A 53,106-nucleotide genomic window follows, 5' to 3' on the forward strand; every position below is an offset into this window, starting at 1 on the left:
GGCGCGGTGCCAGCTGGCACCGCGCCTCCCGTCTGTTCAGGTGCGTCCGGACGGGACGCTGCGTCGCTACGCGCGACCGCGGATGGTCCGGAGCAGCCAGCCGATGACCGCCAGCAGGATGAGCACGATGCCCACCCAGAGCAGGATCTTCAGCGCACCGACGAAGATGCCGCTGAAGAGCAGGACGAGGCCGACGATGATCGCGATGATCAGCAGTGCGGGCATGAGGGTCTCCTATCCCTGGAACGAGACCGAGCAGACGCCCGGGCCGTGGAGGACGCTACTCCTCGGCGCGGGAACGCGTTCGCTCAGCCGACGAGGTTCTGCACGAAGACGTGCGGCGTGAAGCCGGTCAGGTCGTTGATCCCCTCGCCCTGCCCGATGAGCTTGATCGGGATGCCGGTCTTCTCCTGCACGCTCAGTACGAACCCCGCCTTGGCCGAGCCGTCGAGCTTCGTGATGACGAGGCCCGTCACCCCGGCACCCTCGATGAAGGCCTGGGCCTGCGCGAGTCCGTTCTGCCCGGTCGTGGCGTCGAGGACGAGCAGGACCTCGCTGATCTCGGTCTGCTTCTCGACGACGCGCTTGATCTTGGTGAGCTCGTCCATCAGCCCGGCCTTGGTGTGCAGACGGCCGGCGGTGTCGATGACGACGATCTCGGTCTGGTCGCGGATCGCCTTCTCGACCGTCTGGTACGCCACCGACGCCGGGTCCTGCCCGGGCTGCGAGGGACGGACGACGTCGACGCCGGCGCGCCCGGCCCACGTGGCGACCTGCTCGACCGCCGCGGCGCGGAACGTGTCCGCCGCCCCGACGAGCACCGTGCGGTCGTACGTCTTCAGGAACTTGGCGAACTTGCCGATCGTCGTGGTCTTGCCGACGCCGTTCACCCCGACGACGAGCACCACGGCGGGCCGGGCACTGAGCTTCAGGGTGGTGTCGAGCTTCGACAGCCGTTCCTCGAGGACCTCGCGCAGCATGCGCTGCAGGTCGGCGGGGTCGGTCGTGCCGTACCGGTCGACGCGCGCGTGCAGGTCCTCGATGATCGCCTCGGAGATGTCCGGACCGAAGTCGGCACCGATGAGGGCGGTCTCGAGGTCCTCCCACGTGGTGTCGTCGATCGTCTTGCGCTGGAAGAGGCCGCGCAGCCGTGAGGACAGTGACCAGGAACTCGCCATGTTCCCAGCTTAGGACGCGGCGCATGTCCGCTGTGCCCGGTATGCTCGGTCACACGAAGGGGAGTATTCCCTCTCGGTGTCCCCGTCAGTACGGTCCGGAACGATCCGGGCCCGGGGCGCCGGTCGTGCGGCACGGGTTCCCGGGCAGTGCGGCGGAAGAGACCTTCAGGCCTCGGCGTACCCGTTTTTCGCGGCAGCGCCCTATCCCTGAAGGAACACTGTGGACGTCCCACTCTTCGTCTGGCTCTTGACCATCGCTGGCATCTTGGCGCTGCTGGTCTTCGACTTCTACTCGCACGTCCGCACGCCCCACGAGCCGACGATCCGCGAGTCCGCGTTCTGGTCGGCCTTCTACATCGCCCTCGCGATCCTGTTCGGTGTCGGTGTCTGGGTGTTCGGCGGCGGACAGGCCGGCGGCGAGTACTTCGCCGGGTGGCTCACCGAGAAGGCATTGTCCGTCGACAACCTCTTCGTCTTCCTCATCATCATGACGACCTTCGCGGTGCCGAAGGCGTTCCAGCAGAAGGTCCTGCTGGTCGGTGTCGCCATCGCCCTCGTCGCCCGCGGGGGCTTCATCGCGGCCGGCGTCGCCATCATCGACAACTTCTCGTGGGTCTTCTACCTGTTCGGTGCACTGCTGTTCTGGCTCGCCTGGTCGCAGGTCAAGGGCGGCAACGAGCACGACGCGTCCGAGGGCGATTCCCGGCTCATCCGGATCCTGCGCCGCATCATCCCGACCTCGAAGGACTACGACGGCGACCGCCTGACCACCCGCGTCGACGGAAAGCGCCTCTTCACCCCGATGCTGCTCGTCATGGTCTCGATCGGCCTGACCGACGTGCTGTTCGCACTCGACTCGATCCCGGCGATCTTCGGCCTCACGCAGGACGCCTTCATCGTGTTCACGGCGAACGCGTTCTCGCTCCTCGGGCTCCGACAGCTCTACTTCCTCATCGCCGGCCTGCTCGAGAAGCTCATCTACCTGGGCCAGGGCCTCGCGGTGATCCTCGCCTTCATCGGTGTGAAGCTGGTCTTCCACGCGATGCACGTCAACGAGCTGCCGTTCATCAACGGAGGGCAGCACATCGAGTGGGCGCCGGAGATCCCGATCTGGTTCTCGCTGGGCTTCATCCTGCTGACGATCACGGTCGCCACGATCGCGTCGCTGGTCGTCTCGAAGAAGCGCCAGGAGCGCGGCCTGACACCGACGGGCGAGCCGACGACGGCGGAGGCCGACGCGAAGTAGCCGTCGCCACGTTGGTGACGGGAGGCACGGTGCCAGCTGGCACCGTGCCTCCCGTCCGTCGTGGGTCCCGCCCGTCGTGGGTCGCGTCCCGACCCAGACCGACTCTTCGGGCTGGTCGACGATCCACGGCTCCGGACGCCCGCGAAGTGTCGCTGAGCGCGTGACCTGCCGAGCGGCTCGGCTACGCGACCGCGTCCGCCGGCTCGCGCTTCTGCACCCGCTGCCCGACGACGGCGGAGACGCCGTCCTGTCGCATCGACACCCCGTACAGGGCGTCGGCGATCTCCATGGTGCGCTTCTGGTGCGTGATGACGATGAGCTGCGACGACTCGCGGAGCCGCTCGAACACCGTCAGCAGGCGACCGAGGTTGGCGTCGTCGAGTGCCGCCTCGACCTCGTCCATGATGTAGAACGGCGACGGCCGCGCGGTGAAGATCGCGACGAGGAGCGCCACGGCCGCAAGCGACCGCTCGCCGCCGGACAACAGGGTCAGGCGGTCGATCTTCTTGCCGGCGGGCTTCACCTGCACGTCGATCCCGGTGCCGAGCAGGTCGCTCGGGTCGGTCAGGGTGATGGAGCCCGAGCCGCCCGGGAACAGGATCGGGAAGATGACGTCGAACGCTTCCCTCGTGTCGTTGAACGCCGACTCGAAGATCGTCTGCATCTTCGTGTCGAGCTCGTCGATGATCGTCATCAGGTCGCTGCGGGTCTTCTGCAGGTCCTCGAGCTGCTCGGCGAGGAACGCGTGCCGCTGTTCGAGGGCCTGGAACTCCTCGAGCGCGAGCGGGTTCACCTTGCCGAGCTGTCCGAGGTCGCGCTCGGCGGTCTTGAGCCGGCGCTCCTGCTCCGCGCGGACGTAGGGCACGGTCTCGACGTCGGCGGGGTCGATCGCGTCGGTGGCGTCGAACTCGGGCAGTGCGGGGCCGCCGGGCAACGTCGACTCGGCGTCCACGACGACGACGGCATCGACGTGGGCGACGGTGTCGGTGTCGGTGTCGGCGTCGGTGTCGGTGTCGGTGTCGGTGTCGGCGAGGGTGTGGGTGTGGGTGTCGGCGAGGGCGTCCGTGTCCTCCGGTTCGGTCACGCCCGCCACTCCGGCAGTCGCAGCCGCCGCTGCGCGCTCCGCCTCGCGGTGCTTCCGCGCGAGCACCCGCGGGTCCACGAGCACGTCGACCGGCACCGGCACGTGCGGCCCGTACTCACTGACGAGCACGGCCTCGGTCAGCCCGAGCTCGCTCTGCGCCCGGTCGAGTACGCCGGACACGTGCAGCTTCTTCTCGTAGATCTCCATCTCGAGCGAGTGCACACCGTCGGTGATGGTCTGCAGGCGGTCCCGGAGCTCGCGCTCCTCGTTCCGGATCGTCTGCAGCTCGGTGTTGCGCTTCGACCGCTCGGCCTCTTCCGTCGCCAGCTGCACCCGGGCCTCGGCGAGCGAGCGGTCGACCGCTCCGAGCACCCCGGGCAGGTCAGCGAGCACGGCCTCGGCGGTCCGGATCTGCCCGCGACGGATGACCGCGAGCCGCGCAGCTTCCTCTGCGGCGGCACGCTCGGCCTCGAGCTGGCGTTCGAGCTGGTCGGCACGGTTCCGTTCGGACCGTGCGCGCTCGCGCACGGTCTCGACCTGGATGCGCTGCTCGACCTCGGCGGCGCGTGCGGCTTCGAGCGCGTCCTGCAGGGCCGGGCGCTCGGACGCGTCGACGACCGGTCGTTCCTGCTCCGTGAAGGTCCGGTGTGCTTCCTCGGCCTCGGCGAGGGCCGCCTCGGCTGCCTCCACGGCGCCGTCGGTCTCGGCGAGGGCCGCGCGCAGGCGATCGACCTCGGCGACGGCGTTCTCCGCCTTCGCCCGCGTGGAGGCGCTGGTCCGGTCGTACTCGGCCTTCGCCCGAGCGAAGGCGCGGGATGCTGCGTCGGCCTCGTCCGCGCGGCGGCGTGCGTCCTCGACGGCGCTGCGGGCAGCCTGGAGGCCCGTGGCCGCGTCCTCGGCGTCGGTCGCGATCGCATCGCGTCGCGTCACCGCGTCGTCGCGCTCGGCGACGAGCTCGATGCGCGAGGTCACGCGCTCCCCGCCACCGGTCACGCGGACCGCACGGACGAGGTCACCGGACCGCGTGACCACCGTGGCGTGCGGGGCGGCGGTGAGCACGGCCTCCAGGTCGACGTCGTCGGTCTCGGCGACCAGCGTGTCGCGCAGGATCGACGCGAGCGCCGGCGGTCCCTGCACCAGGTCGGTGGCGCGGCGGACGCCGACCGGCAGGGCTTCGGGCAGGTCGGCGGGGACGGCTGCGGCGTCGGCCACCACGACGTCGATCCGTCCGAGATCGGCGGCACGGGCATGGTCGACGGCGTCCAGTGCGGTCCGGCGGTCGTCGGCGAGGACGGCGTCGGCCAGGCCCTCGAGGGCCGTGGCGATCGAGGCCTCGAACCCGGACGCCACCGTCAGGCTGTCGGCCAGGCGTCCGACGACGCCCGCACGGCCGGCGTCGATGAGCGCCTGCGACCCGTCACGCACCTCGATCGACATGCCGAGCGCGGTGACCCGGGCGTCGAGGGCGTCCCGCTCGCGTTCGAGGGCGTGCAACCGGTCGCGCTGCTCGTCGCGGGTGGTCTGGACACGCTCCAGCTCGGCACGCGCCTGCTCGAGGGTCTGCGCGAGTGCGGTCTCGTCGACGCCCTCGGACGGGTCGACACCGAGTTCAGCGAGGGCCGCCGCGGCACGCTCGGCACGCTCCCCGGCCTCGGCCAGTGCCCGCTCCCGCCGCTCGCGGTCGGCGACGGCGGAACCGCGCTTCGACCGGGCGACGTCGACCGCGCTGGCGAGCCGCTGCGCCTCGAGGTCGTGCTGCGAGACCCGGGCAGCCTGGGCGGCGATGCGTTCGTCGAGGGCGTCGAGCGCAGCCCGTGCGTCCTGCACGGCACGGGCGGTCGTCGCCGAGCCGCCCTGCATCTCGTCGGCCCGGGCCACGAGGCGGTCGGCCTCGGCGCGGATCCCGGCGACCTGCTCCGGCGTGACGGTCGGGCCCTGCTGCGGCGCGTCGGCCTGCTGCGCCAGGAACATCAGGCGCTGGTTCGCCAGGCTCGACAGCCCGCGCAGGCGCTCTTGCACGCTCTCGAGCCGGTGCACGACGGTGCGGGCGCGGTCGACGTCGTCCCCGACCATGCTCTGCTCGACATGCTGCTGGCGCACCCGGGTCTGGTCGAGCCGTTCGGTCAGGACGATGCGCTCGGACTTCCGGCCCGCCTCGACCTCCTGGTGGTCGTGCAGTTCGCGGCGCAGGCGCACCACGTCGTCGGCGAGGATGCGGGCCTTGGCGTCACGGAAGACCGCGGCGACGGACTGCGCCTTGCGCGCGACCTCGGCCTGGCGCCCGAGGGGCTTCAGCTGTCGCCGGATCTCACCGGCCAGGTCGGACAGGCGGGTCAGGTTCGTCTGCATCGCGTCGAGCTTGCGGAGGGTCTTCTCCTTGCGACGGCGGTGCTTCAGGATCCCAGCGGCCTCCTCGATGAAGCCGCGGCGGTCCTCCGGCGTGGCGTGCAGCACCTTGTCGAGCTGCCCCTGCCCGACGATCACGTGCATCTCACGGCCGAGGCCGGTGTCGCTCAGCAGCTCCTGCACGTCGAGCAGCCGGCAGTTCTCGCCGTTGATGGCGTACTCGCTGCCGCCGTTGCGGAACAGCGTGCGCGCGATCGTGACCTCGGAGTACTCGATCGGCAGCAGGCCGTCGCTGTTGTCGATGGTCAGCAGCACCTGGGCGCGACCGAGCGGACCGCGGGTGGAGGTGCCCGCGAAGATGACGTCCTCCATCTTGCCGCCGCGGAGGGTCTTCGCCCCCTGCTCCCCCATCACCCAGGCGAGGGCGTCGACCACGTTCGACTTGCCGGAACCGTTCGGGCCGACGATGCACGTGACACCGGGTTCGAACGCGAACGTCGTCGGCTGCGCGAAGGACTTGAACCCCTTGATGGTCAGGCTCTTCAAGTACATGCGGTCTCCGGGTGTGCTCGCTCGTGCGGCGCTGTGCTGCTGCTGGGCGTCAGGCTAACGCGTGCGGGCGCGGGGACGTGGTTGGCACACGGGACAGATGTGGCTCGACCGGTTCATGAAGGCCTCGCGCACGATCGTCGTGCCGCAGCGGGGGCAGGGCTTCCCCTGCTGGCCGTAGACGTTCAGCCGCTGCGAGAAGTAGCCGGACTGCCCGTTCACGTTGACGTACTGGGCGTCGAAGCTCGTCCCCCCGTCCTCGAGCGCGCGGCGCAGAATGGCGCGGACCTCGTCGAGCAGTCGTCGCAGGTCAGCACGGGTGAGCCGGTCGGCGGCGCGCTCGTAGTGCAACCTCGCGGCCCACAGCGACTCGTCGGCGTAGATGTTCCCGATGCCGCTCACGACACCCTGGTCGAGCAGGACACGCTTGATGCCGCTCGAGCGCTTCCGGGCCATCGCGGCGAAGCGGTCGTCGTCGAACGCGGGGTCGAGCGGGTCGCGGGCGATGTGCGACACCTGGCCCGGCACCCAGCGGCGCCACACGGCATCGGGGTCGAGGACGTCCACCCGGCCGCCGAACCCGGCGGGGGCGCCGTCGATCGTCGGGACCATCGCGTCGATCGCCATCGAGCCGAACGTGCGCTGGTCGACGAACTCGAGTTCCACCCGCGGCTCCGCCGCACCCGCGCGGTCGGTGCCCACGGGCTCCACGTCGATGAGGATCCGCCGGTGCTTCGCAGCCGGTCGGCCACGGCCGAGCAGGATCTGCCCGCTCATGCCGAGGTGGGCGACGAGCGCCTCGGGGCGATCACCGTCGTGCTCGGGCTGCAGTGGCATCCAGAGGAACTTGCCCCGGCGGACCGCGGCGGCGATGGTGCGACCGGTCAGGCGGTTGGCGAAGTCCTCGGCGGGGCCGTCGTGCCGGGTGAGGGCACGGTCGTCCACCACGTCGACGTGCAGCACCCGTGCACCGCTGACCGCGGGTTCGAGGCCGGCTCGGACGACCTCGACCTCGGGGAGTTCGGGCACGCCGTCAGACCGCTCGACCGGAGAGTCGGGTCCAGGCGTCGAGCGCTGCGGCCATCTCGGCGGCCTTCTTGCTCGACCCGGTGCCGGTGGCGATGTCCTCGCCCTGCAGGACCACCGTCGCGCTGAAGGTCTTGTCGTGGTCGGGGCCGGTCTCGGTGACCCGGTACGCCGGGTTGCCCAGTGAGCGGCTGGAGGCGAGCTCCTGCAGGCTCGTCTTCGGATCCATGGCGGCGCCGAAGCGGTCGGGGTCGATCATGAGCGGCTCGACCAGGCGGAGCACGAGCTCGGTCGCCGGGTCGGCACCGGCGGACAGGTAGGTCGCACCGATGACGGCTTCGACCGTGTCGGCCAGGATCGACGACTTGTCGCGCCCACCCGTCTGCTCCTCGCCCTTGCCGAGCCGCAGGTAGCTGCCGAGCCCGATCATGCGGGCGATCTCGGCCAGCGCCACGGTCGACACGAGGCTGGCGCGACGCTTCGCGAGATCGCCCTCGTCGAGGTCGGGGAACGACGTGTAGAGCTTCACGGTCACGGCCTGGCCGAGGATCGAGTCCCCGAGGAACTCGAGGCGCTCGTTGTGCTTGATGCCACCGTGCTCGTAGGCGTAGGAGCGGTGTGTGAGGGCGAGTTGGAGCAGCTCGAGGTCGATGTCGATCCCGAGGATGCCCTGCAGACGAACGACGTCCGGCCCCACGGGGCGAGACCCCGCAGCGCCGGACGTTGTCGTCATGCGTTCGGTCCGATCAGACGTCGGCGACCTTGCGACCCTTGTACTCCATGTACAGGGGCGTGCCGGCCGAGTCCTCGACGACCTTCGCGCGGTGCGGGAGGCTGTAGGTGACCTGACCGTTCTCGATCGTCTTCACGAGCTGGATCGGCGTGGCCTTCCACTGCGAACGACGGGCGTGGGTGTTCGCACGGGACTGCTTGCGCTTGGGAACGGCCATGGTGAATCTCTTTCGGTTGGTCAGTGGTCGGTGCGGGGGCTGAGAGTCGGGACCTACTCGGTCTCGGTCCGCTCCTCGCCCTCGGTGGTCTTCGGCGCGGTGGTGTCACCGTCGGTGGATCCTTCGGCACTGTCGTCGAGCTGGACCGCGCTGAGCGCTGCCCAACGGGGATCCACGATCTGACGAGCGGGCTGCTCGCCGAGGTCGGCCAGACGTTCGCCCGTCACCGGGTCGAGTCCTGGGCAGTCCGGTCGGCAGACCGGCTGGAACGGCAGCGACAGCACCACCGCATCTCGAACGACCTGTTCGGTGTCCACGTGGTCATCGCGAACGAAGAAGTCGAAATCCTCCGAGGCATCATACGCGAACAGCTCGGCGAAATCGACCTCGATCGGTTCGCTGATGTCGATGAGGCAACGCGAGCACTCCCCCGTCGCGTCGGCCGAGGCGTGTCCGGACACGAGGACGCCCTCGTGGAGGCCTTCCAGCCGGACGTCGATGCGCAGTTCCGCGCCCTGTCGGACGGCGATCAGACCGGCGCCCATCGCGTCGGGCACCTCGATGTCGAGCGTGTGCTCGCGCATCTCACCCGGCCGGTGCGCGAGGTCGCGCACGCGCAGGGCGTAGGGGCTGTTCACGGGGGAAGACACGATCGACAAGCCTAGCGCGATCGGAGCCGAGAGTCGAGGTGGCAACAGGCGTGTCCGGACGCGGCAGCGATCAGCGGGCCGCGAGCGCGTCCGCGACGGCCCTCGGCACGTACGGCGTGACGTCGCCGCCCAGCGTCGACACCTGGCGGATGAGCGAGCTCGACACGTGCGCTCGCGCAGCCTCGGGCAGCAGGAACACCGTCTCGACGTCAGCGAGGTGCCGGTTCATGATCGCCATCGGGGTCTCGTACGCGACGTCCTCGCCGGAGCGGACACCCTTGACCAGGATCTTCGCGCCGACCTGCCGGCAGTAGTCGACGAGGAGCCCGGAGGTCCACTCGCCCACGGTCACCGAGTCGGGCGCGCCGACCTCGGCGAGGGACGCGCGGATGAGCCGCACCCGGTCGACGGCCTCGAACATCGCCGGCTTCTTGTCCGGGTTGTGCACCACGAGGACGTGCACCTCGTCGAACAGCCCGGCCGCCCGACCGATGACGTCGAGGTGCCCGAGGGTGACGGGGTCGAAGGAACCGGGGACCACCGCGATCTGCGCCATGGGAGCGACGATACCGTCCGGGGTGCTGCGTCCGGCGGTCAGTTCTTGCCGAGGAACGAGGCGTCGGACTCGTCGAGGCGTCGGGCAAGGGCGTCGCGGAGGGCAGGGGACCCCTCGAGTTCGGGGTCCGGCTCCAGCACCCGCTCGGCCTCTTCGCGCGCGTCGACGATGAGGTCGGCGTGTTCGACCACCCGGAGCAGGTTGAGCGAGGACCGGCCGCCGGACTGCCGCTCGCCGAGGACGTCGCCCTCGCGCCGGAGCTCGAGGTCGACCCGCGCGAGCTCGAAGCCGTCGTCCGAGGCGGCCACCGCGTCGACGCGTTCGCGCGAGGTGGTCTCGAGTTCGGCCGTCGTGACGAGCAGGCAGACACCCGCCCACTGCCCACGGCCGATGCGCCCCCGGAGCTGGTGGAGCTGCGAGACCCCGAACCGGTCGGCGTCGAGGACAGCCATCATCGCCGCGTTCGGCACGTCGACACCGACCTCGATCACGGTCGTCGCGACGATCACGTCGAGGTCACCGGCAGCGAAGGAGGTCATCACGCGGTCCTTCTCGTCCGCGGTCATCCGGCCGTGCAGGACGGCGATCGTGCGCCCCTCGAGCACGGGCATGGTGCGCATCCGCTCGGCCGTGGCGAGCACGGTCGCCGGGGCGCGCTCCGGAGCGCGGTCCTCGCCCTCGGCCGGTTCCGGCTCGCCGTCGTCCTCGGTGTGGGCATCGTCGATGGCCGGGCAGACGACGAACGCCTGGCGGCCCTTGGCCAGTTCTTCGGCCATGCGTGACCAGATGCGGGGTTCCCAGCCGGGGTGCTCGGCCAGGGGCACCGTGAACGTCTCGACGCCGGCGCGTCCCGACGGCATGCCCGTGATGGTCGAGACGTCGAGGTCACCGAACACCGTCATGGCCACCGTGCGCGGGATCGGTGTGGCGGTGAGCACGAGCACGTGCGGCGGCGTCGCACCCTTCGTGCGGAGGGCCTCGCGCTGCTCGACGCCGAAGCGGTGCTGTTCGTCGACGACCACGAGCCCGAGTTCGGCGAAGTCCACGCGGTCCCCGAGGAGCGCGTGGGTGCCGACGACGAGGCGCGAGCTGCCCGAGACGGCGGCGAGCAGCGCACGGCGGCGTTCGTCGGTGGACTGCGAGCCGGTCAGGATCACCGGCCGCAGTTCGGCTGCCAGGTCGGGACCGAGGAACTTCACGATGGACCGCAGGTGCTGGGCCGCCAGGACCTCGGTCGGGGCGATGAGCGCGGACTGCCCGCCCGTCTCGGCGACGGTGAGCATCGCGCGGATCGCCACCAGGGTCTTGCCGGAACCGACCTCGCCCTGGATCAGCCGGTGCATGGGCCAGGTCCGGGCGAGGTCCTGGTCGATGTCCGCGCCGACGGACCGCTGGTCGTCGGTCAGGGTGAACGGCAGAGCGGCGTCGAACCGTTCGAGGATCCCACCGGCTGCCGCCACGCGCGGCGTCGCGGCGGTGCGACGGGCCGCGATCCGGCGCTGCACGAGCGCGGTCTGCAGCACGAACGCCTCGCGGTAGCGCAGGGCGTCCTGCGCCCGCTTGAAGTCGGCGACCTTCTCGGGGCGGTGCAGCAGCTCGAGGGCGCGGCGGAAGGGCACGAGGTCGAGCCGTGACCGCGCGGACGCCGGCACCGGGTCGGGGAGGTCCGGCAGGGTGTCGAGCACGATCCCCATCGACTTCGCGATCTGCCACGAGGTGAGGGAGGCCGTCGCCGGGTAGATCGGGATCGGCTGACGCGACCACCGGATCGCTTCGTCCGAACCGGGGTCGGCCGTGGCGCGGGGGTCGTCGGGGTCGAAGAGCTCGTAGTCCGGGTGGGCGAGCTGCCGGGCACCGCGGTAGTCGCTGACCTTGCCCGAGAAGATGCCGCGGGCACCGGGCACGAGGTCCTTCGTGCGCCACCCCTGGTTGAAGAACGTCAGGGTGAGCAGTCCCTTGCCGTCGCCGATCTTCGCTTCGAGGATCGAACCGCGGCGCGCACGCATGGTGCGTTCGCGGACGTCCACCACCTCGGCCACGATGGTGACCGGTTCGCCGATCGCCAGCGAGTCGAGGGCGGTCAGGGCACCCCGCTCCGCGTAGCGACGGGGTGCGTGCTCGAGGAACTCGCCCACCGTGCGGTGGCCGAAGGCCTTCTCGATCGCGGTCGCCGTCCGACCACCGAGCACGTTCGCGAGCCGCGCGTCGAGCGGTGCCGGACCGAGGTCGGGCGCCGCCGGCGGAGCGGGGGTTCCGGAGGTGACCACGCTCCAACGGTACCGGGCACGACCGACCCCACCCGCGCCTCCCGGACGGGCCTGTGGAGAACGCGGACCGGACCCGCCGGGCCGATACGGTGGCTGCATGACCCGCATCATCGCCGGCGCCGCCGGCTCCCTGACGCTCCGGGTGCCGAAGTCCGGCACCCGGCCGACGAGCGACCGGGTGCGTGAAGCGCTGTTCTCGTCGCTCGAGGCACGGGGGCTCGTCGAGGACACATCGGTGGCCGACCTGTACGCGGGGACGGGGGCTCTCGGGCTCGAGGCCGCGTCGCGCGGGGCGGTCGAGATCGTGCTGGTCGACCGTGCGTCCGCAGCGGCACAGGCGTGCCGCGCGAACGCGAAGGCCGTGCAGCAGCGGGTGCCCGGCGTCCGTATCGACGTGCAGCCGCAGCCGGTGCTCGGGTACCTGCGCGGGACCGTCCGGACGTTCGACCTGGTGTTCATCGACCCGCCGTACGACGTGACCGAACACGAGCTCGCCGAGGTGCTCGAGGCCCTGGCGCCGAAGCTGACGGCGGACGCCGTCGTCGTGGTCGAGCGGAGCAAGCGCTCCCCCGAGCCCACGTGGCCCGTGGGGCTCGAGCCGTTCAGCAAGCGGAGCTACGGCGAGACCGTTGCGTGGGAGGCCGTCGCCGCGGGCTGAGCGTTCCGCGCGAGCGCGTGCGCGCACGCGCTCTGCGACAGGGCACCTGTCGAACGACGCGTGTTCTGTCGCAACACGCTCGAGCATCTTCCGGGAGGCACTGCTCGCCTCCGCCAGGGCGGCCGCGGAAGCCGCCGAGCCGGGTCGGCCATCGGGTCAGCCGGTGACGCCGTCCCAGTCCGCGTAGGGGTCCCAGCCGGTCGTCGGCACCGGGGATCCGGCACGAAGCAGGTCCGCGTCGCCGCGAGGCAGCACGACACCGAGGCGGCGGAACCCGCCGGGCAGCACCGCACCGTCGGGGAACGTGGCGAGCAGGCCGTGGTCCTCGCCACCGTGCAGCGCGGCATCGTCGAGACCCGTCGACTCGTCGAGCTCGAGCGTCACCCCGCTCGCCCGGGCCATCCGGCCGGCGTCGATCGCCAGCCCGTCGGACAGGTCCAGCATCGCCGTCGCCCCGCCCGCAGCCGCGCGCGGGCCGTCCGCGATCGGCGGCACGGGACGCCGCTGCCGTCCGACGTCCGGGTCGGCGTCGGCCCCGCTCGACACCGTCACCGAGCGGTCCGGTTCACCCCGCTCGTCGACGCCGTCGCGGAACAGTCGTGACAACCCGCGGGCCGCCCGTCCGAGCTCGCCGGACACCGCCAGGACGTCACCAGGACGTGCTCCCGAGCGGAGCACCGGTGCATGACCCCCGAGGTCGCCGAAGGCCGTGACGGTCACCGTGAACGTCGCCGAGGTGGACAGGTCACCGCCGACCACCCCGCACCCCGGCGCGAGCGCGTCGACGGCGAGCCGGAAGCCGTCGGAGATGCCCTCGAGGACAGCGACCGGGGTGTCCTGCGGGGCCGCGAGGGCGATGACGAGACCGCTCGGGGTCGCCCCCATCGCGGCGACGTCGGAGAGGTTCGTGGCGGCGGCCTTCCACCCGACGTCGGCCGGCGAGGACCACGCCCAGCGGAAGTCGGGGCCGTGCACCATCATGTCCGTCGTCACGACGAAGCGGCCGTCGGGGGCGGCGACGACGGCGCAGTCGTCGCCGGGACCGAGGATCGGGGTCCCCGCCGGCAGGCGGCTCGTGATGCGGCCGAGGACGGCGAGTTCACCGAGCTCCCCCACCGTCGGTCCGGCCCAGGCGTCGTCCGTCGCGTCCACACGAGAACGGTAGCCTGGACGGCGATGGACACCGCACGCCGCACCCCTCGCACCCTCACCGTCGTGGGGGTCGTGATCGCCCTCGCAGCCGGGCTGACCGGGTGCACGAACGCCGTGTCGATGTCGCCAGCCCCCTCCGCCGACGTCGCCGCGTGCGCCGCGGTCCAGGTGCGACTGCCGTCGACGGTGGACTCGACGTTCGACCTCCGGAACACGAACGCCCAGTCGACCGCGGCGTGGGGCGATCCCGAGGTCGCGATCTACCACTGCGGCGTTGCCGTGCCGACGGTGTCCGACCTGCCGTGCTTCTCGCAGGGAGGGGTCGACTGGATCCGCGACGACCGCGGCGACCAGGTCGTCTTCACGACGTTCGGACGGTCCCCTGCCGTGCAGGTCGTCGTCGACACGAAGAAGACCACCTCACAGGTGGTCCAGGACCTGTCCGACGCCGTGTCGACCCTGCCGAAGGACGGACACGAGTGCCTCGACCCGTCCGACGTGCAGGGCTGACGCCCGCGGGTCATCGGACTGCGGCGCGCCCCAGCTCGATCAGCTCGGTGACGAGTTCACCGTAGGACACCCCGGACGCGGCCCAGCAGCGCGGGTACATGGACAGCGGCGTGAAGCCCGGCATGGTGTTGACCTCGTTGACGACGAAGCCGTCGTCGGTCAGGAAGCAGTCGACGCGAGCGAGCCCGGCGCCGCCGATGGCCTCGAACGCGCGGGCACCGATCGACCGGATCTCGTCGGTCTCGGCGTCGGTCAGGGGCGCCGGGCACAGCAGCGACTCGTCACCGCCGAGGTACTTCGAGGCGAAGTCGTAGAAGCCGTCCTCGGGCACCACGATCTCGCCGGGCAGACTGGTGCGCGGCACGCCGTCGCGGCCCTCGAGCACGGCGACCTCGACCTCGCGCCCGACGACGCGGGGTTCGACGATGACCTTCGAGTCGTGCTCGAACGCCAGGTCCATCGCGGCAGCGAGCTCGTCCGGCCCGTCGACACGAGAGACGCCCATGCTCGAGCCGGCGCGCGCCGGCTTCACGAACAGGGGCCATCCGTGCGCGGCGATCGTCTCGGCGACGTCCGCCGCCTCGGCAGCCCACTGACGGCGGAGCACGGTCGTCCACGGTGCGACCCGCAGTCCGGCGTGCTCGAGCACGGCCTTGGCGACGTGCTTGTCCATCGCGAGCGCGCTGGCGAGCACGCCGTCGCCGACGTACGGCAGGCCGGCGATCTCGAGCAGGCCCTGGATCGTGCCGTCCTCGCCGAAGGGACCGTGCAGGATCGGGAACACCACGTCGACTGCGATCGTCGTCGCCGTGCCGTCCGGGTGCGACACGACGAGCTCGTTCGTCGCGGGCGAGGTCGGGAACGCGATGCGCGTGCCGTTGTCGGGGACCGTCGGCAGTGCACCGTCGCGGATGGTCCACTGCGCCGGGTCGTCGGGCTGCAGGGTGAAGGCGCCGTCCTTCGTGATCCCGATCGGGACGAGCTCGTACTCAGCACGGTCGACGACGTCCATGATGCCGCCGGCGGTGACGCAGCTGATCTCGTGCTCGCTCGAGCGACCGCCGAACAGCACGGCGACGGTGGTCGGGGGGATGGTTCCCTCGGGGATCGTGGGCACGGGAGTCCCTTCGTGACTCGGTGCGGGACCGGTCACTCGCCCTGGGGCTCGTCGGTCTCGGTGAGGTGCGGCGCGATGTTGCGCGGATCGAGCCTACCGGCGAGCACCTCGCCCACCTGGCTGACGATGGGCATGTCGACCCCGTTCGCCGCGGCGAGCTCGAGGATCGGCGCGACGGACGCCAGGCCTTCGGCCGTCTGGTTCATCTGCCGGACGACCTCGTCGAACCGGTAGCCCTGGCCGAGCAGCCGGCCCGCCGTGTTGTTCCGCGACAGGGGCGACTGGCACGTGGCGATGAGGTCGCCGAGGCCCGCGAGGCCCGACAGCGTGGAGGGCTGCGCGCCGAGCGACACCGCGAACTCCGTCATCTCGGCGAGCCCGCGCGTGATGATCGACGCCTTCGTGTTCTCGCCGTAGCCCACGCCGTCGACGATGCCGATGGCGACCGCGATGAGGTTCTTGAGCACGCCGCCGAACTCGGTGCCGATGACGTCGGTGTTGATGAAGGACCGGAAGTACGGGTTCGTGGCCACGGCGGCGACGGCGGTCGCGGTGTCCACGCTCGACGAGGACACCACGGCGGCAGTCGGCTGCCGCCGCGCGATCTCGAGCGCCAGGTTCGGACCACTGGCGACGGCGATGCGGTCCTGGTCGATGCCGAGCCCCTGCAGCAGGACCTCGCTCATCCGCAGGCCCGTGCTCTTCTCGACGCCCTTCATGAGGCTGACCACGGGCACGTCGGCCGGCAGGAGCTCACGGATCGCGGCGAGGTTGGACCGGAGGGTCTGCGACGGCACCGAGACGTACACCTGTGAAGCGCCGTCGAGGACCTGTGCGAGGGACGTCGACGCGGTGAGCGTGCGGGGCAGGTTGATGCCCGGCAGGTAGTCCGAGTTGCGCTTCGTCTCGGTGATCTCGCGGGCGACCTCGGCGCGTCGGGCCCACACCACGGTGGACGCGCCGCCCTCGGCCAGCACCTTCGCGAACGTGGTGCCCCAGCTACCGGCACCGATGACGGCCACGCGCGGCTTGTCGGCGGTCTGCATCACCACCCGGATCGCGGCGGTGTCGAAGGCCCCCGAGGCTGCTGCGGCAGGGTCGGGTCGATCGTCGTGCGGTCGGAGGTCACTCAAACCGGCCGGTCTCCTTCTGGTTGTTCGCGGCCGGGTCCCAGCGGACGGCCGGGGCCTGCTCGCCGCGGAGCTCCTCGAGCAGCGCGGTGATGCGGCGCATGACGAGTTCAGTGGCTTCGCCGAGCATCTTCTGGTCGATCGGTCGGCCGCGGTACGCCGACAGGTCCACCGGCTCGCCGACGATGACGTCGACGCGGGACGGCGGGAACAGCCGGAGCTTCTTGCCGTACCGGGCCATGATCTGCTGCGTGCCCCAGTGGGCCATGGGGATGAGCGGCACGTCGTTCTCGAGCGCGATCCGCACCGCACCGGTCTTGCCGCGCATCGGCCACAGGTCCGGGTCGCGGGTCAGCGTGCCCTCCGGGTAGACGATGATCGCCCCGCCCTGCTCGATCAGCGATCGGCCGCCACCGAGCGGATCGCTCAGGCGGGTCCGTCCTGATCGCTCGACGGGGATCTGTCCCATGCCGGACATGAGCTTGCCGACGACCGGGACCCGGAAGAGCGACGCCTTCGCGAGGAACCGGGGCGCCCGACGGCTCAGCCACACGGCGGTGCCGACCACGAGCGGGTCGATGTTCGTGAAGTGGTTCGGAGCGAGCACGAACGCGCCCTCTGCCGGCAGGCGGTTCCGGCCGTGCCAGTGGTAGCGCGCCGAGAAACGGAAGGTCGGGATGACGATGGAGCCGACGATGCGGAAGGCGGGGTTCAGCTCGCCGCGACGCCACCGGCGACCCCGGACCGGGAGGCCCGTGGCGACGTCCGAGGCGGACTCGCGCCGTGCCTCCAGTCCGTCACCGTCGCTGGGAGGCGACACGTCGTCGCCCGACTGCGATGACGACACGGCTACCCCGCGAAGTCGAAGTCGGCGCCGAGCTTGCGCAGCTTCGGGATGAAGTGCTCGTAGCCGCGGCTGATGATGCCGACGTTGGTGATGTGCGACTCGCCGTCGGCGGTCAGCGCCGCGATGAGGTGGCTGAAGCCGCCGCGGAGGTCGGGGACGCGCACGTTCGCGGCGTGCAGCGTGGTCGGGCCGGTGATGACGGCGGCCTGCTCGAACGGACGGCGGGCGACGCGGCGGTCGTGCCCGGGCAGCCCCTCCTTGTGGACGACGATGTCGGCGCCCATCTCGTTGAGCGCGTCGGTGAAGCCGAAGCGGTTCTCGTAGACGGTCTCGTGCACGACGCTCTGGCCGTCGGCCTGCGTGAGCGCGACGATGAGCGGCTGCTGCCAGTCCGTCATGAAGCCGGGGTGCACGTCCGTCTCGATGACGACGGGCTTCAGGGTGTCGAGCTCACGGTAGAACCGGATGCCGTCCTCCTGGATGTCGAAGCCGCCGCCGACCTTGCGGAAGACGTTGAGGAACGTCATGAGCTCCTGCTGCTTCGCGCCCTCGACGAAGATGTCGCCGTTGGTGGCGAGCGCGGCCGAGGCCCAGCTGGCGGCCTCGTTGCGGTCGTTGATCGCCCGGTGGGTGTAGCCACGCAGCGACTCGACACCCTCGATGAAGATGACGCGGTTGGGCTCGACCGAGACGATGGCGCCCATCTTCTGCAGGATCGCGATGAGGTCCATGATCTCGGGCTCGATCGCGGCGTTCCGCAGTTCGGTGACGCCGGACGCCAGGGTCGCTGAGAGCAGGACCTGCTCGGTCGCGCCGACGCTCGGGTAGGGCAGCTCGATCGAGGCGCCCTGCAGCCCGTTCGGGGCCGTCAGGTGGATGCCGTTGACCTGCTTGTCGACGACCGCGCCCATGGCGCGGAGGGCGTCGAGGTGGAAGTCGATGGGACGGTCGCCGATGCGGCAGCCGCCCAGGTCCGGGATGAACGCCTCACCGAGCTTGTGCAGCAACGGGCCGCAGAACAGGATCGGGATGCGGCTCGAACCGGCGTGGGCGTCGATCTCGGCGAAGTGTGCCGACTCGACGCGCGACGGGTCGAGGATGAGTTCGCCTCGTGCAGGATCGGTGACGCGCACGCCGTGCACCTCGAGCAGCCCGCGGACCACCTTGACGTCGGAGATGTCCGGGACGTCCTTGAGGATCGACGGCGTGTCACCCAGCAGCGCGGCCACCATCGCCTTGGTCGCGAGGTTCTTCGCCCCACGGACCTCGATGCGCCCCACGAGGGGCTTGCCCCCGCGGATGACGATCTCGTCCGACTTGAGGCCCACGCGCGCCCCTGCGGCCGCTGCGTCCTGTACGAGAGAGTTCACTACTTCACCGGCAATGTCTTCGGCCGCCAACTGGAGCGGCGGGATTCGAACTCCGTGATCGAGGTCTCGTCACGGAGGGTGAGCCCGATGTCGTCGAGCCCTTCCATCAACCGCCAACGAGTGTAAGCGTCGATCTCGAAGGGGACGTCCACATCCCCGAGTGACACGCGCTGCGTCACGAGGTCGACCGTCGCCTCGATGCCCGGGGTCGCCTCGATGGCGGCCCACAGGCGCTCGACCTCCGCTTCGGTGACGATCGCGGTGACCAGGCCCTGCTTGCCCGCGTTGCCCTTGAAGATGTCCGCGAACCGGGGCGAGATCACGACCGCGAAGCCGAAGTCGCGGAGCGCCCAGACGGCGTGCTCGCGGGACGACCCGGTGCCGAAGTCGGGGCCGGCGACGAGCACCCGGGCGCCCTGGAACTCCGGCTGGTTCAGCACGAAGTCGGGGTCCTGGCGCCATCCGGAGAACAGGGCGTCCTCGAAGCCGGTCTTCGTGACACGCTTCAGGTAGACCGCCGGGATGATCTGGTCGGTGTCCACGTTGGACCGCTTGAGCGGGGCGGCGACCCCGGTGACGGTGCTGATCTTGTCCATCAGAGAGCCCCTTCCAGGACGGCGTTCGCGTCGGATGCTTCCAGGTCCCACGGGCCGGACAGCGTGCCGCGCACCGCGGTGGCGGCGGCGACGAGCGGCGACACCAGGTGGGTGCGCCCGCCCTTGCCCTGGCGACCCTCGAAGTTGCGGTTCGAGGTGCTCGCGCAGCGCTCCCCCGGTGCCAGCTGGTCCGGGTTCATGCCGAGGCACATCGAGCAGCCGGCGAAGCGCCACTCGGCACCGAAGTCGGTGAAGACCTTGTCGAGCCCCTCGGCTTCGGCCTCGAGCCGCACACGGGCGGACCCCGGGACGACCATCACGCGCACCCCCGGTGCCTTCTGGCGGCCCCCGATGATCGACGCGAAGGCCCGCAGGTCCTCGATGCGGGAGTTCGTGCAGGAGCCCATGAACACCGCGTCGACGGCGATGTCCTTCATGGGCGTGCCGGCTTCGATGTCCATGTACTCGAGAGCACGGCGGGCGGCAGCCTGGTCGTTCTGGTCGCTGTAGCTCGCAGGGTCCGGGACGCGCTCGGACAGCGAGACGCCCTGGCCCGGGTTCGTCCCCCAGGTGACGAAGGGCTCGAGCTCGTCGGCGTCGATGAACACCTCGGCGTCGAACACGGCGTCGTCGTCGGTGGACAGGGTCTCCCAGTACGCGACGGCGTCGTCCCAGTCCTGGCCCGTCGGAGCGTGGTCGCGGCCCTGGACGTAGTCGTAGGTGGTCTGGTCGGGGGCGACCATGCCGGCTCGGGCGCCGGCCTCGATCGACATGTTGCAGATCGTCATGCGCCCCTCCATCGACAGCGCTCGGATCGCCGAGCCGCGGTACTCGAGCACGTAGCCCTGCCCACCGCCGGTGCCGATCTTCGCGATGACGGCGAGGATGATGTCCTTCGCGGTGACGCCGGGACGCAGCGTGCCCTCGACCGTGATCGCCATCGTCTTGAACGGCTTGAGCGGCAGGGTCTGCGTCGCGAGGACGTGCTCGACCTCGGACGTGCCGATGCCGAACGCCATCGCGCCGAAGGCCCCGTGCGTGCTCGTGTGCGAGTCTCCGCAGACGACCGTGATGCCCGGCATGGTCAGGCCGAGCTGCGGGCCGACCACGTGCACGATGCCCTGCTCCTTGTCGCCGAGCGAGTGCAGCCGGACGCCGAACTCCTCGCAGTTGCGACGGAGCGTCTCGATCTGGATCCGGCTCGTCGGGTCCGCGATGGGGCGGTCGATGGCGAGCGTCGGGGTGTTGTGGTCCTCGGTCGCGATCGTCAGGTCGAGGCGACGGACCGGGCGACCGGCCTGCCGCAGGCCGTCGAACGCCTGCGGGCTCGTCACCTCGTGCACGAGGTGGAGGTCGATGTAGAGGAGGTCGGGGTTGCCGTCCTCCCCCTTGACCACGACGTGGTCGTCCCACACCTTCTCGGCGAGCGTCTTTCCCATGAGCCCAGCCCTCCTCGTCCTCGTCAGTGCGCCGCGACCGCGGCACGATCAGGCGACTCTACCATTGGTATACCAACGCGTGGTCACCGCCGTCGGTCGGGGCGCGGGCCTGCCGGGAGGCCCGTGGCGACTCCGCTGCACCCGCCGCGGTGGGAGGATGGTCGGGACATGACGACACCTGCGCACTCGACCCGGACGATCAACTTCGAGGGCGCGGCACGCGCCGCGATCGCGGGCGGAGCGCCCCTCGCGCTGCTCATCGCCCTCGACATGCCGGGGTACGCCGCGTTCGCCATGTTCGCCGGGTTCACCGCGATCTTCGGCGCCACGGAGCCGTACCGCCAGCGCGCCGTCACCACCGGGGTCGCCGGTGGGATGCAGGCACTCTGCATGGCCGCGGGCATCGGAGTGGGGCTCGTCGGGGCGTCGCTCTGGCTGCAGGCGGTGGGACTCGTCGCGGTCCTGGTGTTCGCGGTGTGCACGCTGTCGGTGCTCCGGGCCATCCCCGCGCAGCCGATCTTCCCGGTGTTCGCGTTCGTCGTCTCCGCCCTGGTGCCGATCACGCCCCGCGACGTGCCGCTCGTCGCGACGATCATCGTGTGCTCGATCGTGTGGGCGTGGCTCGTCGCGATGTCCGGCGTGGTCCTGCGCCGCGTGTTCCACCCGCACGCGCCGCACCGTTTCCGGCCCCTCGCCGACCGCAAGCACCGCTCGTTCGCGGTCCTCCGCACCCTGGCACTGTGGGAGACCGTCGCGCTCAACGTCGTCGGGTCGCTCGTCGCCGGCGCCGTCGCCGAGGCGATCCCCGGCCTCGGGCACCCGTACTGGGCGGTCATCGCGGTGGTGTCGACGCTGCCGGCACTCCGCCAGCGGCACACCGTCGCCCGCGCCGTCCAGCGCGTCATCGGCACGATCGGCGGCACCGTCATCGCCGTCGGGATCCTGCTGCTCGAGCCGTCGGCGTGGTGGATCGTCGTGCTCGCCGTCGTCGGGCAGTTCTTCGCCGAGATCTTCGTGGCACGCAACTACGCGGTCTGCCTGCTGTTCCTGACGCCGCTCGCCCTGGCCGTGTCGTGGCTGAGCCTGCCCGAGGCGCCGGAACTGCTGGCGCTGGACCGCATCGCCCAGACCGCGCTCGGTGCCGTGGTCAGCGTTGGCCTACTGCTCGTCGGGCGCGCGATCGAGCGCCGGCGTGGCCGTGCCCTGGGTGCGACGAGCGCGATCCGGACCGTCTGACGCGCCTGGTCGTTCCGAGCGTGCCGGGTCGGATCGGGCGTACCTGGTCGTTCCGGGTGTGCCGGGTCGAATCGGGCGTACCTGGTCGTTCCTTTCGGCCAGGAACGCCCGATTCCGCCTGCTATCGCACGCGACAGGGGAAGGAACGGGCGCAGACGGCGGACGGGAGGCCCGTGGCGGCGCCGCCACGGGCCTCCCGTCCGTCAGTGGTCGCGACCACCGCGTCCCGCGAAAGCGACAGATCGCTGCGGAACATCCGCGGGAACCTGTCGCTTTCGCGGATCGGACGCGCCCGCGTGCCGCGGGACTGTCGCTTTCGCGAGTTCAGCCGCCGAGCGAGACGGCCGCCCCGTCAGTCGCGGGGCTGGACGTTCCATGTGTCGATGACGGGCCGGCCGTGCTCGTAGCCGAGAACACTGACCGAGGCGGTGCCGAGCTTCAGCACGGCGCCGTCCTGCGGCGCCAGCCGGATCCACGCGGCGCCGAGGGCACGCAGCACGTGACCGTGGGCGATGAACACGGCGTCGTGGCCCTCGGCGAGCACCGGACGGGCCCGGTTCAGGATGCGTTCGACGCGGACGCGGACCTCGGCGGCGTTCTCACCGGGGGTGTCCCCCGCCGGAACGCCGTCGGTCCAGAGGTCCCACGGCCCGTGTCGCAGCACCTTGATCTGCGGGGTGGTCAGGCCCTCGTACGCGCCGTAGTCCCACTCGTAGAGGTCCTCGTCGAGCTCCGGTTCGACGCCGATCAGGTGCGCGGTCTCGCGAGCGCGCTGCAGCGGACTCGACAGTGCGAGCGCGAACGCGCGGTCACCGAGGTACCGGCCGGCGCGCTTCGCCTGCTCGACACCGTGCTCGGTGAGCGGGATGTCGGTGCGGCCGGTGTGCTGCCCGCTCTTCGACCACTCCGTCTCTCCGTGACGGACGAGGACGAGTTCGCCGGGGCGTTCCGAGGTCATGAGTTCCTTCCGATCCAGAGGCCGAGCGCAGCTGCGCCGACCGAGACGACGAGCATCCCGAGGCCGTTCAGGACGGCGAGCCGGGGCTTGCCGGATCGGAGGAGCTGTACGGTCTCGACGCTCGCCGTCGAGAACGTCGTGTACCCACCCATCATGCCCGTCCCGAGCACAGCGACCGTCGAGGCGGGGAGGGTGCCGGCCTGGCCGAGCCCCGTCAGCACGCCGAGGACGAGCGATCCGGTCACGTTGATGAGCAGGGTGCCGACCGGGAACACGGCGATCCGGCTGCTCGCGACGCGCCCCTTGACCAGGCCGTCGAGCAGGAAGCGCAAGGCGGCACCGGCTCCCCCGCCGACCGCGACGAGGAGCAGTTCGACCGGGCTCACCGGGAGTCCGTCCGGGGTCGGGTGGCCGAGGCGACCCACAGGCCGAGGACGACGGCGACGAGTCCGAGCACCACCGAGAGCAGCGCGTACCCGCTACCGGCGGTCCACCGACCGAGCTCGAGCAGCTGCGCGGTGTCGTCGGCGAGCGTGCTGTAGGTCGTGAAGCCACCGAGGATGCCGGTGCCGACGAACAGCCGTACGGAGCGGCGCCGACCCACGTCGGGACCGCGGCGGGCGAGGGCGTCGAGCAGGAACCCGAGGCAGAACGCGCCGACGACGTTGATGGTGAGGACCGCCCAGCTGACGCCGTCATGCGCGGGGAACGCGGCAGCGAGCAGTGCGCGGACCGCCGTGCCGATCGCACCCCCGAGGGCGACCAGCGCGACCAGCTTCCAGCGCAGGTGCGGTGGGCGTTCGTCGTGCATGGCGCTCCCGTCGCGAGTCGATCTGTCCCCGGACGACGGGGGCGTGCCAGGCTACCGGAAACGACGAAACCCCCGGCGAGCCGGAGCTCGTCAGGGGTTTCGGTGCTGGTGACCCCAGCGGGATTCGAACCCGCGTTACCGCCGTGAGAGGGCAGCGTACTAGGCCGCTATACGATGGGGCCGCGGCTGTTGTCGGACTCGGAGCATGTCACCTGTGGTGACCCCAGCGGGATTCGAACCCGCGTTACCGCCGTGAGAGGGCAGCGTACTAGGCCGCTATACGATGGGGCCGTTCCGACAACTCGACAAGTATTGCACAAGCCTCGCATCCGCACCAAAACGGGGCGTGTCGCCCGGGTGTGCCGCCATGCCCCAGCAGGCATACGGTGGACCGATGACGGCCGACCACGACGCGAGCGCCGCTGCTCGTCGTGTAGACGGCAGCCCCTCGGCCACGGTGCGGATCGGCCTGTCGGGGTGGCAGTACGACGCGTGGCGCGGGGACTTCTACCCCGAACGGCTGGCGAAGCGGCGGTGGCTCGAGCACGTCGCGGCGAGGTTCCCGACGGTCGAGCTGAACGGCTCCTTCTACTCGCTGCAGCGCCCCTCGCGCTACCGGGTCTGGCGTACGGCCTCGGGCGGACAGCCGTTCCGGTTCGCTGTGAAGGGCGGCCGCTACGTCACGCACATGCTGCGCCTGCGGAACACCGAGACCGCACTCGCGAACTTCTTCGCCTCGGGACCGCTCGAACTCGGGGACACCCTCGGTCCGGTGCTCTGGCAGCTGCCCGAACGCCTGCTGCCGACGCCCGAGGTGCTCGACGCGTTCCTGGGGCTGCTCCCCCGGACGCACGGCGCCGCCGCTGAGCTCGCGCAGCAGCACGACGACAAGGTCCCCGACGACCCCACGGCTCCGCTGCGAGCAGAGGACCCGGCGTGGAAGATCCACCACGCCCTCGAGGCCCGGGCGGCAGGCTTCGCCGAGGAGCACCTCGACGTCCTGCGCCGGCACCGCGTCGCCCTGGTCGACTCACACGCGGGTGACTTCCCGCGCTTCCGTGCGGACACCGGGGCGCCGTTCGCCTACCTGCGGTTGCACGGTGCGCCGCGGACCTACCACGACGGGTACTCGCCGCAGGCGCTCGGAAGCTGGGCGACGACGGTCCTCGAGCACGCCGATGCCGGCCGGGACGTCTTCGTCTACTTCGACAACGACGCCGAGCGGCACGCGCCGTGGGACGCCCTGGCGCTCGACCGCCTGGTCGCGGAGCGACTGCGCCGGCGGGCGCCCGACCAGTGAGCAGAAGACGCCGGGTGCGCGGACGCGACCCGTCGCGTCCTGCTCACTCGGTGACGGCCGGGAGGCCCGTGGCGGCCCCGCGACGGGCCTCCCGGCCGCCCCGGCACACGTGGCCGCCCCGCCACGCGCTTCAGAGCGTGAGCGACTCCCCCGGGCGCAGCACGACGAGTGAGCCGGACGGCTCGACGGCCTCGCGGAGTCGCCCCGTGTGCATGCCGTAGCCGATCTCGGACAGTGTGGCCTCGTGGATGGGGTAGGCGCGGGACGGGGCGATCGTGGCGACGTAGTCCATCATCTCGGCGACCTTGAGCCACGGCGCACCGACCGGAGCGGCGAGGACCTCGACGGGGACACCGGGGTCGGTGTACGAGTCGCCCGGGTGGAACAGCCGGCCGTTCACGAGTACGCCGGTGTTGTCGACGATCGGCACCGACGAATGGATGAGCTGGTGGCGGGTGCCGTGGAAGTCGAGCGCGAAGGGCCCGACCGTGCGGTGGTCCCCGTCGGTGACGACGTCGACCGTGATGTCCGCCTCGGCGAGCGCCGCGCGGACCCCCTCCGGCCCGATGACGACCGCGCCGGGGTTCGCGTCGAGGATGCGTCGGATCTGCTCCGGGGTGACGTGGTCCGGGTGTTCGTGCGTGATGACGACGGCGACGACCCCGGTCGCGTCGACCGGTCGGGTGAAGTTCCCCGGGTCGAGGACCAGACGGGCGTCCCCCTCGGCGATGACCTGGCAGGCGTGTTCGAGTTTGGTGACCTCCATGCGGGCGACCCTACGCGGCTCCGTGCGGGCAGGGGCCCGTGGTGCCGCGGACGACCAGGTGCGCGGGTGCCGCCGCGATCGGGCCGGGCACGCCGCCGTCGACCTCGGCGAGTACTGCCCTTGCAGCGGTCCGCCCCTGCGCCACCGGGTCCTGCGCGACGGTGGTGAGTCCGACGGTGGCGCCGTACTCGTGGCCGTCGATCCCCATCACGGACACGTCCGCCGGCACCACGAGACCGGCTCGCCGTGCTGCCAGCAGGACGCCGAGCGCCATCTCGTCCGAGGCGCAGAGCACCGCCGTCGGTCGTCCGGGTGCGCCGAACAGCACACTCCCGGCAGCCGCCCCGCCCGCGAACGAGAACCGGCCGTCGAGCGACCACCCTTCGGGCACGGCGTGCCCGGCGGACCGCATGGCATCGAGGAACCCGTCGCGTCGCAGGTGGGGCACCGCGACGTTCATGCCGGCCTCGTCCTGCCCGCCGACGTAGGCGATGCGCCGGTGTCCGAGTCCGTGCAGGTGCTCGACCGCGATCCGGGTGACCGCACGGTCGTCGACGCCCACGTTCCGCAGACCCGGTGCCGGGCCGCCGATGACGACCATGGGGTGCCGGCTGAGTTCGAGTTCGGCCCGTTCGGTGGCGTCGAGCACCAGGGAGAGCAGCACGAGGCCGTCGACCCGGTGCCGCAGCATCGAGCGTCGGAACGCCCGGTCACGGTCGCCGCCCGGGCCGCCGAGGTTGTAGAGGACCAGGTCGTACCCGGCCTGGCGGAGCTCCGCGTCGACGCCGCCGAGCGCCTTGACGGAGAACCAGCGGTCGATGACGGGCACGACCACCCCGACGGCACGTTGCCGCCCGGTGGCGAGGCCGGCCGCCGCGGAGCTCGGGACGTACCCGAGTTCGTCGGCGACCCGCCGCACCTGCTCGATCGTGGTGTCAGCAACGTTCGACATGCCGCGGAGCGCCCGCGACACCGTGGACTTCGACAGCCCCGTGACCGTCGCGATCTCCTGGATGCCCACCGCAGCGGCCCGGGAGGCCCGTCAGCCGTCCGCCCCGCGGGCTTGGCCGGTCGGTCCGTCCGGACCAGGGCCGTGGTCGGTGACCGGCGCGCTCGTGGGCACGACGACGGCCGCTGCTGCGGCTGCTGCTGCTGCTGCTGCTGCTGCTGCTGGCGATGGCGATGGCACCACTGACACGGTGCGGCGAGCGCCCCGCGTCGCGCGACGTCCGGCCGGCGCGAGTTCGTCCCAGCCGGCGTGCTGGTGGACGCGGCCGTCCGGGCCGGGCCGCGGTCGACGTCCGCCCGCTTCGGTGCCGGACGTCCGGACGGGGACACCGACGGGTTCGCCGCCGATGCCGTCGGCGTGGGCCCCGGTGCCGGCGTGCCGTCGGACGACCGCGACCCGCCACCGATCGAGCGCGACGACGCCGAGGACGCACACGAGCAGGGTGAGTGCCCAGCCGAGCGCCGGGCGCCCGGTGAGCTCGGAGAACACGGTGACGCCGAGGAACAGCACGCCGAACATCCCGACGAACCCGATCGCCTCCTCGATGTGGGCGGTGGGCCGGGTGGGTCCGCGCTGGGCCATGGTCGTCAGCCCTTCACGCCGCCGGCGGTGAGGCCGGCCACGATGCGCCGCTGGAAGATCAGCACGAGGACCACGAGCGGGATCGTGACGATCGTGCCCGCGGCCATGACCGCGGTGTACGGCTCCTGGTGCGGCTGCGAGCCCGCGAACGAGGCGATCGCCACCGTCACCGGCTGGGTCGCATCACTCGAGAGCTGCGACGAGATGAGGTACTCGTTCCAGCTGGAGATGAACGCCAGGATCGCCGTGGTGAACACGGCGGGGGCGGCGAGCGGCAGGATGATCCGCCGGAACGCCTGCACGCGGGTGCACCCGTCGATGCGGGCCGCCTCTTCCAGGTCCCACGGCATCTCGCGGAAGAACGACGCGAGCGTGTAGACGGTCAGCGGCAGCACGAACGAGATGCTCGGCAGGATGAGCGCCTGGTACGACCCCATCCAGCCGATGTCGGTGAACAGCTGGAACAGCGGGGAGATGAGCGCGACGCCGGGGAACATCGACGCCGCCAGGATCGCGCCGGCGATGAGGGACTTGCCCCGGAACTCGAGCCGGGCCAGCGCGTACGCGGCCGTGGTGCCGACGAGCAGCGCGATGATCGTCACGACGCCGCCGATGAGCAGGCTGTTCGCGAGCGCCCGCCCGAGGTGGTTGCCGAGCGCGGTCGAGAACGCGGTGGTGTAGTTGTCGAGCGTGACGTGCGTCGGCCAGGGGGTGGCGTCGAACGTGAACCCGACATCGCGGAAGCTCGTGACCACCATCCAGTAGAACGGGATGAGGCACCAGACGGCGATGACGATGGCTTGCAGGGCTGTGCGGATCCGCGGCCCGGTGTCCCGACGGACGCGGACGTCGGCCCGTGCTCCAGCGCGGTCGCCGGGGACCGGTACGGAACGCGGACGGTCTGCTGCGAGGGTCACTTGAGTTCACCCTTCTGCTGGGCGGCCTGGGTCTGCACGACGTTGGCGCCGAGGAACCGCACGAACACGAACGCGACGACGAAGATCACCAGGAAGGTGATGGTCGACAGGGCCGACGCGGAGTTGAATCCCTGCCGGATCTGTTCGACGACCAGGATCGACAGGGTCGTGGTGGCGTTGCCGGAACCACCGCCGCCGCCGGTCAGGATCGCGGGCAGGTCGTACATGCGGAGCGCGTCGAGCACACGGAACAGGATCGCGACCATCAGCGCGGGCTTGATGAGCGGCAGGGTGATGAGCACGAAGCGCTGGAAGGTCGAGGCGCCGTCCATCTTGCCCGCCTCGTACACCTCTTCAGGGATCAGCTGCAGGCCGGCCAGGATGAGCAGCGCCATGAACGGCGTGGTCTTCCAGGTGTCGGCGATGATGACCGCCCACCGTGAGGCCCACTCGCCGCTCGTCCACAGGATCTGCTGCCCGAGGACGTGGTTGAGCACGCCGTTCGCGTCGAAGATGAAGTACCAGAGCTTGGCGGTGACGGCGGTCGGGATCGCCCACGGCACCAGGATCGCGGCCCGGACGAGCGCGCGGCCCCTGAAGTTGCGGTTCATGATGATCGCCATCCACACGCCGATGGCCGTCTCGAGCGCCACGGTCACGACCGTGAAGAAGAACGTGTTGCCCATCGACACCCAGAACTGGGAGCCGAGGCTGCCGGGCGGACAGGTGACGTTGCCGCACTGCTGGCCGAGCCAGTGCACGTAGTTCGTGACGCCGGCGAAGCCACCCTGCACGAACAGGCCGGTCGCCTTGTCGAGTCCCTGGTCGAGCTGGAACGACTGGATGATCGCGCTGACCACCGGGTAGCCGATGACGACCGCCAGGAGCGCGATCGTCGGGCCGATGAGGTACACGGCCCACCGGCCGTGCTCGGCGTTGTGCCCGCCCTTGCGCCGCTGGCGCTTCGGTTCCATCCCCGCGGGGTTCGGGACGGCTGCGGGGATCTCGGTTGCTGCTGACACGTGTCGGCCTCCTTGCCGGGGTGTCGGAACGCAAGTGGCGTCCGACGGGAGGCCCGTGGCGGACCCGCCACGGGCCTCCCGTCGGACGCGGCGTGAGCCGCGGGATGCTACCCGCTGGTCGCCGACTTCAGGGCGTCCTGCATGTCCTTCAGGGCTTCGTCCACCGACTTCGACCCCTTGAGAGCGGCGTACGTGTTGTCCTGGATCGCCTTGGTCACCGCCGGGTAGAACGGCGTGACCGGGCGGGGCTCAGCCGACTCGATCGACTTCAGCAGGGTCGGCAGGTACGGCAGCTCCTTCGTCAGCTCGGGGTCGGTGTACAGGTCACCGACGACCGGGGCGAGTGACCCCTGCGTCGCGAAGAACTTCTGCGTCTCGTCCGAGGTCAGGAACTCGAGGAAGTCGTGCGCCGTCGCCTTGTGCTTCGAGTAGACGCTGATCGCCGCGTTGTGCCCTCCGAGGGTCGAGGCGCCGACGCCGTCCGCACCGGGGATCGGCGCGATGCCGAAGGTGTCCTTGACCTTCGACGAGCCGTCGGTCTTCGCCAGGCTGTAGACGTACGGCCAGTTGCGCAGGAACAGCAGCTTGCCAGCCTCGAACGCGGTGCGGCCCTGCTCCTCCTGGTACGTGATCGCCTCGGCGGGGATGTTGCCGTCCTCGAACGCGTCGACCAGGTTCTGCAGGCCCGCCTTGGCCTTGTCGGTGTCGACGTCCGGGGCGCCGTCGCTCCCGAGCACGGACCCGCCGGAACCGTTGATCGCCTCGGAGGCGTTCACCGTCAGGCCCTCGTACTTCGCGAACTGCCCGGCGTAGCAGCCGATGCCCTCGGCCTCGGCGATCTTGCAGTCGTCCATCATCTCGTCCCACGTCGTGGGGGGCGTCTTGACGAGGTCCTTGCGGTAGTACAGCAGCGCGCCGTCCGAGGTCTGCGGTGCGGCGTAGAGGGTGTCGTTGTAGGTGGCGGTCTTGACGGTCGACGGCAGCAGCTTCGAGGTGTCGAGCTCCATGTCGCCCGTGAGCGGGGTGAGCCAGCCCTTCGCGGCGAACTCGGCGGTCCAGACGACGTCCACGTCGACGACGTCGTAGTTCTCGTCCTTCGCCTGGAAGTGCTGCACGAGGTCGTCGTGCTGCTGGTCGGCCTGGTCGGACTGCTCCTTGAACGTGACCTTCTCGTCCGGGTGGGCCTTGTTCCACTTCGCGATCAGCGGGCGCACGACGTTCGAGTTGTCCTTGCCCTGCACGTAGGTGATGGGCCCGCGGCTGTCCTGGCCGCTCTTGGCGACGTCGTCGGACGCCGAGCTGCCGCTGGAGCAACCGGCGAGCACGAGGCCGATGACCGCGACCCCCGCAACGGATGCGACCCGCACTCTGGCGCGTGTCGTCTTCACAGTGTCGTCTCCACAGTGTCGTCTCCTCATCGAGATCACCAGGGCGGGTCGAGCGGGTGCCGACGACACTGCCCTGGAGCAGGCGGCGCTGCCTGCTGGTGGAGGAAGCTACGCCCGCCCCGGCCGTACCGCAACCGGTTGCACGACATCCGTGACCTGAGTGTGACCGATGAGGTTCCCGAGACACCCTGGGTGAGCGCTCACCCTCCTTCGGGGCACACGCGCCGCGCTGCGGAACCCCGCACGAACCCCGCCACTGCGGGGCCGGTCCGTTGTCCGGACACCGCGGCCGGCCGTAACGTCCCGCCCATGACCCTGCACTCCTCCGTCACCGTGCCCGGCCCCCGTCGGGTCGTCAGCGTCGACCTCGACGCGCCGCTGCCGCACCTGGTCGCCGACGAGTCGGGTTCCTCCGCACTCGTCGTCGGCTACCGCGACGGCTTCCCCGTCACGACCCTCGACGTGCTGCTCACCGCGGACCCGGCCGACGCCGCACGTGCGATCGCGCCCCTGGTGGACGGCCTCGCACGGACCTCCGGTGCGGCGGAGAACCCGATCCCCGACCTCGAGCTCCCGCTGATCTCGATCGTCGTGTCGACGATCGTCGCCCGGGTCGAGGACATCGGGAAGCTGCTCGACTTCCTCGCGCACCTCGACTACCCGCGGTACGAGGTCGTCCTCGTGGACAACCGCGTCAAGCTGCCCGAGGTCGACGCCCTGCCCGCGCTGCTCGAGGGTCGCGACGTCCGGCTGGTCACCGAACGCCGTCCCGGCTGCTCCGCCGGTCGCAACGCCGGCGTCGCCGCCGCGCACGGCGAGATCATCGCCTTCACCGACGACGACGTCCGGGTCGATGCGCAGTGGCTCCGATCCATCGGCACGCGATTCGTCCGCGAGCCCGAGATCGCCGCGGTCACCGGCATGATCCTGCCCGTCGAGCTCGAGACCCCCGCACAGATCTGGTACGAGGCGTACTACGGCGGGTTCAGCGGCGAGCGCACGTTCCAGCCGGTGACGATCGTGCCGGACGACGTCCCCGGGGTGATGCGCCACGCGCAGGCCAGGGCTGTCCGACCCGACGGCTCCGTGCAGAAGCACTTCGCCGTGTACGGCATCGGTGGCTACGGCGCCGGTGCGAACTGGGCCGTCCGGCGCTCGGCGTTCGACGCCGTCGGCGGGTTCGACCCCGTGCTCGGTGCGGGCGTGCCCGCCCGCGGCGGCGAGGACCTGGCGATCTTCATCGACATTCTGTGGAGCGGTGGCCGGATCGGCTTCGAACCCCGTGCGGTCGTGCACCACCGGCACCGCCAGGACCTCGCCGGGCTGCACGGGCAGCTGCACTCGAACGGCGTCGGGTTCACGGCCCTGATGTGCGAGCTCATCGCCAAGGACCGGCGGCACGCGCTCGTGCTCGCCCGGCTGATGCCCCGCGCCGGCAAGATCAAGCTGAAGCAGTTGGTCTCACGGCTGGCTGGCAGGCGTGACGCCGCGGCCGACACCATCACCGAGGCCTCGACGACCCGCATCCCTCGCTCGCTCGCCTACCACGAGTTCCGCGGCTTCCCGGCGGGCCCGGCGGCGTACTTCCGCAGCCGTCGGTTCTGGCGCGACGTCGAGGAGGGGCGCTTCCGCCCCTAGATGCAGGAGACGTCCGCACCGGACGGACGGGAGGCCCGTGGCAGCGTCGCCACGGGCCTCCCGTCCGTCCGGTGCGTGCGTTCCGGGCGCACGGAGCGACATCGTCGTCGTCGTACGACGACGACATGGTCGTTCCCGACCGCGACGACCGTTCGGCACGCGAGCTCAACCGTGCCGCGACCGCCCGACGACGTACCGCCACGGTCCGCCCAGCGCCGCCACGAGCTCGACGCGCTTCAGGCCCGCCGTCGCCTCGAGGAAGGCATCGTCGACGGGCCACCCGCCCACGGCGTCCACCGCGGCGGACACCTGGTCCGCCCCCGCTCCCGTGCCCTGGCCGAGCGCTCCCAGTTGCCGCAGCGCCCCGACCGCCCGACGGAGCACGGCCAGCGCGGTCCGGGGTCGCAACATGAGCTTCGCGACCCACGCACCGAGGCCCGTGCCGTAGCCGAGCGCCTGCGAGCGCAGCGCCGCGCGGTCCGGCCGGTGCTTGTGCCAGACGACGGCCGAGGGCTCCACGGCGAGCGCCCCGCCGGAGAACAGCACCCGGGTGAACAGGTCAGGGTCCTCGCCGGCGCGGGCGAGGGTGCCGGGCCCGAGTGCGACGTCGAAGCCCCCGAGGGCGAGCGCGGCCGAGCGGCGCAGCGACATGTTGGCTCCGGTGCCGAAGGCGCCGACGGAGAACGGGAAGAGTGGCAGGTCGGCGGGCGGCGCCGAGGTGCGGAACACCCGGCGGTCGGTGTTGCGCGCCCAGGTCACCCGCTCGTCGAAGTACCGCTGCGTGGGCGTCCGGAGTTCCCCGCTCGGCACGAGACCGGTCACGCAGACGACGTCCGCGTCGCGGGCGTAGGCGTCGGCGAGCGCCGCGAGCCAGTGTCGGTCGACGACCACGTCGTCGTCGACGAAGGCGACCACGGCACCGGACGCGAGGGCGAGTCCAGCGTTCCGTGCGCGCGAGACGCCGGGTCGGGCCTCCAGGACGTACTGCAGGCGCGGGTCCGCGATCGACGCGACCACGTCGCGGGTGGCCGCGGTGGTCGGCGCGTTGTCGACGACCAGGACCTCGAAGTCGTCGTGGTCCGACGCGAGCACCGAGCGCACGCAGCAGCGCAGGTCGTCCGGTCGGTCGCGCGTGCCGATGACGACGGAGATGCGTCCGACCGGCGTCCCCGCGGGGGCGGCCGGGAGGCCCGTGGCACGCAGGGCGCGCAGGGCCGGTCCCAGCTCGGCCGGGTCCACGTCGCCGTCAGCATCGACGCTGACGTCGACGAAACCGGCGATCTCGCGTCCGTCGCGGACGAGCAGGCGAGCGCGACGGAAGCCGGTGGCGCCGGCGAGTTCGACGGCGGACGCGGCGAGCGCCTCCTGTCGATCGACGGCGCCGACCCACGCGGCGCCGGCCCAGGCGGGCACGTCCGGGGACGGCATCGCGGGCGTGAGCGTGAGCACGCGGGTGGTGGTGGCCTGCTGGTCGGTCATGCTCCGATGCTCCGGTGGGGCTGCTGCGGGGTCAACGGCGGTCGCCCGCGGTTGCGGCGACGGTCGTCCGACTTGCGGTTTGCCGCCAGCGACCGCCCCCGGCCGGTAGGATCACGAGGACGACTCGGCGGCAGCACGCCGGGCACGAGGAGGACGCATGCCGATGGGCCCCACCGACGAGCTCGGCGCAGTGCTCCCCTCGGAACAGAGCGTCTTCGTGGTCGACACCGTCAGCTGCGTCTGCGGTCACGTTCAGGACGCCCACGAGCACTACCGCCCGGGCACGGACTGCGCCCTCTGCGACTGCCCGAAGTTCCGCAAGAAGCGCTGACCAGCCGCCGGAAGCGCTGATCAACGGGGGGGGTGCGGGAAACCGCCGCTTCCCCGCAGACGGGCGCGGATCGCCTTGTCGGCCCCGGAACGGCGCGGTTAGCGTCGCGTCCATGGCCATCTCCCCCGCGGTCCCCGCGTGCATCGTCCTCGCCCACGAGGACCCGACGCACGTGCGTCGACTCGTCGAGGCGCTCGACCCGTTCCCGGTGTTCCTGCACTGCGACGCGCGCGCCCCGGAGACGGTGTTCCGCGCCATGACCGACGGGCTGCCGGAGCGTGTCCGGCTGCTCCCCCGCATCCGCACCGGCTGGGCCCGATGGGAGAACGTCGCGGCGGAGGTGTCCGGCTACCGAGCAGCCCTGGCCGAGACCGACGCCTCGCACGTGGCGGTACTGACCGGCAGCGACTACCCGCTCGCGAACCCGTCCGAGATCGCGGCGCTGCTCGAAGCTCACCGCGGGGAGTCGTTCATCGCCGTCAACCCCCTTCCCTTCGAGGCCTGGGGGCGTGACGGTGGGATCTCCCGCATCCGGTTCCGGCACTGGGCGTGGCGGAAGCACATGCTCCGGCTGCCGATCCCCCGACGGGTCCCGCGCGGCGTCTCCTTCGCCGGGGCCTCGCAGCTCAAGGTGCTCGCCCGGCAGCACGCCGCCGCAGTGGTGGACACCGTCGACCAGCGCCCCGACCTGGTCCGGTTCTGGCGGCGCACCTGGGTCGCCGACGAGACCTTCGTGCCGTCGGTCCTGAGCTCCCCGTCGCTGACACCGGGCTTCGCCGACGAGCACGTCTCCCAGCCGCTCTGGTGGATCGGGTGGGACGGTACGGCACGGAAGAGCCCGCCGTGGTTGACCGTGACCGACGCCGGGCAGCTGCTCGAGCGTCGGACGGACACGGACGTCGGCGTGCAGCACCTGTTCGCGCGGAAGTTCTCGACCGACCGGAGCGGTGACCTGCTCGACGTCGTGGACGCTGCCTTCGGCCTGCGTCCGGGCGCGGTGGCGTCGGCGCAGCACGACTCGGCAGCGGTGGTGGCTCCGTGACCCTCCCCCCGCAGACCCGCCGCGAGGCCCGCGCAGCGCGTGAAGCCGAGGCGGCCCCCGTTGCGACCGTGCCCGAGTCGCTCGACACCGGTTCCGTCGCGGTCCGGAAGGGCGCCTCCGTCCTGTTCGGCCGCGGCCTGCTGTACGTCGTCGTCTGGTCGATGCAGCTCGTCGTCTCGTCGCTCATCTCCCCGGTGCTCGCGCACCTCATGCCACCGTCCGAGTTCGGCGTCCTCGCCTCGGCCATCGCCCTGTACCAGGCACTCGTCGTCCTGGCAGTCCTCGGCATCGACCAGGCGTCGGTGCTGCAGCGGGCCGAGGACGGTGACGATCGCCGGGCGCGCGGCCTGCTCGCCGTCGGCATGGTCACGGCGAGCCTCGTCACCGTCGTCGCACTCACCACGATCCCCGTCTGGGCCGACGCCGCCGGGTTCATCGGCAACCACCCGCTGCTCCTCGTCGCGGTGCTCTGGACCGGCCCAGCCGCGATCGTGCAGATCTCCCTGGCACTCCTCGTCGCCCAGGACCGCATCCGGATCTTCGCGGTGACGAGCCTGCTGTCCTCGATCGGCGGCTCGATCATCGGCCTCGGGCTCCTGACCTGGGTGCACGCCGATGCGACGACCTACGCGTGGGGCGGCGTCGTCGCCCAGGGCGTGGCGATGGTCATCGGCATCGCAGCGACCCGTCCCCGCCTGGCCGGCCTGTTCGACCACGCGACCACGGCCCGGGCGTTCCGCCTCGGCATCCCGGTCGCCCTCGGCAACCTGTCGTACTTCGTGCTGAACGCCGGCGACCGGATCGTCGTGCAGCGGCTGCTCGGGCCGGACGAGGTGGCCCGCTACCAGATCGCCTACGTCGTCGGTTCGGCAGTCATCCTGCTCCTCACCTTCACCAACCAGGCGTGGGCGCCGCACTTCGCCGCCCTCCGCGACGCGGTCGCCCGTCGACAGCTCGCGATGCACGCCCGCGACGAGCTGTACAAGATGCTCGGCCCGGTCCTGCTCGCGGTGACCCTGGTGTCGCCGGTGGCGCTGCCGGTCCTCGCACCGGCGTCGTACCGGGTGCAGGAGCTGTCCGTCGTCGTCTTCGTCGTCGCGATCACCGCCTTCCCCGTCGTCGCCAGTGGCGCGACCGGACGCCTGCTCCTGGTGGAACGCCGCGGTGTCGCCGTCGGCGTGATCGCCGCGATCGCCGGCGCCGTGAACATCGGCGCGAACCTCCTGCTCGTGCCGGTGCTCGGCATCGCCGGCGCGGGCCTGGCCACGGTCGTCGCCTACGTGATCCTGGCCGCCATGCAACTGCTGGCACTGCCGGACCGCCGAGAGTGGCGCGGACCGGGGCGCCGCATCGTCCTGACGACCCTCGCCGCGCTCACCGTCGCCGCCGCGTCCCTCCTCCTGCCGCAGGACGCGCTCTGGAACTCGGTCCGCGTCGCCGGGGTGGTCGCCTGCCTGCCCTGGTTCCTCCGTCGGCTGAAGACCGCGAGGGGTGGTGTCTCGTGAGACCGCGACAGGCTGCGGCCGACGGCACCCGTCGGCTCCGGGTCGGCGTCCTGGTGACCGGACTCGCGATCACCGGCGGTCTCGAGCGCTGTGTCCTCGAGGACACCCGCGAGCTCGTCGCCGCCGGCCACGAGGTCGAGATCTGGCACCGGAACGCCCACTCCCCGCGCGCCGCGGAGGGCAAGCTGCCCTACGAGGCGATGGGCCTCCGCCTGGTGCAGGCCACCGACTACCGCTTCGGAATCCGGACCGCCGCCCGCGACACCTGGCGCTTCGCCCGCGAGGGGCTGCGGATCCGCCGATCGCGCCTGGACGTCCTGTGGTTGAACCGGCCCGAGTACCTGCCGTTCGGCCGTGTCGTGTCGATGGTGTCCGGTGTGCCGCTCGCGGTGCACCTGCACCACGCACCCAACTACCGGCGTCTCGGGCCGATCGCGGGCGGCCGGACGCGCTACTTCGCCGTCTCGCACGCGATGGCGCGTGCCTGGGCCGACGCCGGGGCCCCCATGGAGCGCATCACGATCGTGCCGAACGGCGTCGACACCGACGCCTTCCCGGCCGCGACGCCGGCCTCGACGCAGAGCGCCCGCGCGGCGCTCGGCATCGCCGAGGACACCCCGACGGTGCTCTACTACGGTCGGCTCACCCGCTCGAAGGGCGTGCTCGCCCTCCTGGAGGCATGGGGTCGGGTCCTCACGACCGCTGCGGCCCGTGTCCCGGTCGCCACTCCGGCCGCGGTCCACCAGGTGCCGCCCGCGCCGCTCCTCCTGCTGGCCGGTGCGCTCTACCCGGAGGAGGCGGACGCCGTGCATGCCGCGATCGCCGCGCTGCCCGCCGGATCCGTGCTCGTGGTGCCCGAGCGGGACGACGTCGTCCCGCTCCTGCACGCCGCCGACGTGGTGGTGGCGCCGTCGATCGAACCCGAGGGCTTCGGCCGGGTCGTCGTCGAGGCGATGTCCGCCGGCCGTCCGGTCGTCGCCGCGGCGTCCGGCGGCACCGGGGAGATCCTGTCCGGTGACTGGGCGAGGTTCACCGTGGACCCGACCGACACCGACGCCCTGGCGGAGAAGTTGCTCGGCACCCTGGCCGAGGCCGAGGCCGACCCGTCCCTCGCCGAGCGGTGCCGCGCATGGGTGCGTGACCGCTACGGGCGGGAGCCGCACGTCCGGGCGCTGCTGCTCGCGCTGCTCGCACACGCCCGGCGCTGACCGAGGTCCGGCTCGTCGCCGCCGGCGAGGCGAGATCGTCGCCGTCAGTCGGCGGACGGCTCGGTGGACGGCAGCGTCGCCCGCGGGGTCTCGCCGTCCGCGGGGACGTCGATCGTCATCCAGTCGACGAGCAGCGACCCGGCGGCGTCCCGGGGTGGCAGACCCTCGAGGGAACCTGTCTGCACGACCAGGTGCATGCGCTCGACCGGGATGTCCTGCGTGGTGCTGCCGACGACCTCGTCGTCGACCAGGAACGACATCCGCGACGGCGTCCACTCGATGGTGTACGTGTGCCAGTCGGCCAACGACGCGTCGGTCTCGTGGTGGATGCACTTCTCGGCCGGGTCGACCAGGCAGTGCACGTTGAGCCAGGCCGGAGCGCCGAGCGCACCCTCGGGGAAGTCGATCTCGCCGTGCGCCCAGACGTTCTCGTCGCTCCAGAGCAGCACAGCCACCCCGTACCCGTCGACCTCGTCGCTCTTCATCCGGATGCTGTAGCGCCCGGCGGTCTGGCCGCCCCACTGTCCGTCGACGAGCGGCACGACCCCGCCGGCGAGCGGGGTACCCGCCTTCGTGGTGCGCAGGTGCATGTCGAGCATCCCGTCGTGGGCACTCAGCGTGGACGCCTGGTACCGACCGGTCCCCGCGGTGTCCGCGAAGCCGTGGTAGACGGTGAACCGGTCGTCGTACGCCGCCTCGAACCCACCCTCGGTGGTGGTGTCGTCGAAGTCCTCGGAGAACACCCGGCTCCAGCCGTCGCCGTCGCTCATCGGCATGGCGACACCGCTCGGCCCCGGGCCGACCGGTGTCGTGCCGGTGGTCGCGGCGGCGACGGCCCCGGCCGCGATCACCAGCGCCCCGGCCGCGACGGCGACCCGTCGCCCCCGTGCCCGGAGGGGCGTGCGGTGACGGGCGACGCCGAGGCCGTGTGCCGGGGATGCGCCGTGCGCGGCGGCGGACTGCTCGGCGAGGGGACGGGGGCTGTCCTCATCCGGCGTCATCCAGCTGCCCATGCACGGACTTCCGAGAGACCGACGTTGATCGTGCTGTTCGACACGCCGGTGGTGGTGAACCGCACCCAGGTGACGTTCCGGGCGGTGAAGTCGACCGTACGCGCGCTGCCGTCATTCGGGAGCTCGCCCACGGCGACCTGGCTGCCGTCCGAGAACGTCAGCGTGCCACTCGTGATCTGGTCGTCACTGTTCGGACGGTCGTGCAGGACGATGCGTTGGAGCGCGACCGGCGTCGCCCAGTCCAGCTGCAGCCAGATGCCGGTCCGACCCCAGGGCACGGCCCACTCGGCGGTGTGGTCGACCGGGTGGCCGGACACGACCCCGTCGACGGCCTTCGCGACGGTCTGCCCGTCGGCCGGGTTGTCGGCGATCGCCGTCGGGGTCGCCGAGCCCGTGACGTCACGCAGGCCGGGAGCCGGGGTGGGCGTCGGGGTGGGCGTCGGGGTCGGCGTCGGGGTCGGCGTCGGGGTCGGCGTCGGCGTCGGCGTCGGGGTCGGCGTCGGGGTCGGCGTCGGGGTCGGCGTCGGGGTCGGCGTCGGCGTCGGGGTCGGCGTCGGGGTCGGCGTCGTGGTGGCGGCCGGTGCCAGCGCGCGGAACTCGGCCAGGCCGATGTTCTCCGTACCACTGCTCACCGAGGTCACCGTGAACCGGACCCACGTGACACTGCGCGCCGCGAACGTGATCCGCTGCACCGCACCACCATTGCCCAACGCCGGCACCGTGACACTCGAACCGTCCGAGAACGTCAATGTCCCACCCAGCACCTGGTCCACCGCGTTCGGCCGGTCCGCCAGCTCGACCGCGTCCAATGCCGTCGCCTTCGCCCAACCGAGCTGGATCCACGTCCCAGCACGACCCGACGGCGCGACCCACTCCGCCGTCGGCGCATCCGGGTACCCGCTCACGACACCATCGACCGCCTTCACGGCCGTCTGCCCGTCAGCCTGGTTCTCCGCACTCGCCGTCACCGACGCCGAACCCGTCACGTCCGTCCGCGACGGCGACGGTGTCGGGGTCGGCGTCGGCGTCGGGGTCGGCGTCGGGGTCGGCGTCGGCGTCGGGGTCGGCGTCGGCGTCGGGGTCGGCGTCGGGGTGGCGGCCGGTGCCAGCGCGCGGAACTCGGCCAGGCCGATGTTCTCCGTACCACTGCTCACCGAGGTCACCGTGAACCGGACCCACGTGACACTGCGCGCCGCGAACGTGATCCGCTGCACCGCACCACCATTGCCCAACGCCGGCACCGTGACACTCGAACCGTCCGAGAACGTCAATGTCCCACCCAGCACCTGGTCCACCGCGTTCGGCCGGTCCGCCAGCTCGACCGCGTCCAATGCCGTCGCCTTCGCCCAACCGAGCTGGATCCACGTCCCAGCACGACCCGACGGCGCGACCCACTCCGCCGTCGGCGCATCCGGGTACCCGCTCACGACACCATCGACCGCCTTCACGGCCGTCTGCCCGTCAGCCTGGTTCTCCGCACTCGCCGTCACCGACGCCGAACCCGTCACGTCCGTCCGCGACGGCGACGGTGTCGGGGTCGGCGTGCTGGAACCCACTGTGTACTGCCGGCTGAGCCAGGTGCTCTCCGGTCGGGCGGAACAGGCTTGCCAGGACGCGCAGGTCTCGCTGTCGTGCGCGGCGTACGTGAAGAAGGCGTCGGCCTTCGCGTTGGTCTCTGCTGTGGTCAGGTTGGCCGGCCGGTCCGCGATCGGGTACCCCAGGTACCCGGTGAAGTCGTGCGCCCCGCTGTACTGCTGCTGGACCTGGTCGGTCAGGTAGGCGACGGTGTGGTGGTCGCTGTGGTCGCCGTCGCCGTACTCGCCCTCGTGGTCGAGGGTGTGGATGTCCGTCGGCGTGAAGTCCTGCACGAGCCCCTGGAACGTCGCCCGGAGTTGCGCGAGCGTGTAGGTCGCACTGTGCAAGGCGCCGGCGACGGTGTGGATCGTGTCCATGTCACCCGTGTACAGGCGCTGGAGGCTCTCGTACCCGTTCGCCCAGAAGCCGTTGCCCTCGACGTTGCCGTCCGGGAGCTCCATGAACACCAGGCTGATCCGCGGGTCGGCGGTGAGCGTCTCGGTGTGCAGGGTCTTCCCCGCGACGGTGATGGTCCCGGTCGTCGACGCAGCGTCCACCCCGGCCATGCTCGCGTAGGCGGCCATCAGCCCGACCTGGCGTTCCTGCCAGTACCAATCGGGCCTGCCCGCATCGCCCGCGGTGACCACGACGGAGCGCACGCACCGCCCCGCTTCGATGTCCTCCCGAAGGTCGGTGCCCTCGAACAGCAGGTCGTCGTCGGGGTGGGCGACGACGTTGAGCATCCGCCCGGTGCTGCAGTCGGCGGTCGCGGCCTCGGCGGCCTGCCCGGCGGGGTTCGGCACGACGAGTGCCGTGAGGACGATCGCGAGCACGCCCGCGACGGACGCGGCGGTCGCCCGCCGCGTCCGTCGCGGTGCACCCGATCGGGGTTCAGTCGGTTGCATGACGCATGCCCTCCGTCGTGAGTTCGTACATCGTGGTCGTGCCCGACGACCAGACACGCTCCCAGTACGGTGAGGACGCCATCGCGGCGGCGAGTTCCTGGTAGTCGGCGTCGCTCTGGTAGCCGTACCGCTCGTCGTAGGCGCCGAAGGGCTCGGCGACCAGGGCGTAGTAGCCGGTGGCCGACCAGTTCTCGACCAGCTCCCGCGTCACGTCCGACACGTCGGCCTTCGCGTCGTAGTCGCCGGCCGGGTCGGGGTACGGTCCGAGGGCCTCGCGGGACAGGTAGCCCACGTCGAAGTACCGTGCTCCGGTGTTGCTCGGTACGGCGTTGGCGGAGCCGGTGAGCAGCATCACGGAACCCGCGGGCGCTGTACGGTCGTAGAACTGCGTGGCCTCGGACTGGCTCCGGGTCATCACGCGGTTCCAATCGAGCGAGGTCTGCCCGAACGCACCGATCGCGACGAGCGCCGCCACGGCTGCTCCGGCCACGGCGAACCGCACCGCGGACGGACGCATCCCCCGACGCAGGACCGCCCCGACCGGGGCGAACCGACCGGTCGGCATCGGGAGTGCCGCCGCCAGGACTGCGATCCACGGCGTCGCGAAGAGCACGACGCGGAAGATGCCCTCTTGGCCGTAGTTCGTGGCGACGAGCAGCGAGATCGGGCTCGCGGCGGTGACGAGGAGCGCCCAGTGCGTCCGGTCGCGCCGCATGAGCACGGTGACGAGGGCGATGAGCCCGAGCACCACGAGCGCGGCCGCCGGGATGTCGAACGCCAGACGCGTCACGAGCGGCTTCGGAAGGACGGTCATGTCGTGCGCGGGTGGCTGCACGTTGTCGAGCACGCGTCCGACCGCTGCGAGCGACAGGAACCGCCCGAGGATGTCGCCGTTCATCGCTGCGAAGCCCACCGCCGGCACGAGGACGACGACCGGGAGCCACCAGGGTCGGAGCATCCGGAACACGATGAGCGTGACGAGCGCGGCGACCGTCAGGTACGGCGAGATCTGGTGCGTCACGACGAGCACGATGCCGATGAGGGTGATCGCGATGATCCGCGAGAGCCCCACCCGCCGTGCCCGCGGCTTGGCGGCCACCGAGCCGTCAGCGGTCGTGGAGGCAGCGTCGCGCAGCGGTCCGGTGGCGAGCACGAGGATCACGATCGACATCAGGATGCCAGTCGACTGCGGCGAGAAGTACGTGGTGTTGAGGGAACCGGTCATCGCGGTCAGCAGCGCGGCGATCCACGGTCGACGGGTGCCGGGCAGCCAGTGGGCCGCGAGCACCCCGACCGCGATGGTGGTGCTGAACGCCAGCAGGACCGGCACCCACGCGGCGATGAGGATCGTGTTGACGATGCCGCCGACGTCGGCCACCCAGGCGGCGCCGGCGAACAAGCCGGACCACGTCTGGAAGATGTCCGCCGACGGGTTGGTCCCCCCGAACTGCCGGATGTACTCGACGACACCGATGTGCCGCGCGGCGGCGGTGACCGTGGGGACCCCGTACGTGATCGCCTGGGCGAGCTGCACGACGCCGCCGAGCACGACGACCGGCACGGCGAGCCCGCGGCCGCGCACCAGCGCGATGACCGCCGCGGCGACGACGATCGTCAGGCCGACGACCAGGCCGGGGCCGAGCGAGCCGAACAGTCCGGCGGGTACCGGGTCACCCATGTGGGTGAGCGCGGCGACGACCACGACGACGAGTCCGCCGAGCGAGAGCGCCGTCACGGTGCCGGTCGTGTTCCACCGGGGCCGCGGGGTCTCGAGCGGCACGAGACGCTCGCGACGGAGTTCAGCCAGGTCGCGCGGGACGGCGACGGCGATGGCCGCCGCGGTGAGCACGACGACACCGACGAAGGGCACGGTCGGTGCCCAGACGTGGAAGGTCGCCATGGTGTAGCCGATGCCGATCGTGCCGACGAGCGACGCGGTGACGGCGAGGACGGCGAACCGCGCGAGCGGCATCGGGCGGACGAGCAGCATCGGAGCGACCCCGAGGACCGCGAACAGGAAGACCGCGATGGCGCTCGCTCGCAGGCTGGGCAGCCCGAAGACGCTGCCGACGGCGGCGAGCACGAGCGTCAGGACGACGATCGCGGCGGCGCCGAGTCGTGCCGCCGGCCCCATCGACCCGCCCGGGGTCGGCCGTGCAGCACCCGTGGTGTCGAGGCCGCGCTGGAGCTCGTGGCGACCGTGTGCCGTGCGGTCGATGGTGCCCGCGCCGCCCATCCGTTCGCGGAGCGCCAGCAGTGGTGCGGTGAGCACCGAGCGCCGCTCGACGCCGCGCAACCGGCGCCTCGTCGCCACGAACTCCGCGTCGACGGCGTCGACGTCGCCGGATGCATCCGCCCCGGCGACGTGTGCCCCCGAGACGTCAGCAGCGCCGTCGCCCTGCTCGAGTCCGAGACGTGCGAAGGCGCTGATGGCCTCCGGCGCCGCGTCCACCGAAGCGGTCAGCGTGTCGCGGTCGAATGCGTTCTTGGTCATCCAGGCTCCGAGTCCGTGGCCGTGCGCGGCAGCGGCGGCGCGGAGTGACGCGACGTCGTCCGCCGATCGCTGCCAGGCGATCGCGGCCGGTTCGACGGCGATCGCGGATCCGGCGAACAGCAGTCGTGTGAAGAGGTCGAGGTCGTCGCCGCCGCCGACGCGGGTGCCGGGTCCGAAGGCGGTGTCGAACCCGCCGATCCGGAGCGCGGTCGCGCGGTGGACGGCGAGGTTCGCGCCCGTGCCGTAGGCCGAGGCGGCGAAGGGGTGCAGCGGGACGTCGTCGACGGGTTCGTCGAGCCGGAACACGCGGCGGCGAACGGTGCGCCCGCCGGGGGTCCGGTCATCGTGCCAGCGCTGCGCCGGTGTCCGGAGCTCGGCACTCGGCACGAGCCCGGTGACGCAGGCCACGTCGGGGTCCGACGCGAAGGCGCGGGCGATCGCGGCGATCCAGCCGGCGTCCACCACGGCACCCTCGTCCACGAACGCGACCACGTCGCCGGACGCGACGAGCAGGCCGGCGTTCCGGCCGGCAGCGAGGCCACCCTCGGGCGCGGGGATCGTGGTGATGCGGCGCCCGCCGATGTCGACCGTCGCCACGCCGCCGTCGTCCGCGCCGTGCGAGACGACGACGACGTCGAAGTCGGGGTGCCCGTTCGCGAGCACCGAGCGCATGGTCGTTCCGGCGGCGCCGTCCGTGCAGAGCACCACGGTGACGGACGGCAGCACCAGACCTGCTGCCGGCCGACGCTCGGGCACCGGCATCGGCCGGATCGCGCGCTGCAGTGCGCGCACGTCGATGGTGCCGCCGATACGACGGCGTTCGGTGATGTCCGCCTCGACGAAGCCGAGCGGTTCGCCGTGGTCACGGACCAGCAACCGGGCGCGGCGGTACCCGGTAGCGCCCTCGAGTGCGACGACGTCCCGGTGGCCGGAGGCGTGCACGTCGGCACGGTCGACCTCGCCGACCCAGAGCGCACCGTCCCAGGTGGGGACCAGCGGCCCGGTCACGATCGGCGAGATGACCATCGCCAGGGTCGCGCGGGTCACGGTGTCCCCACCGGCTGCGGCACGGGGGCCGTGGTGGCCGGCGTACGCACCACGACGGTGCCGAGCACCCGACCGACGGCGTACCCCGCGACGGTCGAGGCGACGGAGAGCGCGATGGCGTACGCCCGCAGGCCCCCGCCGCGACCGACCGCGCGGAGTTCGCGCAGGACGGCACCCGGGATCACTCGGGTCAGGTAGGTCGACTCGCTGGCGAGCGAGTCGCCGGTGCCGACACGACGGCTCAGCACGGCCTTCGAGATCCCCTCGTAGTAGCTGCGACGGCGCAGGTAGCGCATCGTCACGCGGTCCGGTGACACCCGGTGGGAGACGTTCGACCGCGGCTCGTGTCGGATCCGCGCACCCGGACGCGCCTGGGCGATGCGGATGCAGAGCTCGGTCTCCTCGCAGCCGAGCGGCTGGTTGCCGACACGGCCGATGCCGGAGCGGAAGCCGCCGGCGAGCAGGATCGCGTCACGGCGGAACGCCATGCTCGAGCCGATGACGTTGCGGACGTCGCCGGGGGTCTCGGGCAGTCCGCGGTACGAGCACCCGACGATCCAGAGCAGTTCGTCGGCGTACGGGCCGGCACCGGTCGCGGTCGGCCAGGACGGAGTAGCGCGTCCACCGACACCGACGACATCGGGGTCCTCGAGGGCGGTCAGCATGTGCCCGAGCCAGTCGGGGTCCGCTGTGGCGTCGTCGTCCAGGAACGCGACGACGTCGGCGTCGGTCAGGGCGACGCCGGTGTTGCGGGCTCCCGAGAGACCGCGGTCCTCGGTGTTGGGCACGACCCGGAGCTCCGGCCACCGCGCGGTGGCTCGGGCGAGGAGTTCGGGTTCGTGGTCGATGACGACGACGACCTCGGGAGCCTCGGGCTGGCGCTTCGCCGACTCGACGCTGTCCTGCAGGTCGCCCCAGCGCTGCTGGGTGTAGGCGCAGATGACGACCGCGACGGCCGTCACGCGACGTCATCCTCGAGGCCGACGACGCCGGACGCAGCGACGGCAGCCGCTGCGACGGGGGCGCCGATGGGTGCGGGCCCGGAGGTTCGGGCCGAGGCGTGCGGTGCGGCCGGTGCGGCGTGCGGTGCGGCGGCGAGCTGCTCGGCAGGGGGCATGACGCTCATGGCGGCACGGCGGACCTCGGAGCGGCCGATCGCCGCGCGACGACGTTCGTGCATGATCGACTTCAGGACACGGATGCCGTCGGTCACCGCGTTCAGGTTGCTGGAACCGTGCACACGCAGCTTCTCGTGGCTCGGCACCTCGCTGATCTCGAGCTCGGCGGCCGACCAGCGGCAGGTGAGGACGGTCTCGATCTCGAACCCGTCTCCCCACAGCATCGAACCGTCGGCCGGCTTCGGCAGCTCGGACGACAGCAACCCGATCTCCGGCAGGACGTCCGCCCAGAAGGCGTTGTAGCCGTAGCAGAGGTCGCTGTAGCGGGTGCCGAGGATGATGTTGCAGAGCATGTTCAGGCCGCGGTTGCCGAGGTTGCGGACGATCGTGATGTCGTCGCTGCCGCCACCGAGCGAGTACCGGGTGCCCTTCGCGACGTCGGCGCCGTCGACGAGCGCCTTGACGAACCGCGGGATCTCGTCGGGGTCCGCGGAGCAGTCCGCGTCGAACATCACGACGATGTCGCCGGTGACGGCTTCGAAGCCGCAGGCCAGGGCGTTGCCCTTGCCCTTGCGGGTCTGGTGCACGACGCGGATGTCGGGCATCACGCGCTGGGCGGCGGCGATGGTGTCGTCGACGGAGTTGCCGTCGACCAGGATCACCTCGTACACGGGCGGGAGCTTCGGGAGGATGATCTCGAGGTTCCGGGCCTCGTTCCGCGCCGGGATGACGACGGAGACCCTCGGGACTGCAGGGCGGACGGTTCGAACGGGCATGTGCGCGGTCCTGTCGGGTCAGGGTTGCTGTCGGGTTGTGCTCGTGGATGAGCTGCGCGTCCTCGGGAGACGCGGCGACGACGAGGGCACGTCGTCCGGTCGAGCTGCGGACGCGGGTGCTGCGCCGCCGGATCGCAGGTGAGTGGGTACTCTCCCCCGCGGTTCCAACCATCGCCGTGGCCGGCAGGAGGGTCAATGCGCGGTGCGGTCCCTTGCGGACACCCGGGTGCGGATACGGAAACCCGCAACGGTCGTGCGGGTGGGCGACCGGGCGCGGCGGGCAGCGGGTCGTGGACGCACCAGGCCACGGACGGGAGGCGCGCTACCAGCCGGCACCGCGCCTCCCGTCCGTGGCGTGGACCTTCTCAGACGCGCGCCGCGTCCTCCGTCGCGAAGGCGGCCCGCAGCGCGGTCGCCAGCTCGGCAACGTGCGGTTCCCGCAGCAACGACGTGTGCTCGCTCGCGATCCGCACCATCTCGGTGGGGCCGCGCAGCAGGGCGGACCAACCGGCGGCGTCCGGGTTGGCGTCGGCGAGCACGTAGGTGGCACGCCCGTGGAACGGCGTCGGGCGATGGCGCCTCGTGACGATCTCGGCCTGGTCGAAGAAGGCGTCGAAGTCCTTCTGTCCACCGTGCCGCAGCATGCCGGCGGTGTACGCGCGCACGCGCTTGGCGAACAGTGCGCCGTACGGCACGCCAGCGGGCAGGACCCGCTGGACGGCGCGGTCGAGCCCCCGCTGCACGGCGCGGACGGCGGTGTTCGGCTGCTCGCGCGGTTCCATCCGACCGAAGTGCAGGCGGGCCTGCTCGGACTTGGTGCGGGGCAGGTAGGTGTCCAGCAGCGCGACGTGCTCGACCTGCTCGCCACTCTCGGTGAGCAGCCGGGCGATCTCGAGCGCGACGAGTCCGCCGAGCGAGTGCCCGACGAGCAGGTAGGGGCCGCGGGGCTGCACGATCCGCATCAGGGCGAGGTAGCGGCGCGCGCTCCGCTCGATGTTCCAGTCCGGCACCCCGCGACGCTCGAGGGCGTGCTGCTGGAACGCGTACAGGTCGTGCTCCGGCAGGTGCCGCGAGAGCGGCAGGAACGTCAGCGCCAGGGCGCCGCCGCCCGCGAAGCAGAACACCGGTGGCCGGCCGGCCACACGCGCCTCGGAGACCTTGACGACGTCGGGGTGGCTCGGCAGCGCGCTCGTGCCACTCCGGACCCGCCGGGCGAAGGCGCGGAGCGTCGGGTGCTCGAGCACGTCCGAGGACCGCAGGTCGACGCCGAGGCGGTCCTGCACGACGGCGAGCATCTCCTCGGCGGACAGCGAGTCCCCGCCCAGCGCGGAGAAGTCCTCGTCCAGGTGCACGCCGCGCAGGCCGAGCACCTCGGCCCAGATCTGCCCGACCACGAGCTCCCACTGGTCGTACTCGCCCTCGACCATCTCGGTCTCGACGCTCGGTGCTCCCGGCAGCTCGGCGCGGTCGACCTTGCCGCGCTCGTTCCGCGGCAGTTCGGTCATCGGCACGATCGACGCCGGCACCATGTACTCCGGCAGACGGTCGCGCAGCGCCCGTCGCAGTGCGGCGGGGGCGGGCGTGCGGTGCCCGGCCCGGCCGACGACGTAGGCGACCAGGCGGGTGACGGCTGGCGGGTCGACCTGCGCGGTGACGACGGCGTCCTGCACCTCGGGGACCGCGCGGAGCGCCGCCTCGACCTCGCTCGGCTCGACCAGGTAGCCGCGGACCTTCACGGCGTCGTCGGAGCGACCGAGCAGCACGAGCCGACCGTCGGGGTCGAACCGCGCGAGGTCGCCCTGCCGCCAGGTGGGGGTGCCGGCGGGGATGCCGGACGGCACCTCGTCCTCGCCGCTGTGGCCAGCGCGTTCCGCGGTCTTCTCCGGTGCACCCCAGTAGCCGGCGGTCAGGCCGTCGGAGACGACGACGAGCTCACCGGTCTCCCCCGGAGCGGCCGGGCTGCCGTCCTCGCGCAGCACGAGCACGGTCTTTCCGGGCAGCGGCCAGCCGGCGGGCACGACGCCCTCGGGCACCGGGTCGCCGGGTTCGATCGGGCAGTACGCGACGCAGGCGGTCTCGCTCGATCCGAACGCGTTGAGCAGCAGGGTGTCCGGGCCGAGGTGCGGTCGCGCGGCGGCGAGGTCAGCCCCGGTGACGGACTCACCCGTGGTCATCAGGAAGCGCAACCCGCCGAGGACCGGTGCCGTCCCGGAGGCCGTCGCGTGCGACCCCGGAGCGGTCTGCGAACCGACGATCGAGCGCAGCAGGTGGGGCGTGCAGACGAGCACGTTGACGCCCTCGTCGACGAGCCGACCGAGCAGACGCTCGACGCCCAGGTCCCGCGGTTCGAGGAGCACGACGGCGCCGCCGCACAGCAGCGTGTCGAAGGAGAACAGGAGCCCCGCTGCGAACGACAGGGGCAGCACGACGCCGAGCCGGTCGCCGGGGCCCAGCCCGAGCGCGACCGCGTCCTGCTCGGCATTGGCGAGCTGTTGCCGGTGCGTCAGGACGACGCCCTTCGGCATACCCGTCGAGCCCGAGGTGAAGACGATGGCGAAGGGGTCGCGGCCACCCGGGCGGGGCGCCGCGCCCGCTGCGGTGTCGGCGGCCGCCGTTCCGGCTGCCCGCTCCAGCAACTCGCCGAGCGCGTGCACACCGCCGTTCCGCTCCGCGACGACGTCGGCCGCGAGCGTGGCCCGCTCGGCGTCCGCCACGATCTCGTCGACACCGGCGAGCCGCGCGACGTGTCCCAGCCGCGCGGTGGGCAGGTGGTCGTCGAGCACCACCACGGTCCGTCCGGCACGGATGAGCGCCAGGACCCCGACCACCGCCTCGGAGGTCTGCCCGGCCATGATCCCGATGGGCTTCGACGCGCCGCCGGCGGCGTCGCCCACCCCGGCGCCACTGCGATCGTCGGGTCGGAGTGTCTCCCCCAGGACCGTCGCCAACGCACGCGATGCCCGGTCCGCCTCGCCGAACGTGTACGGTCGGCCGTTGCCGGCGAGGGCGGCGGCCTCGCCGCGAAGCGCGACGACCCGGTCCCAACGGTCCAGGATCGAGTGGTCGCCGGCGGCCGGCACTGCGGCGCGGCGCGTCCAGGCGTGGGCGGTCGTCAGCGGATCGACGGAGGTCACGATGACACCTCGGGTGCTCGGAAGCGGACCACCGCGACTCCCGCGACGGTCTTCCGACCGTAGGACCGCTCGGTCGGAGCCGACGACACGGAGTACGCCCGGTGCGGGGAACCGCAAGCGGCCGGGAGGCCCGACATGCGTCCGGCGCACCCGGCCCGTCCTCGGGACAGCGGGGTCACCGCCCCCTGCGCGCCCCGTACGACGGCCGGCGACGGCCGTCGGGCATCGTGCGGTTCCGCGCAACCTCTGAGTCACCGGTGCTGCGGCGAAGGATCAGCCGTGTGTGGTCAGTGGATCCGCCGGGCGTCAGCGCGGGTGCGGCGTGTTCCCTGCGCCGCGTCAGCGGGCCCTTCGTCAGGAACGAGAACAGCCCCCGGGAGATCCCGAGGGCTGTTCATCAAGTGCTGGGGTACCTGGACTCGAACCAAGAACGACGGTACCAGAAACCGCTGTGTTGCCAATTACACCATACCCCAAAAGGCTTGGTCAGCCTTCTGGCCCGGTCACCCGGGGCACGATCAACTACTATACAGCATCCCGGGGGTCCGCAAGACCACCAACGAGGTCGCGGTGGACCGCGGCGGCCGTGGCAGCACCGTGGCCGGCGGCCACGATGAGCTGTTCCGGGCCGGGAGGGGTGACGTCTCCGACGGCGTAGAGCCCTGGCACGCTGGTCCGGCCGACCGGGTCGACCACGAGGAACCCCTGCGCGTCGCGTCGGAGCTCGGAAGACGGGTCGGGCGTGTCGTCGTCCGCCGACCGGCTCGTCGTGCACAGCCAGTCGAGGTCGGCGTGCCACGTCGGCCGCACGAAGCCACCGGTGCGGGGCTCCACGTGGCCGTCCGCGAGCCGGACCCCGGTCATCCCGGTCCGGTCCCCCTCCAGGTCATCGACGACGCGCTCGTCCACCACCACCCCCGCTGCCGCCAGACGCTCGCGGCCGGCGTCGTCGAGCGGTGCCACCCCGTTCGTGTACACGATCAGGTCGTCCGTCCACGCGGCGATGAGCAGCGCTCGGTCGACCACGTCGGCGGTCTCGCAGATGAACGCGAGCGGCTGCCCGGCCTTGTCGTAGGCGTCGCACTCCACGCAGCTGTGCACCGCGGTGCCGTAGAAGGCGCGGAGCATCGGCAGGGGCGGGAAATCCTCGCGCAACCCGGTCGCGACGACGACGGTCCGGGCACGCGCGTCAAGCTCGGTGCCGCGCCACGTGCCGTGCACCTGCCAGCCGTCGGTGTCGGTCGCTGGCGTCACCAGGTCCACGACGGACTGCACGACCGTCGCTTCCGGGTACCCCTCGACCTCGGTCCGCCCCAGCTTCCGGAGCTCGAGCGGCGAGATGCCGTCCCGGGTGAGGAAACCGTGCGATCGCAGGGTCGCAGCGTTCCGGGGCCGGTTCGCGTCGACGAGGAGCACGCTCCGCTTCGCACGCACCAGGTTGAGGGCAGCGCTCAGACCGGCCGGACCGGCACCGATGATCGCGACGTCGTGCACCACCGGTGCATCCGGGCTGGCAGTGCTGGCGGTGCTGTGCACGCTCGACCGATCAGCGGGCCGCGAGGGCGCGGAGCCGGTTCAGGGTGGACTCCTTGCCCAGGATCTCCATCGACTCGAACAGCGGCGGGCTGATCCGACGCCCGGACACGGCGACGCGCAACGGGCCGAACGCGACGCGGGGCTTCAGGAAGAGGCCGTCGATCAGGGCGGCGCGGAGCGCACCCTCGATGGACTCGGTCGTCCAGTCCTCGACGGTCTCGAGTGCCGCCGTGCCCGCGGTCAGCACCGAAGCCGTGTCGCCCTTGAGCGAGGAGAGGGCGTCGTCCTCCACCACCAGATCGGCGTCCGCGGTGAACAGGAACCCGAGCATGGCCGGAGCCTCACCGAGCAGCTGCATGCGCTCCTGCACGAGCGGCGCGGCCTTTGCGAGGACCGCGAGCTGCTCCGGGGTCGCCGGGTCCGCGATGTGGTCCGTCAGGTACGGCAGCAGCCGGGAGCGGAAGTCCTCGGGCGCCAGCAGACGGATGTGGTCCCCGTTGATCGCCTCGGCCTTCTTGTGGTCGAAGCGCGCCGGGTTCGGGTTCACGTCGGTCACGTCGAACGCCGCCACCATCTCGTCGATCGAGAACACGTCGCGGTCCGGGCCGATGGACCAGCCGAGCAGCGCGAGGTAGTTCACGAGGCCCTCGGGGATCATCCCGGCGGCGCGGTGGTGGAACAGGTTCGACTCCGGATCACGCTTCGAGAGCTTCTTGTTGCCCTTCCCCATGACGTACGGCAGGTGCCCGAACGCCGGGATCGACGTCGCGAGCCCGATCTCGTACAGCGCCTCGTACAGGGCGATCTGTCGCGGAGTCGACGACAGCAGGTCCTCACCACGGAGCACGTGCGTGATGCCCATGAGTGCGTCGTCGACCGGGTTCGTGAACGTGTACAGCGGCGCGCCGTTCGGACGGACGACCACGAAGTCGGGGAACGTCCCCTGCTTGAACGTGATCTCACCGCGGACCAGGTCGTCGAAGCTCAGATCGCGGTCCGGCACACGAAGACGCAGCGCCGGCGCGCGACCCTCGTCGCGGAAGGCCTGGCGCTCGTCATCGGTCAGGTCCCGCTCGTGGTTGTCGTAGCCCTGCTTCGGGTCGCGACCGGCGGCCCTGTTCCGTGCCTCCATCTCCTCAGGGGTCACGAAGGACTCGTAGACGTGTCCAGAAGCCTTGAGCATTGCGATGACGTCGTCGTAGATCGCCGTGCGCTCGGACTGCCGGTACGGACCGTGCTCGCCGCCCGCATCAACACCCTCGTCCCAATCGAGTCGGAGCCAGCGGAGCGCGTCGAGGATCTGCGCGTACGATTCCTCGCTGTCGCGGGCGGCGTCGGTGTCCTCGATGCGGAACACGAGCTTGCCGCCGGTGTGGCGCGCGTACGCCCAGTTGAAGAGCGCCGTACGGATGAGGCCCACGTGCGGGGTCCCCGTCGGGCTCGGGCAGAAGCGGACGCGGATTTCGGAGCCGGAGGCAGTGGTGAATGGCGCAGTCATGACCACACGATCCTACCGTGGCGCCTGACGCTCCCGATGGTCCCCGGTTCACGACGACCGCCCGGAAACGCAGAAAACCCCTGACCACGAATGGTCAGGGGTTCCCTGGTCTTGCAACGTTAAGTCCGGCGGCGTCCTACTCTCCCA

At 71.6% G+C, this 53,106-nt stretch carries 44 protein-coding genes and 3 tRNA genes; 10 read left to right on the plus strand and 37 right to left on the minus strand.

All coding sequences use genetic code 11. From position 1 onward, the window contains the following. Positions 1 to 66: 66 nt before the first annotated feature. Entirely contained in the window at positions 67 to 225 is a 159-nt protein-coding gene (locus tag ITJ56_RS15475) for a hypothetical protein (protein ID WP_194631526.1), read from the minus strand. A gap of 83 nt (positions 226 to 308) precedes the next feature. Next, positions 309 to 1,178: a signal recognition particle-docking protein FtsY gene (ftsY, locus tag ITJ56_RS15480; RefSeq protein ID WP_194631527.1), complete on the minus strand. Its 870-nt coding sequence runs from the start codon at positions 1,176 to 1,178 to the stop codon at positions 309 to 311. A gap of 220 nt (positions 1,179 to 1,398) precedes the next feature. Between ftsY and ITJ56_RS15485 the strand changes: the two genes are divergently transcribed. Beyond that, positions 1,399 to 2,424 carry a TerC/Alx family metal homeostasis membrane protein gene (locus ITJ56_RS15485; RefSeq protein WP_194631528.1) on the plus strand — a complete coding sequence of 342 codons (1,026 nt, stop codon included), beginning with the start codon at positions 1,399 to 1,401 and terminating at the stop codon, positions 2,422 to 2,424. Between the two features lie 181 nt (positions 2,425 to 2,605). On the opposite strand, the gene ITJ56_RS15490 is transcribed toward ITJ56_RS15485, so the two are convergent. The 7 genes from ITJ56_RS15490 to ITJ56_RS15520 form a co-directional block, all read right to left on the minus strand. After that, positions 2,606 to 6,406: an AAA family ATPase gene (locus ITJ56_RS15490; protein ID WP_194631529.1), complete on the minus strand. Its 3,801-nt coding sequence runs from the start codon at positions 6,404 to 6,406 to the stop codon at positions 2,606 to 2,608. 54 nt (positions 6,407 to 6,460) lie between these two features. Then, positions 6,461 to 7,432, minus strand: a complete 972-nt coding sequence (gene mutM, locus ITJ56_RS15495; protein ID WP_194631530.1) for a bifunctional DNA-formamidopyrimidine glycosylase/DNA-(apurinic or apyrimidinic site) lyase — start codon at positions 7,430 to 7,432, stop codon at positions 6,461 to 6,463. A gap of 4 nt (positions 7,433 to 7,436) precedes the next feature. Next, positions 7,437 to 8,162: a ribonuclease III gene (gene rnc, locus ITJ56_RS15500; protein ID WP_228518030.1), complete on the minus strand. Its 726-nt coding sequence runs from the start codon at positions 8,160 to 8,162 to the stop codon at positions 7,437 to 7,439. A gap of 13 nt (positions 8,163 to 8,175) precedes the next feature. Beyond that, on the minus strand, positions 8,176 to 8,379 hold the full coding sequence (rpmF, locus tag ITJ56_RS15505) for a 50S ribosomal protein L32 (RefSeq protein WP_017888273.1): 204 nt from the start codon (positions 8,377 to 8,379) through the stop codon (positions 8,176 to 8,178). 53 nt (positions 8,380 to 8,432) lie between these two features. Then, positions 8,433 to 9,017, minus strand: coding sequence for a DUF177 domain-containing protein (locus tag ITJ56_RS15510; RefSeq protein ID WP_194631563.1), 585 nt, complete (start codon positions 9,015 to 9,017; stop codon positions 8,433 to 8,435). Between the two features lie 82 nt (positions 9,018 to 9,099). Continuing rightward, positions 9,100 to 9,585, minus strand: a complete 486-nt coding sequence (gene coaD / locus ITJ56_RS15515; protein ID WP_194631531.1) for a pantetheine-phosphate adenylyltransferase — start codon at positions 9,583 to 9,585, stop codon at positions 9,100 to 9,102. A 38-nt stretch (positions 9,586 to 9,623) separates the two neighbouring features. Next, positions 9,624 to 11,852 carry an ATP-dependent DNA helicase RecG gene (locus ITJ56_RS15520; RefSeq protein WP_323749838.1) on the minus strand — a complete coding sequence of 743 codons (2,229 nt, stop codon included), beginning with the start codon at positions 11,850 to 11,852 and terminating at the stop codon, positions 9,624 to 9,626. A gap of 97 nt (positions 11,853 to 11,949) precedes the next feature. Here ITJ56_RS15520 and ITJ56_RS15525 point away from each other — a divergent pair, with 97 nt between their 5' ends. Next, positions 11,950 to 12,510 carry an RsmD family RNA methyltransferase gene (locus ITJ56_RS15525; RefSeq protein ID WP_194631533.1) on the plus strand — a complete coding sequence of 187 codons (561 nt, stop codon included), beginning with the start codon at positions 11,950 to 11,952 and terminating at the stop codon, positions 12,508 to 12,510. A gap of 156 nt (positions 12,511 to 12,666) precedes the next feature. On the opposite strand, the gene thiL is transcribed toward ITJ56_RS15525, so the two are convergent. Further along, entirely contained in the window at positions 12,667 to 13,662 is a 996-nt protein-coding gene (thiL, locus tag ITJ56_RS15530) for a thiamine-phosphate kinase (protein ID WP_194631534.1), read from the minus strand. A 24-nt stretch (positions 13,663 to 13,686) separates the two neighbouring features. On the opposite strand from thiL, the gene ITJ56_RS15535 reads away from it, so the two are divergent. After that, the gene (locus tag ITJ56_RS15535) at positions 13,687 to 14,172 is read left to right on the plus strand and encodes a DUF3515 family protein (protein WP_194631535.1); all 486 of its coding nucleotides are present in this window, start codon (positions 13,687 to 13,689) and stop codon (positions 14,170 to 14,172) included. 10 nt (positions 14,173 to 14,182) lie between these two features. Here the strand turns inward: ITJ56_RS15535 and ITJ56_RS15540 are convergent, their stop codons facing one another. From ITJ56_RS15540 to leuC, 6 genes are all read right to left on the minus strand, one after another. Then, positions 14,183 to 15,289: a D-alanine--D-alanine ligase family protein gene (locus tag ITJ56_RS15540; RefSeq protein WP_416354796.1), complete on the minus strand. Its 1,107-nt coding sequence runs from the start codon at positions 15,287 to 15,289 to the stop codon at positions 14,183 to 14,185. Positions 15,290 to 15,321: 32 nt separating this feature from the next. Then, positions 15,322 to 16,335 carry an NAD(P)H-dependent glycerol-3-phosphate dehydrogenase gene (locus ITJ56_RS15545; RefSeq protein ID WP_194631565.1) on the minus strand — a complete coding sequence of 338 codons (1,014 nt, stop codon included), beginning with the start codon at positions 16,333 to 16,335 and terminating at the stop codon, positions 15,322 to 15,324. 79 nt (positions 16,336 to 16,414) lie between these two features. Further along, positions 16,415 to 17,239 (minus strand): lysophospholipid acyltransferase family protein, encoded by an 825-nt coding sequence (locus tag ITJ56_RS15550; protein ID WP_194631566.1) that lies wholly within the window; start codon positions 17,237 to 17,239, stop codon positions 16,415 to 16,417. Positions 17,240 to 17,268: 29 nt separating this feature from the next. Beyond that, positions 17,269 to 18,636, minus strand: coding sequence for a UDP-N-acetylglucosamine 1-carboxyvinyltransferase (murA, locus tag ITJ56_RS15555; protein ID WP_194631536.1), 1,368 nt, complete (start codon positions 18,634 to 18,636; stop codon positions 17,269 to 17,271). Continuing rightward, a complete protein-coding gene (leuD, locus tag ITJ56_RS15560; protein ID WP_194631537.1) occupies positions 18,636 to 19,232 on the minus strand; it encodes a 3-isopropylmalate dehydratase small subunit in 597 nt (198 codons plus the stop codon). Before leuD ends, murA begins: the two co-directional genes overlap by 1 nt. Beyond that, positions 19,232 to 20,671, minus strand: a complete 1,440-nt coding sequence (gene leuC / locus ITJ56_RS15565) for a 3-isopropylmalate dehydratase large subunit (RefSeq protein WP_194631538.1) — start codon at positions 20,669 to 20,671, stop codon at positions 19,232 to 19,234. Before leuC ends, leuD begins: the two co-directional genes overlap by 1 nt. 168 nt (positions 20,672 to 20,839) lie before the next feature. Between leuC and ITJ56_RS15570 the strand changes: the two genes are divergently transcribed. Continuing rightward, a complete protein-coding gene (locus ITJ56_RS15570) occupies positions 20,840 to 21,907 on the plus strand; it encodes an FUSC family protein (RefSeq protein ID WP_194631539.1) in 1,068 nt (355 codons plus the stop codon). Positions 21,908 to 22,259: 352 nt separating this feature from the next. Here ITJ56_RS15570 and ITJ56_RS15575 read toward each other — a convergent pair whose 3' ends face one another. The 5 genes from ITJ56_RS15575 to ITJ56_RS15595 all read right to left on the minus strand — a co-directional run bounded on the left by ITJ56_RS15575 (position 22,260) and on the right by ITJ56_RS15595 (position 23,967). Then, positions 22,260 to 22,865 (minus strand): histidine phosphatase family protein, encoded by a 606-nt coding sequence (locus tag ITJ56_RS15575; RefSeq protein ID WP_194631540.1) that lies wholly within the window; start codon positions 22,863 to 22,865, stop codon positions 22,260 to 22,262. Next, complete coding sequence (crcB, locus tag ITJ56_RS15580; protein WP_194631541.1) at positions 22,862 to 23,251, minus strand: fluoride efflux transporter CrcB; 390 nt, start codon at positions 23,249 to 23,251, stop codon at positions 22,862 to 22,864. The genes ITJ56_RS15575 and crcB overlap by 4 nt, the downstream gene beginning before the upstream one ends. Next, entirely contained in the window at positions 23,248 to 23,676 is a 429-nt protein-coding gene (locus tag ITJ56_RS15585; protein ID WP_194631542.1) for a fluoride efflux transporter FluC, read from the minus strand. Before ITJ56_RS15585 ends, crcB begins: the two co-directional genes overlap by 4 nt. Positions 23,677 to 23,782: 106 nt before the next feature. Then, positions 23,783 to 23,858 (minus strand) — tRNA-Glu (locus tag ITJ56_RS15590). A 33-nt stretch (positions 23,859 to 23,891) separates the two neighbouring features. Then, positions 23,892 to 23,967 (minus strand) — tRNA-Glu (locus tag ITJ56_RS15595). A 103-nt stretch (positions 23,968 to 24,070) separates the two neighbouring features. On the opposite strand from ITJ56_RS15595, the gene ITJ56_RS15600 reads away from it, so the two are divergent. Further along, the gene (locus ITJ56_RS15600; protein ID WP_194631543.1) at positions 24,071 to 24,976 is read left to right on the plus strand and encodes a DUF72 domain-containing protein; all 906 of its coding nucleotides are present in this window, start codon (positions 24,071 to 24,073) and stop codon (positions 24,974 to 24,976) included. A 130-nt stretch (positions 24,977 to 25,106) separates the two neighbouring features. Here ITJ56_RS15600 and ITJ56_RS15605 read toward each other — a convergent pair whose 3' ends face one another. The 6 genes from ITJ56_RS15605 to ITJ56_RS15630 form a co-directional block, all read right to left on the minus strand. After that, positions 25,107 to 25,742, minus strand: a complete 636-nt coding sequence (locus ITJ56_RS15605) for an MBL fold metallo-hydrolase (protein WP_194631544.1) — start codon at positions 25,740 to 25,742, stop codon at positions 25,107 to 25,109. A gap of 10 nt (positions 25,743 to 25,752) precedes the next feature. Next, positions 25,753 to 26,763 carry a LacI family DNA-binding transcriptional regulator gene (locus ITJ56_RS15610; protein ID WP_416354797.1) on the minus strand — a complete coding sequence of 337 codons (1,011 nt, stop codon included), beginning with the start codon at positions 26,761 to 26,763 and terminating at the stop codon, positions 25,753 to 25,755. Between the two features lie 21 nt (positions 26,764 to 26,784). Further along, on the minus strand, positions 26,785 to 27,333 hold the full coding sequence (locus ITJ56_RS15615; protein ID WP_194631545.1) for a hypothetical protein: 549 nt from the start codon (positions 27,331 to 27,333) through the stop codon (positions 26,785 to 26,787). Positions 27,334 to 27,338: 5 nt separating this feature from the next. Continuing rightward, positions 27,339 to 28,151, minus strand: a complete 813-nt coding sequence (locus tag ITJ56_RS15620; protein WP_323749842.1) for a carbohydrate ABC transporter permease — start codon at positions 28,149 to 28,151, stop codon at positions 27,339 to 27,341. 95 nt (positions 28,152 to 28,246) lie between these two features. Continuing rightward, positions 28,247 to 29,224 (minus strand): carbohydrate ABC transporter permease, encoded by a 978-nt coding sequence (locus tag ITJ56_RS15625; protein WP_194631567.1) that lies wholly within the window; start codon positions 29,222 to 29,224, stop codon positions 28,247 to 28,249. Between the two features lie 155 nt (positions 29,225 to 29,379). After that, positions 29,380 to 30,660, minus strand: a complete 1,281-nt coding sequence (locus ITJ56_RS15630) for an ABC transporter substrate-binding protein (RefSeq protein WP_323749839.1) — start codon at positions 30,658 to 30,660, stop codon at positions 29,380 to 29,382. 309 nt (positions 30,661 to 30,969) lie between these two features. Between ITJ56_RS15630 and ITJ56_RS15635 the strand changes: the two genes are divergently transcribed. Next, positions 30,970 to 32,298 carry a glycosyltransferase gene (locus ITJ56_RS15635; RefSeq protein ID WP_194631548.1) on the plus strand — a complete coding sequence of 443 codons (1,329 nt, stop codon included), beginning with the start codon at positions 30,970 to 30,972 and terminating at the stop codon, positions 32,296 to 32,298. A 165-nt stretch (positions 32,299 to 32,463) separates the two neighbouring features. Here the strand turns inward: ITJ56_RS15635 and ITJ56_RS15640 are convergent, their stop codons facing one another. Beyond that, positions 32,464 to 33,777, minus strand: coding sequence for a glycosyltransferase family 2 protein (locus tag ITJ56_RS15640; RefSeq protein ID WP_194631549.1), 1,314 nt, complete (start codon positions 33,775 to 33,777; stop codon positions 32,464 to 32,466). Positions 33,778 to 33,934: 157 nt separating this feature from the next. On the opposite strand from ITJ56_RS15640, the gene ITJ56_RS15645 reads away from it, so the two are divergent. The 4 genes from ITJ56_RS15645 (at position 33,935) to ITJ56_RS15660 (ending at position 37,863) form a co-directional block, all read left to right on the plus strand. Further along, on the plus strand, positions 33,935 to 34,108 hold the full coding sequence (locus ITJ56_RS15645; RefSeq protein WP_194631550.1) for a hypothetical protein: 174 nt from the start codon (positions 33,935 to 33,937) through the stop codon (positions 34,106 to 34,108). A gap of 112 nt (positions 34,109 to 34,220) precedes the next feature. After that, complete coding sequence (locus ITJ56_RS15650; protein ID WP_194631551.1) at positions 34,221 to 35,150, plus strand: beta-1,6-N-acetylglucosaminyltransferase; 930 nt, start codon at positions 34,221 to 34,223, stop codon at positions 35,148 to 35,150. Further along, complete coding sequence (locus ITJ56_RS15655) at positions 35,147 to 36,655, plus strand: lipopolysaccharide biosynthesis protein (RefSeq protein ID WP_194631552.1); 1,509 nt, start codon at positions 35,147 to 35,149, stop codon at positions 36,653 to 36,655. Before ITJ56_RS15650 ends, ITJ56_RS15655 begins: the two co-directional genes overlap by 4 nt. Then, on the plus strand, positions 36,652 to 37,863 hold the full coding sequence (locus ITJ56_RS15660) for a glycosyltransferase family 4 protein (protein ID WP_194631553.1): 1,212 nt from the start codon (positions 36,652 to 36,654) through the stop codon (positions 37,861 to 37,863). The genes ITJ56_RS15655 and ITJ56_RS15660 overlap by 4 nt, the downstream gene beginning before the upstream one ends. Before the next feature lie 44 nt (positions 37,864 to 37,907). Here the strand turns inward: ITJ56_RS15660 and ITJ56_RS15665 are convergent, their stop codons facing one another. The 9 genes from ITJ56_RS15665 to gltX all read right to left on the minus strand — a co-directional run bounded on the left by ITJ56_RS15665 (position 37,908) and on the right by gltX (position 52,959). Then, positions 37,908 to 38,876 carry a glycoside hydrolase family 16 protein gene (locus tag ITJ56_RS15665; protein ID WP_194631554.1) on the minus strand — a complete coding sequence of 323 codons (969 nt, stop codon included), beginning with the start codon at positions 38,874 to 38,876 and terminating at the stop codon, positions 37,908 to 37,910. Then, positions 38,861 to 41,356 carry a PIG-L family deacetylase gene (locus ITJ56_RS15670; protein WP_194631555.1) on the minus strand — a complete coding sequence of 832 codons (2,496 nt, stop codon included), beginning with the start codon at positions 41,354 to 41,356 and terminating at the stop codon, positions 38,861 to 38,863. Before ITJ56_RS15670 ends, ITJ56_RS15665 begins: the two co-directional genes overlap by 16 nt. Continuing rightward, positions 41,343 to 44,897, minus strand: coding sequence for a glycosyltransferase (locus ITJ56_RS15675; RefSeq protein ID WP_194631556.1), 3,555 nt, complete (start codon positions 44,895 to 44,897; stop codon positions 41,343 to 41,345). Before ITJ56_RS15675 ends, ITJ56_RS15670 begins: the two co-directional genes overlap by 14 nt. Continuing rightward, positions 44,894 to 45,859 (minus strand): glycosyltransferase family 2 protein, encoded by a 966-nt coding sequence (locus tag ITJ56_RS15680; protein WP_194631557.1) that lies wholly within the window; start codon positions 45,857 to 45,859, stop codon positions 44,894 to 44,896. Before ITJ56_RS15680 ends, ITJ56_RS15675 begins: the two co-directional genes overlap by 4 nt. Next, the gene (locus ITJ56_RS15685) at positions 45,856 to 46,791 is read right to left on the minus strand and encodes a glycosyltransferase family 2 protein (protein ID WP_194631558.1); all 936 of its coding nucleotides are present in this window, start codon (positions 46,789 to 46,791) and stop codon (positions 45,856 to 45,858) included. The genes ITJ56_RS15680 and ITJ56_RS15685 overlap by 4 nt, the downstream gene beginning before the upstream one ends. A 365-nt stretch (positions 46,792 to 47,156) precedes the next feature. After that, complete coding sequence (locus ITJ56_RS15690) at positions 47,157 to 49,925, minus strand: AMP-binding protein (RefSeq protein ID WP_194631559.1); 2,769 nt, start codon at positions 49,923 to 49,925, stop codon at positions 47,157 to 47,159. Positions 49,926 to 50,329: 404 nt separating this feature from the next. Continuing rightward, positions 50,330 to 50,401: transfer RNA gene (locus ITJ56_RS15695), tRNA-Gln, on the minus strand. Positions 50,402 to 50,450: 49 nt separating this feature from the next. Further along, entirely contained in the window at positions 50,451 to 51,422 is a 972-nt protein-coding gene (locus ITJ56_RS15700; RefSeq protein WP_323749840.1) for an NAD(P)/FAD-dependent oxidoreductase, read from the minus strand. A gap of 49 nt (positions 51,423 to 51,471) precedes the next feature. Next, on the minus strand, positions 51,472 to 52,959 hold the full coding sequence (gene gltX / locus ITJ56_RS15705; protein ID WP_194631561.1) for a glutamate--tRNA ligase: 1,488 nt from the start codon (positions 52,957 to 52,959) through the stop codon (positions 51,472 to 51,474). Positions 52,960 to 53,106: the final 147 nt, after the last annotated feature.

Source organism: Curtobacterium sp. VKM Ac-1376, from assembly GCF_015351025.1.
GTDB lineage: Bacteria > Actinomycetota > Actinomycetes > Actinomycetales > Microbacteriaceae > Curtobacterium.

Bases quoted from the DNA above. Each gene is read 5' to 3' on its own strand.
- ITJ56_RS15615 (WP_194631545.1), bottom strand. From the start codon at position 27,333: ATGGCCCAGCGCGGACCCACCCGGCCCACCGCCCACATCGAGGAGGCG.
- ITJ56_RS15535 (WP_194631535.1), top strand. From the start codon at position 13,687: ATGGACACCGCACGCCGCACCCCTCGCACCCTCACCGTCGTGGGGGTC.
- leuC (WP_194631538.1), bottom strand. From the start codon at position 20,671: ATGGGAAAGACGCTCGCCGAGAAGGTGTGGGACGACCACGTCGTGGTC.
- ftsY (WP_194631527.1), bottom strand. From the start codon at position 1,178: ATGGCGAGTTCCTGGTCACTGTCCTCACGGCTGCGCGGCCTCTTCCAG.
- ITJ56_RS15475 (WP_194631526.1), bottom strand. From the start codon at position 225: ATGCCCGCACTGCTGATCATCGCGATCATCGTCGGCCTCGTCCTGCTC.
- ITJ56_RS15685 (WP_194631558.1), bottom strand. From the start codon at position 46,791: ATGCCCGTTCGAACCGTCCGCCCTGCAGTCCCGAGGGTCTCCGTCGTC.
- ITJ56_RS15635 (WP_194631548.1), top strand. From the start codon at position 30,970: ATGACCCTGCACTCCTCCGTCACCGTGCCCGGCCCCCGTCGGGTCGTC.
- ITJ56_RS15490 (WP_194631529.1), bottom strand. From the start codon at position 6,406: ATGTACTTGAAGAGCCTGACCATCAAGGGGTTCAAGTCCTTCGCGCAG.
- ITJ56_RS15670 (WP_194631555.1), bottom strand. From the start codon at position 41,356: ATGCAACCGACTGAACCCCGATCGGGTGCACCGCGACGGACGCGGCGG.
- ITJ56_RS15525 (WP_194631533.1), top strand. From the start codon at position 11,950: ATGACCCGCATCATCGCCGGCGCCGCCGGCTCCCTGACGCTCCGGGTG.
- coaD (WP_194631531.1), bottom strand. From the start codon at position 9,585: ATGGCGCAGATCGCGGTGGTCCCCGGTTCCTTCGACCCCGTCACCCTC.
- gltX (WP_194631561.1), bottom strand. From the start codon at position 52,959: ATGACTGCGCCATTCACCACTGCCTCCGGCTCCGAAATCCGCGTCCGC.
- ITJ56_RS15650 (WP_194631551.1), top strand. From the start codon at position 34,221: ATGGCCATCTCCCCCGCGGTCCCCGCGTGCATCGTCCTCGCCCACGAG.
- rpmF (WP_017888273.1), bottom strand. From the start codon at position 8,379: ATGGCCGTTCCCAAGCGCAAGCAGTCCCGTGCGAACACCCACGCCCGT.
- ITJ56_RS15545 (WP_194631565.1), bottom strand. From the start codon at position 16,335: ATGCAGACCGCCGACAAGCCGCGCGTGGCCGTCATCGGTGCCGGTAGC.
- ITJ56_RS15605 (WP_194631544.1), bottom strand. From the start codon at position 25,742: ATGGAGGTCACCAAACTCGAACACGCCTGCCAGGTCATCGCCGAGGGG.
- rnc (WP_228518030.1), bottom strand. From the start codon at position 8,162: ATGACGACAACGTCCGGCGCTGCGGGGTCTCGCCCCGTGGGGCCGGAC.
- ITJ56_RS15570 (WP_194631539.1), top strand. From the start codon at position 20,840: ATGACGACACCTGCGCACTCGACCCGGACGATCAACTTCGAGGGCGCG.
- ITJ56_RS15640 (WP_194631549.1), bottom strand. From the start codon at position 33,777: ATGACCGACCAGCAGGCCACCACCACCCGCGTGCTCACGCTCACGCCC.
- ITJ56_RS15600 (WP_194631543.1), top strand. From the start codon at position 24,071: ATGACGGCCGACCACGACGCGAGCGCCGCTGCTCGTCGTGTAGACGGC.
- ITJ56_RS15585 (WP_194631542.1), bottom strand. From the start codon at position 23,676: ATGCACGACGAACGCCCACCGCACCTGCGCTGGAAGCTGGTCGCGCTG.
- leuD (WP_194631537.1), bottom strand. From the start codon at position 19,232: ATGGACAAGATCAGCACCGTCACCGGGGTCGCCGCCCCGCTCAAGCGG.
- ITJ56_RS15625 (WP_194631567.1), bottom strand. From the start codon at position 29,224: ATGGAACCGAAGCGCCAGCGGCGCAAGGGCGGGCACAACGCCGAGCAC.
- ITJ56_RS15575 (WP_194631540.1), bottom strand. From the start codon at position 22,865: ATGACCTCGGAACGCCCCGGCGAACTCGTCCTCGTCCGTCACGGAGAG.
- ITJ56_RS15645 (WP_194631550.1), top strand. From the start codon at position 33,935: ATGCCGATGGGCCCCACCGACGAGCTCGGCGCAGTGCTCCCCTCGGAA.
- ITJ56_RS15665 (WP_194631554.1), bottom strand. From the start codon at position 38,876: ATGGGCAGCTGGATGACGCCGGATGAGGACAGCCCCCGTCCCCTCGCC.